Below are 57,281 nucleotides of genomic sequence, written 5' to 3' on the forward strand. Positions count from 1 at the left end.
GAACCTGCGTGCCCTACCATCGGAAAACCTCTTGCATCCAAAGGGGCGTCCACACACGGACATTGGCGGCGGGGCGGAAAGCGGTCTCCTTTGAAGGTCCGCTAGCAGGAATGTGGCGTTCGACCGGATCCGACCCTCCTCTGACAAATGGCAGGTCCGCTGAGCGTACCCGCCAAGTCGCTCAGAGCTCGACCTGCTCGGAGATCGACAGGGCGTCGTCGACCTCAATGCCCAGATATCTGACCGTGCTCTCGAGCTTACGATGGCCCAGAAGCAGCTGGCAGGCCCTGAGATTTCCCGTCTTCTTGTAAAGCAGCGCCACCTTCGTGCGACGCAGGCTGTGCGTGCCGTATGCCTCCGCCTCCAGCTCGATCAGCCGAACCCACCTGTCGACCAGCCGCGCGTATTGGCGCGTCGTCACATGACGGCCGGGACGGTTGCGGCTGGGAAACAGCCAATCGTCTCGCCGTGCACCGCGGACCTTCAGCCAGTCCGCGATCGAGCTTCGGGTCGGCTCGGTGATCTCGAATGGAACCGGCCGGCCGGTCTTCTGCTGGATGACCGTCGAGCGGGCGCGAAGCACGCCGCCTGGCGCCACGTCGCTGACTCTGAGGCGGACAAGGTCACAGCCCCTAAGCTTTGAATCGATCGCGCAATTGAAGAGCGCCAGATCGCGACAATACTGGCCCCCTTTCAACTCCTGGCGGATCGCCCAGACGTGTTTGGGCTTTAGCGGCGCCTTGGGGCCGATCAGACGGCCGGCGTTCCAGGGCTTGCTTGGAGTGCGGAATAGATCGGGCTGGCTCATGGCCACCTCCCCTATGTGGCAGCCCCCACATCAGACCGGCGGACGACAGCGGCCGCGCTTGTCCGCAAAGTAGCGCTGGCACCAAGAACCAACCCGTGACCACGGGGCACATCTGGGGCACGCGGCGCGATGGTTGGGCCGTTCAGCCCGTCAGCCTGAAACTGTCAGCGCTCGGCGCAGGGGTGCCTAACTCCCAATGATACAGACGTGGCTGCGCTCTGGCGGCCAATCAACTAAAGCCGCACAGCCCGGAGCCTCAGGGCGTTGCCGACGACGCTGACGCTGGAGAGGGCCATGGCGCCGGCGGCGATGGCCGGAGAGAGCAGCCAGCCGGTGACCGGATAGAGCAGGCCCGCCGCAATCGGTACGCCCGCCACGTTGTATGCGAAGGCGAAGAAGAGGTTCTGGCGGATGTTGCGCATCACCGCGCGCGACAGTCGCCGCGCCTTGACCAATCCCTGCAGGTCGCCCTTGAGCAGCGTGACGCCGGCGCTCTCGATGGCTACGTCGGCCCCCGCGCCCATGGCGACGCCGACCTCGGCGGCGGCCAGCGCCGGCGCGTCGTTCACGCCGTCTCCCGCCATGGCGACCTTCCGCCCTTCCGAGCGAAAGCGCTCGACGACGCTCGCCTTGTCCTGCGGCAAGACCTCGGCGGCGACTTCATCGATACCGAGCTTGCGCGCCACGGCCTCAGCGGTGGTGCGATTGTCGCCCGTCATCATCACCAGACGCACGCCCTCAGATTTCAGGGCGGCGACCGCGGCGGGCGTCGTGGCCTTGATCGGATCGGCGATGGCGAACACCGCCGCCACTTGACCATCAACACCCATGAAGATGGCGGTGGCGCCGTCGGCGCGCAACGCGTCGGCTTCAGCGTCCAGGGCGGTCACCTCCACGCCCTGCTCGGCCATGAACTTGCCAGAGCCAAGGGCCAGCCTACGACCTTCGACGAGTCCCAGCACGCCCTTGCCGACCGGAGAGTCGAACTCGGCTGGCTCTGAAAGGGTAAGGCTCCGCTCGGTCGCCGCCCGCACGATGGCGTCAGCCAGCGGATGCTCGCTGCCGCGTTCGAGGCTCGCCGCCAGGCGCAGGACTTCGTCTTCAGAGAAACCCCGCATACTGCGGACCGAAGTCACCGCAGGACGGCCTTCTGTGAGCGTGCCGGTCTTATCGACGACCAGCGTGTCGATCTTCTCGAAGCGCTCGAGCGCCTCCGCGTTCTTGATCAGCACGCCTGCCTGTGCGCCGCGGCCAACCCCGACCATGATCGAGAGCGGCGTGGCCAGTCCAAGGGCGCAGGGACAAGCGATGATCAGCACCGAGACCGCCGCCACCAGCGCGAACGCAAAGCGCGGCTCGGGCCCGAACAGCGCCCAGCCGGCGAAGGCCGCGACGGCGACGGCGATGACGGCGGGCACGAACCATCCGGACACCTGGTCAGCCATGCGCTGGATCGGAGCGCGGCTCCGCTGGGCCTGCGCCACCATCTGCACGATCTGCGACAAGAGGGTGTCGGCGCCGATCTTGTCGGCGCGCATCACGAAGGAGCCGGTCTTGTTTATCGACCCGCCGATCACCTTGTCGCCGGCGGTCTTGGTCACGGGCATGGACTCGCCTGTCACCATGGACTCGTCGATGGAGACCCGGCCATCGACGACCTCGCCGTCGACCGGGACCTTTTCGCCGGGGCGCACCCGCAGTCGGTCGTCTACTTTGACCAGTTCGAGCGTGACCTCCTCGTCCGAGCCATCTTCCCGCACCCGGCGCGCGGTCTTTGGCGCGAGGTCCAGGAGCGCCTTGATCGCGCCTGAGGTCTGTTCTCGGGCGCGCAGTTCAAGGACCTGGCCCAGGAGCACCAGCACGGTGATCACCGCCGCGGCTTCGAAATAGATCGGAACCGAGCCGTCCATACGTCGGAAGGCGGTGGGGAAGACCTGGGGCGCGACCGTCGCGACGACGCTGTAAAGCCAAGCCACCCCAACGCCCATGGCGATGAGGGTGAACATGTTGAGGCTGCGGTTCTTCAACGAAGCCCAGCCACGGACGAAAAACGGCCAGCCTGACCAAAGCACCACCGGTGTGGCGATGGCCAATTGCGCCCAGTTGGATAGTTGCGGCGCTATCCAACGATGCAGGTCGATTAGGTGGCCCCCCATCTCAAGGGCGAACACCGGAACCGCGAGCGCCAACCCGACCAAGAAGCGGCGCGTCATGTCGGCCAGCTCGGGATTGGGGCCGCTGTCCGCGGTCACCAACTCCGGCTCAAGCGCCATTCCGCAGATCGGACAGTTTCCTGGGCCTAGCTGCCGGATCTGCGGATGCATCGGGCAGGTGTAGATCGTGCCAGCGGGCGGCGAAGGGGAAACAGCCTCTGCCTTCCCCACGTACTTGGCCGGCGCGGCGACGAACTTCGTTCGGCAGCCTGCCGAGCAGAAGTGAAACGTCTCGCCAGCGTGCTGCGCATGGTGCGCGGTTGCGTGGGGATCGACCTTCATCCCGCATACGGGGTCGATGACGGTTTTGGCGCCGACACCGTTGCTCTCATCATGATCGTGAGCAGGGTGCGAATGGTCGCTCATGGAGTCTCCAGGGCCGCGCAGATATCCCCTGAGGGGGGAGGGTATATGTAGGAGCTCATGAAACGCGATTGAAAGCCGGCGCTCCCCAATCGACTGAGCCGCATCGTCCTTGCTCCTAGGCGCTCCACGCGTGCTCCGTGGTTGATCTTTGTCAAAGCGATCAGACGCAAAACAGCTGCAGAGTGGCCCCTGCTAGGTTCCGAGCTTTCTCAGCCAAGGAGCTGTCACATGCGAACCGCTATCCTTACCGCCCTCGCTGCACTTGCCCTCGCCAGCGCGCCTGCCCTCGCGCAGGACGAGCATAAAGCGCACCATCCTGAAGCTGCAACGCCCACCACCATGGCGGACATGTCCAAGATGACGCCTGAGGAACTGCACAAGCACTGCTCGATGATGATGGGCGGGAAGATGCAAGGGACGCCCAAGCACGACCACCCGGCGGACAAGCTGGGGCATGCGCCGGCGATGAAGAAGCCGACCGAGGCCGAAATGAAGGCCATGCACGACAAGTGCGCGGCTGTGATGGCTGCGCCCAAGAAGTAGCGAAACGCGGAGGGTCGTGCGGTGGCGATGCGGACGCGTAGTTTTATTCTGATGCTCCTGACCGCCATCCTGTCGGCGGCGGCCTTTTGGCTGTTGCGCGAGCACTGGGGGCACGTGCTCGGATATGCGCCGTACTTGCTGTTCCTGGCCTGCCCACTGCTGCACCTTTTCCACGGACACGGAGGCCGCGATCATGGTCGGGGCGCCAGCTCAACTGAGCCTGGATCAGGCGCCAACTGAGGGGATGGCCACCGCCAAGCCCGCTGGCGACGCCCGCGAGACGCGGGCCCGCTTAGGTCCCCAATGCACCGGCGCTGCTGACAGGCCTACGAAGGCTGCGCCCGGCTGCTGCGGCGCCTGACGGTCCTCGCGCGGTGCCAACGTACAGCGCCACCGCCAGGATCGCCGCGGCCCCGCGGGAAATCTTCAATCGCCTGGACGATCAGGAAAAGCTCGCCGCCCACATGACGAGGAACTCCGCCATGATGGGCGGCGGCCGAATGATCTACGAGTTTGACGCCCTGGCCGGACGAGCCGTTGGTTCGCACATCCGGATGGGCGGCGACGCCTTCGGCGTTCGCCTCTTCATGGATGAGGTTGTCACGGTGCGCGAGCCTCCCAGGCGCAAGGCTTGGGCCACCACTGGCGACGTCCGCCTGCTCGTGCTGTCCGGCTACCGGATGGGGTTCGACGTGGAGCCCGCCGGCCCCGGATCAGACCTCACGGTCTGGATCGACTACGACCTCCCCCGAAATCCATTCGTCGGACTTGCCGTTGCCCCTATGGCTAAGCTCTACGCCCGCTGGTGCGTGGATCGAATGATGGCGGACGCGCGCGGCGCGCTGACAAGATGAGCGCGGAGCCTGACTTTCCCGGCGCAGGCCGCGCCGTGACCTGGAATTCATGTGACGCCCATCCAAGGGACCAATATAGTAACGGTTGATGCGGCTCCTGCTCGCCATCTTCGCCCTCATGGGGCTGCTTCTCTCGCCGATCGCGGCTTCCGCGGCAGCGCGGGAGTGCGTGGACGCCAGCGAGCCGATGATGATGCAGATGACTGGCGTTGACTTGTCCGGCGACCATCACTGTTGCCCCGACGACGCCAAGCCGGGGCCCTCGCCGACCAAACACGACGCCAAGTCCTGCGCCGCCGCTTGTGCGGTGATGGGCGCGGCGGTGGTCGCCGTCCCTGCGGAATCGCAGTTCTTCGTCTTTGCGCCCCAAGGCCGCGCGCCCCACGAGGCCGTCCCCGCCAAGGCTGTCCGCGCCTACGCTCCGCCGGGTCTCGAACGACCGCCTAGAACCATCGCCTGATCCGACCGCTCTGGCGGTCGAGGGCGCGTCGCCATGGGCGGCGTGCGAGCGCCGTGCTCCGCGCGCGGTCGTGGAAACGTATCAGGCTATTCATCATGAAACTGCTGCACGTCTTGCCCGTGGCGCTCATCGCCACGAGCGCCAGCGCCGAACCGCTGACCTATGCCGAGGCGTTGCGCCGGGCCACTGAGAGCGCGCCGAGCGTCGAGGCCAGCGCCCTTGAGGTGACCGCCGCCCGCGCCGCCGAGCGGGCCGCGGGAAAGCTACCAGACCCGAAGCTCGCCCTCGGGGTGGACAACTACCCAGTGAGCGGCCCCGACGCGGGCCGCTTCGGGGACGACGAAATGACCATGGCCCAGATCGGCGTGCAGCAAGACGTGCCGAACGCCGCGCGGCGCCGGGCTCAGGTCGCAGTTGCTCGCGCCGACAGTGAGACGGCAGCTGCCGGCGCGGCGCTAGAGGCCCGCAAGGCGCGTGTGGCGGCGGCGCTAGCCTGGATTGACCTGTCCTTCGCCGAGCATCGCCTGGCGTCCCTGGACCAACTGACGAAAGGCCTGGAGGGCCTGTGGCGAGGTCAGCCCGCTGCGGTGGCCTCGGGAGCGGCGCGGCCCGCCGCCGGCCTCTCGCCTGCCCGCCTTGGGGCGGAGTTCGCCGACCGGCGGGCCGAGCTGGTCGCCCAGGTGGCCCGCGCCCGGGCCGAGCTGACGCGATGGACCGGTGACCCCGCGCCGTCGACAGCCGGCCCGGCTCCGCGCGTCGATATTGACGAAGCCGCCCTGCGCGCCGGCCTTGCCGCCCATCCGACCATCGCCGCCGCATTGGCGGCCAACCACAAGGCCATCGCCGAGGTGGACGGCGCCCGAGCCGCCAAGCGGCCCGACTGGGGTTTTGAGGTCTCCTATGGCCGGCGCGATCCGATGTTCGGCGACATGGTGTCAGCCGGTATGACCATGACGCTGCCCATCTTCTCGGGGAGCCGCCAGGAACCGGCCATAGCTGCACGGGTGGCGGAAGCCGGCAGGGCGCGCGCCCAGGCCGAGGACCTGCGCCGCAGCCTGTACGCGGCCCTGGAGGCGGACCTCGCCGACCATGAAATGCACCACGAGCAGTGGCGCCGCTCCGTGGACGTGCTGGTCCCCACCGCCGAGCAGACATCCCACCTGGAGGTCGAGAGCTACGGCGCCGGTCGGGCGGCTCTTCCCGACGTGGTTGAGGCCATGAACGGCCTCGCTGACGCGAAGCTGACCGCGCTGGAGCGGGAGGCCATCGTCGTCCGTGACGGCGCACGAATCCAGCTCACCTACGGGAGCGCCCAATGACCCGCGTGCAGCTCATCACCCTGGCCATCACCGGCGTCCTGATCGCGGGAGGCGCCGGGTTCCTGGCTGGGCGGCAGTCAAGGCCCGCAGGACCGGTGCCGACCCAAGCCGAAGAGAGCCGCAAGGTCCTCTACTGGTACGACCCCATGGTCCCGGGTCAGCACTTCACCGAGCCGGGCAGGTCCCCGTACATGGACATGCAGCTCGTGCCCAAATACGCGGACGAGGCCGGGGCCGGCGAGACGCCCGGCGTCCGCATCGACGCCGCCAAGACCCAGAACCTGGGCGTGCGCCTCGCAAAGGCGGTACGCGGGGAACTGCCGAGCGCGCTCTCGACCACGGGCGTCATCGAGTTCAATGAGCGGGACTTGGCGGTCGTGCAGGCGAAGGCCTCCGGCTTTGTGCAACGCACCTATGGCCACGCGCCTGGCGATGTGGTCAGGGCCGGCGCCCCGCTGGCCGACCTCCTCGTACCGGAGTGGGCCGGTGCACAGGGCGAGTACCTGGCCGTCCGCCGCACCGGCGACGAAGCGCTGATCCGTGCAGCCCGCCAGCGCCTGCAACTCCTCGGCATGCCGCCGTCGCTGATCGCCAACGTGGACCTGTCGGGCCGCGTCCGCAACGTGACCACCGTGACCACGCCGGTCGGCGGCGCGATCAAATCTCTCGGCGTCCGGACAGGCATGACCGTCGCCGCCGGCCAGACCCTCGCCGAGCTCAACGGCGTCTCTCGGGTCTGGCTGAACGCCGCCGTGCCCGAAGCCATGGCCGGGCAGGTCCGGCTCGGACAAGCCGCGACGGCGACGCTGACCGCGTTCCCTGGCGAGGCCTTCAACGGACGCGTCACGGCGATCCTGCCTGAGGCGCAGGCGGAGAGCCGCACGCTTACCGTTCGCATCGAGATGCCGAACCCTGCCGGGCGGCTGCGGCCAGGCATGTTCGCCACCGTGCAGTTCGCGGGCGCGCCGGCGCCGGCCCTGCTGGTGCCCTCGGAGGCGGTGATCCGCACCGGGCGGCGAACCCTGGTGATGCTGGGCGCGCCGGATGGGCAGTTCCGGCCCGCCGAGGTCCGCACGGGTCGCGAGGCGGGTGGCAAAACGGAGATCCTGGCCGGCCTCTCAGAGGGCGAGCAGGTCGTGGCTTCCGGTCAATTCCTGATCGACAGCGAAGCAAACTTGTCGGGCGTCGAAGCGCGCCCGGTCACCACAGGCTCTGCACCCGACGCCACGCCAACCCTGGTCGAGGGTATGGGCCGCATCGAGGAGGTCAAAGGCGACTGGATCACGCTGTCACACGGCCCGATCCCCGCCTTGCAGTGGCCTGCGATGACCATGCAGTTCCGGCTCGCCGATCCGACGCTGGCCCGCGGCTTCAAGACCGGTGATCGCGTGACCTTCGCATTCGCGCAGGAACGGGCCGGGCCGACAGTGCGCCGGCTCCAGAAGGCGCCGGTTCAATGATCGCCGCACTGATCCGGGCCTCGGTTAGAGGCCGCTTCTTCGTGCTGCTGGGCGCCCTGGCCTTGCTGATCGCGGGCGTCCTCGCCGTCCGCGCCACGCCAGTGGACGCGCTGCCGGACCTGTCCGACGTGCAGGTGGTCATCCGCACCAGCTATCCGGGCCAAGCGCCGCTGATCGTGGAGAACCAGGTCACCTATCCTCTGACCACCACCATGCTCTCTGTGCCGGGGGCGAAGACGGTCCGCGGTTACTCCTTCTTCGGCGACAGCTTCGTCTACGTGCTGTTCGAGGACGGGACCGACCTCTATTGGGCGCGCTCGCGCGTGCTCGAATACCTGAACCAGGTGCAGGGGCGGCTCCCACCCGGCGCGAAGGCGGCGCTGGGGCCGGACGCCACGGGGGTCGGCTGGATCTACGAGTACGCGCTGGTTGACCGCAGCGGGGGCCACGACCTCGCCCAACTCCGCAGCCTCCAGGACTGGTTCCTGCGCTACGAGCTCAAGAGCCTGCCTGGCGTGGCGGAGGTCGCAAGCATCGGCGGTATGGTCCGGCAGTATCAGGTGGTGCTCGATCCGGCCCGCCTGGCTGCCTTTGGCGTCACCCACCAGCAGGTGGTCGATGCGATCCAGCGCGCCAATCAGGAAGCCGGTGGTTCGGTGCTGGAGCTGGGCGAGGCCGAGTACATGGTGCGCGCCTCCGGCTATCTGAAGACCCTGGACGACTTCCGCGCCATCTCCCTCCGCACCGCTCCGGGTGGCGTCCCCGTGCGCCTGGGTGACGTTGCGACCGTTCAGCTCGGGCCGGAGATGCGCCGCGGCGTGGCTGAGCTGGACGGCCAGGGCGAGGTGGCCGGCGGGGTCGTGGTCATGCGCTCCGGCAAAAACGCCCGCGAAACCATCGGCGCCGTGAAGGACAAGCTGGCCGAGCTGAAGCGGAGCCTGCCGCCCGGCGTCGAGGTGGTCACCACCTATGACCGCTCGCAACTCATCGACCGGGCGATCTCGAACCTCACGAGCAAGCTCATCGAGGAGTTCGTGGTCGTGGCGCTGGTCTGTGGCCTCTTCCTCTGGCACGCGCGCTCGGCGCTGGTCGCCATCGTCACCCTGCCGCTCGGCGTGCTGTTCGCCTTCATTGTCATGCGGCTTCAAGGCGTGAACGCCAACATCATGTCCCTGGGCGGAATCGCCATCGCCATTGGCGCCATGGTCGATGCGGCGGTGGTCATGATCGAGAACGCCCACAAGCGGCTGGAGCGTTGGGGCCACGAGCATCCGGACGAGACGCTGACCAGTGACACGCGTTGGCGGATCGTCACCGAGGCCGCCGCTGAAGTCGGGCCGGCGCTCTTCTTCAGTCTGGTCATCATCACCTTGTCGTTCGTTCCTGTGTTCGCGCTCCAGGCTCAGGAGGGGCGGCTCTTCTCCCCGCTGGCCTTCACCAAGAGCTACGCCATGGCCGGCGCGGCGATCCTGTCGGTGACCCTCGTGCCGGTGCTGATGGGCTACCTGATCGGCGGACGCATCCCCGCCGAGGACGCCAACCCGGTGAACCGGTGGCTGACGCGCGCCTACGAGCCGGCCATCGGCTGGGCGCTGCGACGCCCGCGGACCGTGCTGGTGGTCGCCGTGCTGGCCTTCGCCACCACCGCCTGGCCGCTCAGCCGCATCGGGGGCGAGTTTATCCCACCGATGGACGAGGGTGACCTGCTCTACATGCCCTCGGCCCTGCCGGGGCTGTCGGCGGCCAAGGCCTCGGAGCTGTTGCAGCAGACAGACCGCCTGATCCGCACCGTGCCGGAGGTGAAGAGCGTGTTCGGCAAGGCGGGACGCGCCGAGACGGCGACCGACCCGGCCCCGCTGGAGATGTTCGAGACGACCATCCAGTTCAAGCCGCGCAACCAGTGGCGGCCCGGGATGACGCCCGAGAAGCTGGTGGAGGAACTGGACCGGACGGTGAAGGTCCCCGGCCTCGCCAACGTCTGGGTTCCGCCGATCCGCAACCGTATCGACATGCTGGCGACCGGCATCAAGAGCCCCATCGGCGTGAAGGTGTCAGGCTCCGACCTGGCCCAGCTCGACCGCGTGGCCGCCCAGGTGGAGGTCGTGGCTAGGCGCACGTTGGGCGTTTCCTCTGCGCTGGCCGAGCGGCTGACGGGCGGGCGCTATGTGGACGTGGATATCGACCGCGCAGCAGCAGCTCGCTTCGGCCTCAACATCGTCGACGTGCAGGGCATTGTCGCCGGCGCCATCGGCGGCCAGACCATTGGTGAGACGGTGGAGGGCGTCGCCCGCTACCCGATCAGCGTGCGCTACCCGCGCGAGCTGCGCGACAGCCTGGAGGGCCTGCGGTCTCTGCCCATCCTGACGCCCACTGGCCAGCAGATTACCCTCGGAACGGTGGCGCGCGTTGAGGTCGCTGATGGCCCCCCGATGCTGAAGACCGAGAACGCTCGCCCCTCAACCTGGGTCTATGTGGACGTGCGGGGCCGTGACTTGAACTCAGTGGTGACCGACCTGCGCCGCGCGGTCGCAAAGGAGGTTATGCTGCCGCCCGGCGTGTCGGTCGCCTACTCAGGTCAATTCGAGTACCTGGAGCGGGCGGCCAAGCGGCTCGAGCTGGTCGTGCCGGCGACGCTCGGCATCATCTTCGTCCTGCTCTACCTGACGTTCGGGCGCTTCGATGAGGCGGCCCTCATTATGGGGACGCTGCCGTTCGCGCTCACCGGCGGTGTCTGGGCGCTCTACCTCTTGGGCTACCACCAGTCGGTCGCCACTGGTGTCGGCTTCATCGCCCTGGCCGGCGTCTCCGCCGAGTTCGGTGTCGTCATGCTGATCTACCTGAAGCAGGCCCTGGCCGAACGCGGACCAAACCCAAGCCCCGAGGAGGTGGCCGCCGCCGTGCACGAGGGTGCCCTGCTGCGCGTCCGGCCCAAGGCCATGACCGTCGCCGTGATCCTGGCCGGCCTCACGCCAATCCTGATCGGTCACGGCGCGGGTTCAGAAGTCATGGGCCGCATCGCCGCTCCAATGATCGGCGGCATGCTGACCGCCCCGCTGCTCTCGATGCTCGTTATCCCCGCCGGCTATCTGCTGCTCAGGCAGCGGTGGCCAGCTTCCACACGTTCAACAACGTCTGCCCAGGGAGAATATCCATGAAACGCCTCGCCTTGACCTTCACCGCCCTCGGTCTGGCTGCCGGCCTCGCCGCCTGCAGCAAGAAGCCGGAGACACTACCCGCCGAGGCCGCCGCGCCCGCCGCCGGCGTCACGACGAGCGCCAGCGGCGACATGTCCAAGATGGACATGGCTGCGGACGCCAAGTCGGCCAAGGGCACGGGCACGGTGACCGCCGTCGATACCACCGCCGGCACCATCACCATCGACCACGCCCCGATTCCCGAGGCGAACTGGCCGGCCATGACCATGGCCTTCAGGGCGACGCCCGAGTTGGCCAAGTCCGTGACGCCTGGCGACAAAGTGGCCTTTGAACTGCAACTTCAGGGCGGCGCGGCCGAGGTGACCGCGATCCAAAAGCAATGACGTGATCCAGCGCCCATGAAGGAGCGGGATTCCCATAGAGGACGATCCACTCCGGGTGGGGCGTCTTCATCGCGCAAATGGCGCCCAGCCTTAAGACCCTAGCCCTCGCTGGCCTTTCGCGGGTGCCCCCTCCCCGGCACATCCGAGAAATCGGTGCCTCCGCTCGCGGCTAAGTCATCGGTGGAATGACCGCCTGGCGCCACAAGCTGACTTTGGCGTCAGGCCGCAAATCGGACATTCGACCGTCCCCTGGTAGCGCACCCGGGTAGTCTCATAGGTCAGGCCAAATTGCGGCATCTGCACTGGATTGAACGCGGGCTTGCCGTGTCGAGCCGGTATGGTTCAGGTTGTAGATAGAGTCTGGGCCGATCGGGCTCGCCTGCGTCCGATACTGACGGGCTATGCCGAAAGGCTTCTGGCGGGTGTCATGCTGGTGATTCGCTGCGTAGCCGCCCCACCGAGGCGCCGATGCATGCAAAGCGAGAGAACGTCTCATCGATGAGCAATATTAATATCCGGCGCGTCATCGATAACATCCGATCCGGCACCACAGTCTATACGCCGGTCATCGAACTCATCGTCAACGCCATCCAGGCGATGCCTCCGGGTGAAGGGGCGAACGGCCGTATCGATGTCACCGTGCTACGCGCCCAGGATCTCGGTCTGTTCGACCTAGTTCCCGCTGTCGATGGCTTCGCCGTCCGCGACAACGGTGTGGGGTTCACCAAGACCAATCGCGACGCCTTCGATGAGCTCTACACAGCCAACAAGCTCACCCAGGGAGGCAAAGGTTTCGGCCGCTTCACCTGCCTCAAGTATTTCGACCGGCTGCATGTCGAGAGCGATTTCCGCCACGGCGACACGATGCACCATCGCACCTTCGACATGGGCGTCGAGAACGACATCATTGTTGGCGAGACCATCGGGGCCTCGCAGGCGAAACAAACCGGATCAACCGTCACGATCTCCGGCATCCGCGCTGTCAAGCTGCAGGACCGAGGGGTCGATATCATCGCGCGGTCGCTGGTTGAGAAGCTCCTGCCCTATCTCGTCGACACGACGGTACCCTGCCCTCGCATCGTTGTGCAGGATGTGGGGGGCGTCAATGCCGTCGTTCTCAACGACTACCTGAGCGGCGGAGACGGCCATATCTCGGAGATGAAGGTCGGTGCGCCTGTCTTCACACTGCCAGCCGCCGACGGCTCTCGTGAGTTTTTGGTCCGGGTATTTAAGTTCTATTCGCCGCGCAGCCAGAAGAGCAAAATCAGCCTAGTCGCCCACCGGCGCGAAGTGACGGACATCACGGTCCAGACTTACGTCCCGGAATTCGCCGACGAATTTCACGACGCCGGTCTGCCGGCTGATGAGGGCCGTGACCGGAACTATATCGTCAAGGCCTACGTGTATGGCCCGTATCTCGATGAGAACGTATCGCTTGAGCGGGGCGCATTCCATTTTGGACGTGACACTGACCTGCTTCTGGGCGTGACGCAGGCTCAGATCGAAAGCGCTGCCGCAGACATCACTCGCGAGGCGATGGGCGAGGACATCAGCACCCGCAGGGAGCGCAAACAGAAGCGCATCGACTCCTACGTCGCCAATGAAGCCCCCTGGCACGCCAGCGTCGCCGCCGACGCGGACTTTTCCAGCCTACCGATGAATCCCTCGGACACCGAGATCGAGATTCACCTCCAGCGTCACAAGCACGCGGTTGAGATAAGGACGCGCAGTGAAGTGGCGACGATCCTGGCCAAGCCGGACATGTCGGCGCTGAGCGAGCAGGTCGGCAAGGTCCTCGCGCGGATCTCGCAGACCAGCAAGAATGACCTGGCGCACTATGTATCGATGAGGAAGTGTGTCCTCGACCTGTTCCGGAAGTCTCTCGAGCGCGACGAGCACGGTAGGTACAGATCCGAAGGTGAGGTTCACGATATTATCGTACCTCGCCGGAAGAACAGCGATGATCTCGACTACGACGAGCACAATCTTTGGATTCTCGACGAGCGTCTGAATTTCGCGGACTACCTGACCTCTGATCTCCCGATGAACGGCCCCCAGTCTGATCGGGGCGACGTGACTATCTTCAATCACAAGGTGGCGTTCCGGGGCGAGAACGAGGCCAGTAACCCGATCATCATCTTCGAGTTCAAGCGGCCGCTGCGGCACGATTTCGCCAATCCCTCATCGGATGATGATCCCGTGGAGCAGGTCGTCCGCTACGTGAGACGTTTCCGCTCGGGAGATTTCCAGACGCCGGAGGGTCGCGACATCAGCGTGACGGAGACGACTCCTTTCTACGGGTACGTCATCTGCGACCTGACCACGAAGGTTCGCGACTGGGTGCGGGACGTGAAGGACTTCACGCCCATGCCGGACGGCCTCGGATGGTACCGCTGGTACAGCAACATGAACCTCTACATCGAGGTGCTGAGCTGGGACAAACTCCGCAAAGACGCCGAGATGCGGAATAAGATCTTCTTCCATAAGCTCGGCATCTAGTCGCGATCTGTGTCGCATCAGCGCCCGCCAGACGTGCGCCACCTTCTGCCGTTGGCTTGCCTCTAGGAATGTGAGTTCAGAGGGAAGGCTGACTGCGACCTCATCCGGCAAGCCCAACACCCACGGTTGAGACCTACATGCAGCGCCACCATTCGCTTCAAGAGACGCCGATGTCCCAGACGCAGTCGCCCGCATATGATCAACCCACTAAGGCGCTGGCGCGTCGACGCTCTCTGACCCACGCGATTGAATTGGTGACGTCCCGGCGCGAGGCCGCTGCGATCGTGCCGGCCGACCATGTCGAACGCGTCCGTCAGGCCCTGCTGAACAGCGATACGTGGGGCGATACGTGGGCGGGAGACAATTGCGATCCCAAGGATATCGCCTCCTGGCGCAGCTTTAGGGCCGCCGCCATTGGAACGCGGACGCCTCAGGAGATCACCGTCGCCTATCTGGCCGGTCCCGAGCCCGACAACGACCTCGAGGTGCTACTTGAGCTGGGCGTGCGCCCCGAGAACATCTGGGCCTTCGAGGTCGACAAGAAGATCGCTGCCCAGGGCCTGGACACGCTTCGGGATCTGAAGGCGCGCGGCGTCAAGTTCATCCCAGCCAGCATTGAGGACTACTTCATCGCCACGCCCCGGCGATTTGACATCATCTATTTCGACGCTTGTGGTCCGTTCCCCAGTAGGAACTCCGACACCGCGCGAGTCCTGGCCACCCTGTTCCGCCACAGCGCTCTGGCACCTCTGGGTGTGCTGGTTAGCAACTTCGCACGACCCGACATCAACAAGTCCGAGGAACTGACTCGCTTCAGCTTCCTGATCGGTGCCTACCTCTACCCAAAGAGCTTCCTGGAGTCGGAAAACGGTGGAAGCGTCGAAGGTCCCGAGGCCTACGGCTTCCTCTTCAACCCCTCGGCCGAGTTGACCGACGAATGGAGCGATAGCGATCCGCCCGCCGATTTCCTCGACGAAGTGAAGGCGAACTTCGAGCGCTACTACGGCCTCTTTATCACCCGCAGCATCATGGACCTGGCTACGATCGTTGCACCAACGGCCAGGCTGCTGAGCGGCGATCTCTGGAAGATCGCGTTCGACAAGGACCTCACGGCCGCGATTGCCCGCGGCCGGCGCTTGGTCATCTTCAACGAAGAGGCGTTCAAAAGTGGTGACGACGAGGGCGATGCCGGAGCCGACCATATGGACTCCGACGGCGACGCCATCGTCCATTCCGACTTCAACTCACTGCTCTGGACCCTGGCGGCATGCGGGTACTACGCGGTGGACCTCAACTTCGGCGCGCCGCCGACCGATGCCAAGACGCTCTTCAATCCGTGGCGCAACGCGCTGATCGGCAAGCCCGCCGGCGGCGGCTATCCGCTCGAAGATCTGATGGCCGTCTACTATGCTTGGCGTCACGACCCGCAGCTGTGGTCGGAAGCTATGCGACGGATCGCTGACTTTCCGTATCGGGAGGAGATGCCCTTCCTGTGTGACGTGCCGACCCAGGAACTGGGCTTCTACCCGGCGTTCGCACAGTTGGCCTACCCGACCCATCCGAACGTGCGCGAAACCCGGCGCTTCCGATACGTCGCCGAAGGCAAGCAGACGCCGATGTTCATGGACGTTATCGCCTTCGACGAGTGCCGCTACGTCTATGACTGGCTTTCAGCCCTGCACCTGACGCCGGAGGATTGGGGCGATCTGTCAGCGCAACTGACTTTTCGCTTCGCCCTCGACGGCATCGCCAAGGACAAGCGCTGGATGGGCGACGATTTCCTCTACGGGTGTCACGTCGTGGGCGAGAATGCCGACTTCCCAACCGGCGATCTGCAACTGCGCGAGGATCTTTCGCCGGGCGAGCCACAGCTTGCTACTCCAGTAGACAACGATCCGCCCCCCCCTGCCTGCTGATCCAGCCAGCGCCGCCCAAGCGGCGGCGCGAGCGGTCTGCGCGTTGTCTTGCAATCTTGAATTGATATCCCCAAACGGTGCGGGGGTTCCCGCATGACCCGCTTTTCGCGAGTTCCTACGCCCAGGTTGAACAACCTCCGCTATAGTCGAGGCGCCGACTCTTGCGCGCGTGGCGCATGATCGAGGAGAGGGCCCATGGCCGACGAAAAGCCCGGGAGAACGTTCCAGTTCCTTCGTAACGGGAACGCCGATCCCGAGGACCTGGCCTGGCCGAAGGGCGCCGACACCGTGCGGCAGGCGATCTCTGAAGCGATGAACGCGAAGAACATCGCCTTCCTCCTGGGGGCCGGCTGCTCCTCGCTGATGAAAGATGGGGTCGAGCTAGGCATCTCGACCATGGCGCCACTGGCCAAGGAGTTCTGCTGCGAGACCCTGCAGGCGCAGGCGGACGGCTTCTACACCGACGCGCCGAAAGAAACGGCACCCGATCCGAAGGCCCCCGAAGGCGACGGTGACGCGACTGCTCAGGCCGCCGAGGAAACTGCACACGAAGAAGGGCAGGACACCTGGGATGACGACGACGAGGACGATCCGTTCGGAATCGGCCCGCCGCCAAAAGCCGAGGACGTTGAACCCGATCCACCGAAGTCGCCGGCTCCTTGGCGACTGACGAAGGAGGAGCTGACCTACCTCGACGGGCTCGGCATCGATCTGGAACAGGGCTACATCCGCAACCTTGAGCGCCTGATGGAGGTGTTGTTCGCCCAGCGTTTCGTGCTGCGCGCCAGCAACAGCGCGGCGCACTGGCCGGCGCGGGACCTGATCGACGGGATCATCAAGAAGGTCCAGGACTTCCTCTGGCTGCGGGTGACGCAGGGCGCCTTTGCCGGGAGCGACACGTCCGTCCGCGATCTCTACGAACGGTTCTACAAAAAGCTGGTTCTTCGCGACCGCTCGCTGCCGCGTCCGTGGGTCTTCACGACCAACTATGACCACTTCAGTGAACTGGCGATGGATCGCCTTGGCGTGCCCTACGCCAACGGCTTTTCGGGGGTCGTCGAGAGGCGCTTCAATCCGGCGACCTACCGCTATGCGCTGGCCGAGCAGCTCGATGTCGCGAGCCGCAAATGGAGCGCGGTCGACGCCTTCGTCTATCTGGTCAAGCTGCACGGGTCGGTGACCTGGACCGAAGACGACCATGGCCTCTTTCCGATCAAGGAAGTTTGGCCGCCCACCGACGCAACCCGGATGATGATCTATCCCACGCCGGCTAAGCAGAACTCCTCGCTCGGCTCGCCCTACGCCGATCTCTTTCGGGAATTTCAATCACGCATCGTCCGTGAGCAGAGCGTGCTGATCACCGCCGGCTACGCCTTCGGAGACGAGCATCTCAACAACATCATCTACCAAGCGCTGACGATCCCGACCTTCCGCCTGGTGATCTTCGCGGCGGTTGATACGGAGGGTGAAATCGCGAAGTTGCGCGCGCTCCGCGACCCTCGCATCTGGATCATCGGCGGAGACGGTCCCGGAGCCGGCAGCCGGGCGCACTATTTCGATTCGATCGTCGAGCACTTCATGCCGCAGCGACCTAGCGATCGGATTGATGACGCTGTCCGCAAAGTCCTTAGCGACCTCGCGCCACCGCCGAAGACGGACGACGAGCCATGAGCCACGACGATCGCAAAAGGGCGATCGGCAAGGTCGTGTCCGTCGCCGCCGACCGCTTCGTCGTCGAGATGCACGCCGGTACCGACAACTTCACCGTCGTCGGCTTCGACGACGTCCACTATGTCGCACGGCTCGGGTCATTCCTGATGATCCCGGCCCAGACCGAATACGTGGTCGGCGAGGTAATAGGACTACGCGAACGCGACGCCACCGCGCCGGGGGACCGCGGCGACTTCGATCGGGCGGGCTCGGCCAAATACTTGGATGTTGTCCCAGTCGGCATGTTGCCGATGGACGGCGGCAGCTTCCGCTTCGGCGTCTCGATTTTCCCGTCGCTGTACGCTGACGCGCTCTATGCCCTCGACGACGAGCTGGACCGCATCTTCGACACCGACAACGCGATTGAGGCGGTGCCCGCTCCCTGCCAAACGCCAGGAGCGGACCGGTTCAAGGCCATCCCTATCGGCAAGTCGGTCGTGTTCGAGGACTACGAGGTCAAGGTTCGTCTCAATGAGTTCTTTGGCGGCCACGTGGCCGTGCTAGGCAACACCGGCAGCGGGAAGTCCTGCACCGTCGCTTCGATCCTCCAGACTCTCTTCCGCAAGCCGACCGAGCACCATGCCCGGGGTGCCACGTTCGTGGTGTTCGACGTCAACGGCGAATATCACGAAGCCCTCTCGCCGCTCGCCAAACCGGGCCGCATCGGGGTCAAGCGCGTCGTGCTGGACGGGACGACGGCGGGTTTCCGGCTGCCCCATTGGTTTCTGGAGATGTCGGAGTGGGAGCTGCTGCTGCAGGCCAGCGAGCGCACTCAATTGCCGGTTCTAAGGACCGCGCTTGGCCTGACAAGCCTCTTCCACGCCAAGACGTCCGATGCTCTGGCGCTGCGGGAGCACTTCATCGCCACCTGCATCGTGGAGTGCTTCCGCGGCGCTGACGGCGACGGATCAGTCTCGAAGTTCCAGCGGGTGGTGTCGCTGCTCCAAAAGTACCCGACCAAAGACTTAAATATGGCCCTGCTCAACAAGTTCGGGCCGAACATGCAGTACGGGAACTTCACCGGCGCCAACGGTCAGGCGCTCTTCCTGACGGAAGTGCGCAAGAAGCTCCGAGAAGACGTTCCGCTGCCAGCCTACACACGCACTCCCTTCTCGTTCGACGAACTGCACGAGTGTCTGGACTTCGCGATCCTCTATGAGGAGGCCCACGGCAACCGCCAGATCAGGGACTATTGCTCGGCGATGGTGACGCGGCTGAAGTCGCTGCAAGAGCGCGTCGAATACGCCTTCCTTCGGCACGAGGGCACCGACGTCGCCAGTGCGCCCAGCGACCTCGACTTCCTGGCGGATATCGTCGGGCTCGACGCCAAGGGCACCGGCTATGCGAAGTGCGACCAGATCATCATCATCGACCTCAACTCGGTCGAGGACGAGATCGTCGAACTGGTGAGCGCGGTAATCGCCCGGATGCTTTTTCGGCTGCTGCGCCGGGCGGAGCCGCGCAATCGTTTCCCTATCCACCTCCTGCTGGAGGAGGCCCATCGCTACATTGCCTCGACCCCGTCTCGGTTCTCGATCGATGCGACAAAGATTTTCGAGCGGATCGCCAAGGAGGGCCGCAAGTACGGCATGTTCGTGATGCTTGCGTCGCAGCGCCCGAGCGAGTTGTCCAAGACGGTCCTCAGCCAATGCTCCAACTTTCTGGTCCACCGGATTCAAAACCCTGACGACCTGTCCCAAATCCGCCAGATGACCCCGTTTATTTCCGACGCGGTGCTCAAGCGATTGCCATCGCTTCCACGTCAGCACGCTCTGGTATTTGGGACGTCCGTGAACCTGCCGACCACCTTTAAGGTCGGTCAGGCCTCGCCTAGACCGCGCAGCGACGACACGGCCGTGGTCGATCTCTGGTTCCATGAGGAAGGGCGGATGGCCGACCTACATCTTGGCCCGCCCGCCGCCGAACCCGACGAGGACGACTTCAGTGACTTCGTCTGATCAACTCGAGTCGATGGCGCAGTACCTTGAGGCCTCAGGCGACTACCGCGTCGTCCGGCGTCTGAAACCGCGGCTCGGGAACATTCCCCCGCCTGGCGTACCCACTTGGTATGGCCTCGTCGTCGATGTCGAGACGACGGGACTGGACGCTCGCAAGGACGAAATCATCGAGCTGGCGATGACCCCGTTTACCTACGGGCGCGACGGGACGATCTACATGGTTGGCGGTAGTTTCTCCGCCTTACGCCAACCCAGCGTGCCGATCAGCCCGGCAATCACCGGCATCACCGGCATCACCAATGAGATGCTGGCCGGGATGACGATAAATCCCGCTGACGTCGCGCAGTTCGCGGCACCAGCGTCTTTGATCATTGCCCACAACGCCGCCTTCGACCGGCGCTTCCTCGAGCGCTTCAGCGACGTCTTCACGACCAAGCCCTGGGCCTGTTCGCTTAGCCAAATCGACTGGGCGGCCGAAGGGTTCGAGGGCACGAAGCTCGCCTATCTCGCCCAGGCTGCGGGCTTCTTTTACGACCGGCATCGGGCGATGCACGACTGCCTTGCCACGGTTGAACTCCTGTCGGCGCCGCTACCGCGGTCCGGCGTCACCGGCCTCAGCCGCCTGTTGGACGCCGCCCGCCTCCCCACTTGGCGCATCTGGGCGGAAAACTCCCCCTTTGACCTCAAGGACATCCTCAAGGCCCGAGGCTACCGATGGAATGGCGACGGCGGTCCTCAACCGCGGGCTTGGTATATCGATGTGCCCGACGCCGAGCGTGATCCGGAGCTTCACTTCTTGAAGACGAAAATCTACCGCCGCGACGTCGGCCTCACCATTCGGCGGATCGAGGCTCACGACCGTTTCTCAGACCGCGTCTGATCCCTCAACAATGGCCGTGAGCCTGACCACGTCAGTCCGTCGGGCGCTCCTTTCAATTGATGCGGTCGCGGCGTCGGACTCTGTCCGACTTCAACCGTCATCGCGTACTCCGCATCCTGGCCGGCAGCGATACCCCTGTTAGGGAGTCGAATCCCCTGGCGGTAAGCGGATCTTCCGACGTCCGGCAACGAGTCAGGTTCTGCCGATGTTGGCCACATGCAGAAGCCGCGCTGCCTGAGAGCAGACCATCTGAACTTCGGCCAGGAGCCCGGCACAAACGCACCGGATTTAGGTTCCAGCGCCAGCCGCGAAGCAGACCCTCCGAACGTCGGCTTTGAGCCCATTGCGGGCGTCGTCTACGAGGCGGCTGCCTCAGCTCGCAGGGCCGAGAGCCGCTCCTCGCAGGATTGGCGCACGAGGTCAGACAGGACCCGGATCCGCTCGTCGATCCACGCGAGTTCTTCCGCGCTGATCTTGTAGTGCTCGGAGTAGCGAGCATCGACGTACGCGCGTCTTAGAAGCTCGAAACAGCGCTGTTCGAACTTCGTCCTGCGCGGCCAGGCCGTAGTAAGCCGCCCATCGAGTTGCTCGGCCTGCGAACGCAGGAAGTTCAATTTGTGGGACTTCGGGCTGTAGAGCGTCAGCACCAGCAGCAGGCAGTGATAGAGGCGCTCCGTCGCCTGGTGGTACAGAAACGCGGCGAGCTTTCCCTTGCCCTTTGCAACTTGCTCCGAAGCGGCTTGCCGAAAGTCCTCGGCGCTCTCGAACCACTCCCTGAAGAACCCTTCCGCCTCCACGAGCGCTTCAGCGGGCTCCAGCTTCTTCGGGCGATCAAAGGGATGGCCTGGGGCTTCGTAGAGCACGACGCCGTCGCGGACGATGTCGGTGAAGAAGTACCGGCCGTGCTTCAGCCGCTTGTTCACGTCAGCCAGGCTATGGACGATGAAATTCACCGGCGCAGTTAGCCGATGGGCGATCTGATACTCACGCAACAGGTGGTCGTCCGCGCCCGCCCAGAACTCCAGAACGTCGGTGAGCTTCTCGTGGTTTACGACCACGAGCAGATCGTAGTCCGAGACGTAGCCGCCAACCGGATCGTCCACCCAGTCGCCGCGGGCGTACGATCCGAACAGGATCACCTTCAGGATCTGGCCATCACGCTTGTGCTCAGAGTGACCACCGGCGGTCGCCGCCTCAAACTCGGAGAAAAGGATCTCCGCCGCGCGGGCCAGTTCCCGTCGCTTGGTCTCCGGCAAATGATCCTGGCTGGACTTCATGTCCCTATGTCCCGTGAACCAGCCAAGGTTGCAAGACGGCTGCGAGCGTCAAAGCTTCAGGACGAAGCGCCACCAAGCAGGCGCATGTAGCCGCCGTCCGCCATCGCCCTGCCCGTCCTTACCAGCCTGATGGCTGCGTCCCGGATCGAAGAGGTGCGCCAGTCGTAGCGCGCAACCGCTTCTGGGCCGAAAATCTGGACGGCGATCTGCCGATAAGTCGCCTGCGCCTGCACCGCGTCTAAGGCGATCAGGGACCTGCGCAGTCGAACTTGCTGCTGCAACGTCAAATCCTCACTGATCACGCCGCCGCTTAAGATCCTGTCCAGGTCGCGAGCGCCCTTGAGCGCAGCCGAGAATGATCCAGCTATCGGGATCATGGCAGCAAGAGGCGCGGAGGGGTCTCCCCCTTCCACATAGACCTGCAGACCGCCTCGCAAACGCAAGTGCAGGCCCTCTACCGTTCGGCGCTGGGCAATGACGTCGGCAGAGCTGGAAAGGGGTAGCCCCGAGCTGCCTGCCGACGGCCGCAGCCAAACGACGCTTGTGGGCGCAGTTTCAGGACACCAAAAGACCTGCGCGGCGCTGGCGTCGGCCATTGGGTCAGCGAAGAATTGCAGTCCCCAGGGCCTTGCCCCTGCTTCTCCGCAGAAAGTGCTCGCCATCGCCGCACGGCGGTATCCCTCGTTCCGCCGTAGAAACTCCCACGCAAAGTCCGCGCGCCGAAAGGTCTGCATGACCGCAACACCCCCGCCTGTCGTCTGGACACATGGGATGGCAGACGGCCCGGCAAGGCGAGCAAGAGGCGGCGATTGAGGGAAACAGCGGGTCCCCGCGCCAGATTTTGGCGCGGTTTCGGCGATCGCTGGCGCGCTTCCGGCGGACCAAGCACGCGCGCGCTACCAACCGGCGCCGCCTCACGTCGCCCGAGCGGAACAGACCCCTTTCGCCTCGCCGGCAGTGACCCCTCTAGCGCAGTTGTTGGCCGGCGTTCAGGGGCGAACCGTGAGATTGGGGTTTGCGGCGCCCCAACCACAAGGCGAGCTATTCCCTCCACGCTGCAACTATGCTGAGAATCATGAACCCATCGCTGAGCGGCCTCAGCAGCAACGACTAGAGGGCCATGGACGACGCGGCCTTTCCAAGCCACAGCGCCCTTCTCGCCACGGCCCTGCGCGCTATCCGCAGGGCGCGCGGCATGCGCTCGAGCGAGGTCGCCGAGGCCATGGGCTTGCAGCTTCGCACCTATCAACACTTTGAGGAGGGCGCCGGGCCGTTTGATCTGGATCGTATTCGCCGCTTTGCCGATGCGACCGACAGCGACCCGTTCGCGATCGTCGCGAGCATTTGGCTGCAGGACGCCGATTTTGCGGTTCGAGCTATCGAAGCCAAGCCGATGGTGGTCATGATGCTCGCTCTGAGATCCTTCCACGAAGAGCTCGATCAAGACATCACCCTGATCGAGCCGCGCGTGTGGTGGGGGGGCTTCCGCCGCCTCTTCCAGGATCTGGCCGACCACGTCCGCAAGCAAGACTTGAGCGCCGAGACCTGGTTGGATGATCAAGCGTTGCGGCTGGGCCTGCCGCCGTCCTTTCATCCCCGCTCAAGACGAAAACCGTCAGATGAAGACAGTGGGGAATGACATAACGCCGATCCGCGGGCATCGTCCGGCCCATGGAGAATCGGTTCATCGTCCGACCTGACCCCATGGGGTTCAGTGTCTATGATCTCTCGACCGGGGAGACGGTGGTCATAGCGATGTCGCGACAGAGCGGCTTGTCTCGCGAAGATGCCGAGCACACGGCAGCCATGTTCAACCAGAACTCGGAACCGATGGGCCCGACCGCCCACTAGTCCGCCCCACCGAGGCAGGCAGCCTCGGCTTAGCCGTCGATTGCCGTCGGCTGCGTTTAACTCATCAGTACGTCGCTACGGGACGCGATCCAAACGCTCGGGCGAGCCCAGTCGGTCCAGTTCTGGAAACACCGACTGGGACGCGAACAAATGCGAAAAATTGCGAGAACATTCGCGTGCAAACGCTGCACACGACACCGCACATCACATTGAATTAAAAGACAATTCCGTCCAGTCCATCATCGGGGCGACGGATAGGCGGTAGCTGTCGCGATGTTCGGTTTGCATGGCCAATCGGGTCGCTCGGAGCGGCTGTCTTCGTGGCCACTTAGTACAGCCGGCGGCCGCTTTCCACCCGCGCGGCGTTCGGCCGCCGCGCGGGCCATTGACCTAGCGTCACCAATTTTCTAATTTTCAGGAATTCCTGAAAGTTCACGAAAATGAATCTTCCCCCGCTCACCCAGGCCTTCGTCCTCCACTTCGGAGAGATGGGCAGCCGCTGGGGCATCAGCCGTACGGTCGGCCAGATCTACGCCCTGCTGTTCCTGGCCGAAGAACCGCTGAACGCCGACGACATCACCGAGAAGCTCGGCTTCTCCCGCTCCAACGTCAGCATGGGCCTGAAGGAGCTGTCGTCCTGGCGGCTGGTGAAGCTGCAACACAAGCCCGGCGACCGGCGCGAGTACTTCTCGACGCCTGAGGATATCTGGGAGATCGTGCGCATCCTGGCCGAGGAACGGCGCAAGCGGGAGATCGACCCGACCCTATCGATGCTGCGTCAGGCGCTGGTCGAGACGCCGGCGACAGAGGGCGAACGCCACGCCCAGGCGCGGATGGCCGAGATGCACGGCCTTATCGAGCTTGTCACCCGCTGGTCGGAGGACATTCAGAAGCTCGAGACCCAGACCCTGATCCAACTGCTCGAGGTGGGCTCCAAGGTGCAAAAGGTTTTCGAGATCAAGGACCGGTTGAAGGTCGTCGCCGGCGGCAAGTCGCGCCGCCGCGCCAAGTCCGAGGGCCAGGCCGATGTTTGACGACATCAGCGCGCTGACCCTGGCGCGGGCCCAGTTCGCCTTCACAGTCTCGTTCCACTTCATCTTCCCGGCCTTCTCGATCGGCCTGGCCAGCTACCTGGCGGTGCTCGAGGGGCTGTGGCTGAAGACCGGCAAGGAGGTCTATCTCAACCTCTTCAAGTACTGGCTGAAGATCTTCGCCCTGGCCTTCGCCATGGGCGTCGTCTCCGGCATCACCATGTCCTACCAGTTCGGCACCAACTGGTCGGTGTTCTCGGACAAGGCCGGGCCGGTGATCGGTCCGCTGATGGCCTACGAGGTGATGACTGCCTTCTTCCTGGAGGCCGGCTTCCTGGGCGTGATGCTGTTCGGCATGAACCGCGTGGGGCCCAGGCTGCACTACATGGCCACCCTGGCGGTGGCGATCGGCACCTTCATCTCGGCCTTCTGGATCCTCTCGGCCAACAGCTGGATGCAGACGCCGCAGGGCTTCGTCATGAACGCCGCCGGCCAGTTCGAGCCGGCCGACTGGTGGGCCATCATCTTCAATCCTTCCTTCCCCTACCGGCTGGTCCACACCGTGCTCGGGGCCTACCTGACCACGGCCCTGGCGGTCGGCGCGGTCGGGGCCTGGCACCTGCTGAAGGACAAGACCAACGCCGGCGCGCGGGTGATGTTCAATATGGCCATGGGCATGATCGCCGTGGCCGCCCCGGTCCAGATCTTCGCCGGCGACATGCACGGCCTGAACACCCTGGAGCACCAGCCCGCCAAGGTCATGGCCATGGAGGGCCACTTCCAGAGCCATCCGGACGGCGCGCCCCTGATCCTATTCGGCCTCCCCGACGAGAAAGCCGCCACGGTTCATTCCGAAATCTCGATCCCCAAGGCCTCCTCGCTGATCCTCAAGCACGACCCGAACGCGCCGCTGGCCGGGCTCGACACCGTGCCGCGCGAAAACTGGCCGCACGTCGCCATCGTCTTCTGGTCGTTCCGGATCATGGTCGGCCTCGGCATGCTGATGCTGGCCCTCGGGGCGGTCAGCCTGCTCGCCCGCGTTCGCCGCAAGCTCTACGACTGGCCCTGGCTGCACCGCTTCGCCCTGGTCATGGGGCCGGCCGGCTTCGTCGCCGTGCTGGCCGGATGGGTGACGACGGAGGTCGGCCGCCAGCCCTTCACGGTCTACGGCCTGCTGCGCACCTCGCAGTCGGCCGCCCCGCTCGACGCGCCGGCGGTCGCCGCCTCGCTGCTGGCCTTCGTGGTCGTCTACTTCATCGTGTTCTCGGCCGGCGCCGGCTACATCCTGAGGCTGATGAGCCACCCGCCCCATCCGGGCGAACCGGGCCTGGAGCCGGCGCCGGACCACCCGGTCCGAACCGCCGGCATCACGCCCGCCCCCGGCATCACCGTCCATCGCGCCAGCGAGGGAGACGCCTCGTGACCCTGGACCTCCCCTTCATCTGGGCCTTCGTGATCGCCTTTGCGGTCTTCGCCTATGTCGTCATGGACGGCTTCGACCTCGGCATCGGCATCCTGTTCCCGACTTTCAAGCCAGGGCGCGAGCGCGACTCGGCGATGAACTCGGTCGCCCCCGTCTGGGACGGCAACGAGACCTGGCTGGTGCTCGGCGGCGGCGGGCTGATGGCCGCCTTCCCGCTCGCCTACGCCCTCGTGCTGCCGGCGCTCTACGCCCCGATCATCGCCATGCTGCTGGCGCTGATCTTCCGCGGCGTGGCCTTCGAGTTCCGCTGGCGCGATCCGGATCATCGCCGGTTCTGGGATTTCGCCTTCACCGCCGGATCAGTGGTCGCCGCTTTCTCCCAGGGCGTGACCCTGGGCGCGCTCCTCCAAGGGATCACCGTGGAGGGCCGCCAGTACGCCGGCGGCTGGTGGGACTGGCTGACCCCCTTCAGCCTGCTCACCGGCGTCAGCATCGTGATCGGCTACGCCTTGCTGGGCGCGACCTGGCTGGTGATGAAGACCGAGGGCGCCATGCAGGCCCACATGCGGCGCATGTCCGGCTGGCTCGGCGCGGCCACGATCCTGCTGATCGCTGTAGTCAGCGCGGTCACCCCGTTCCTGGAGGGCGCCTATTACGAGAACTGGTTCGCCTGGCCGAGCGTGCTGCTGACCGCCCAGGTGCCGCTGCTGGTGCTGATCGGTGCGGTTCTGTTCTTCCGCAGCCTGCGCAAGGGCCATGAGCGCTGGCCCTTCCTGCTGGCGCTCGGTCTGTTCGCCCTCAGCTTCGTCGGGCTGGGGATCAGCATGTTCCCCTATGTCGTGCCCGGCGCGGTGACTATCTGGGAGGCCGCAGCCCCCGACTCCAGCCTGCTGTTCATGCTGGTCGGCGCCTCGGTGCTTATCCCGATCATCCTGGCCTACACCGCCTACGCCTACTGGGTGTTCCGCGGCAAGGTCGGCCACGAGGGCTATCACTGATGGCCGCCCCCTCCCCCGCGGCCTGGCGGCGACTGGCCTGGTTCGTCGGTCTCTGGCTGGCCGGCGTCCTGACCGTCGGCGCGGTCAGCTACCTGATCCGCGCTTGGCTGCTTTGATGAGGGCCCCTCGCGCCCTGCGCGTATCTGTCCATGGGCGGGGCTCCCCCTGCCTGCGGGGGGCACGCTTTTGAGTAACTGTGTTGAATTGATGAGTTCGTCGAACCCCGCCCCCGATCGGCGGCGCCTGCTGTTGGGGGCGTCCGCCCTGCTGCTGACGGCTGGCTGCGCCCAGGCCGCCCCGCCGCTCGATCTGGTGGTCTACAAGACGCCGTGGTGCGGCTGCTGCAAGGGCTGGATCAGCCACATGGCCAAGGCCGGTTTCAAACCGACGGTGCACGAGGTCGAGGATCTCGCCCCGATCCGCGACAAGCAGGGCGTGCCCTTCGAACTGTCGTCCTGCCACACCGGCGTGATCGGCGGCTATGTCGTCGAGGGCCACGTGCCGCCCGCCGACGTCCTGCGGCTGCTCAAGGAACGCCCCAAGGCGCTTGGCCTCACCGTGCCGGGCATGCCGATCGGCTCGCCGGGCATGGAGAGCCCCAGCGGCCAGACTGAGGCCTACGCCACGCTGCTGCTGCTCGACCGATCCGGAAAGACGCGGGTCTTCGCCCGCCACGGCTAGCTGAGCGAGAACGGCACGATCGAGCGCTCGGTGCGCGAGACGCGGAAACTGCGGTCCACCGGCGGAAACGCCCGTTGCAGGCAGTCATCGCGCTCGCAGATACGGCAGCTGACCCCGATCCGCGCCGGCGGCCCCTTCAGGTCGACGCCGTCGGAATAGACGATGGCGTCGGCGTACTCGACCTCGCAGCCCAGCCCCAGGGCGTAGCGGCGGTCCGGCGTCCCGTGGCCGCCCGACCGCTTCAGCACGCTCCAGGCCAGGCACAGATAGCGCGCGCCGTCCGGCATCTCGGCCACCTGGGTCAGGATGCGCCCATCGCGCCCGAACGCCTCGTGCACGTTCCACAGCGGACAGGTCCCGCCGAACCGCGCGAACTGGAACCGGGTGGCGCTGTGGCGCTTGGTGATGTTGCCGGCCGGATCGACCCGCACGAAGTAGAACGGCACCCCGCGCGCGCTGGGCCGCTGAAGGGTGCTCAAGCGGTGGCAGGTCTGCTCGAAGCTGGACTGGAAGCGCAGGGTCAGGGCGTCGATGTCGTGCCGCAGCTCCTGCGCCGCCTGCCGGAACGCCTCGTAGGGCAGGACCAGGGCGCCGGCCGCGTAGTTGGTCAGGCTGATCCGGCAGATGTCGACCGCCGCGGGGCTGCGCAGCTCGGAAGCCTCCAGCTCGGCCTCGATGATCTCGCCCAGTTCGGCGGCGACCACATGGCAGGCCATCTGGAAGGTCCGCGTCTCGGCCGGCTGAGCCATGTTCAGCGTCAGCTCCCGCCTCTCCGGATCAAAGCGGCGCATCAGGTCGCCCTCGGCCACCCGCCGCACGACGACCTGCAGCTTGTCGCGCAGATAGGCCTCCAGCGCGCTCTCCAGCGGGATTTCCGGGGCTAGGCCGCACCGACCGTGCAACTGCTCGGCCGCCACATCCAGCGCATGGATGTAGTTGTTCTTGTAATGGAAATAGTCGCGCACCTCCTCGTAGGGCAGCTGCGCGCTGGCCGCGACCGTCTCGTCCAAGGCAAGAGCCTCGTCGGTAGCGCTCAGCCGCTCGCCGGCCCGCCGGTGCGCCCGGTGCAGATCCAGGTAGTGCCGTGCGAAGCTCGGCGCGTTGGTCACCACCAGCTTCAGCTCCGCCAGCGACGGCGCCGGGGCTTCGGCGGCCGATTCCGCCGTCGCCTCGCGCAGGTCGGCGATCATTCGCTGATCGTCGTCGGCGTCGAGCGAAGCGGCGTCCACATCGAACACTCGCATCATCGAGATCAGCACCCGCGCGGTTACTGGGCGCTGGTTGGCCTCGATCTGCGAGAGATAGCTGACCGAGACGCCAAGCCTTGCCGCGCAAGGCTCCAGCTTCCAGCCCCGCCCCTCGCGCAGGCGGCGCACCTTCGGTCCGACGAACAACTTTTGCGACATTTGCAACTTCGCAGAATGTAAATTTGTGAAGCGTGTTTTTCACAATAGCGCCTCTATTCACATGACGTCACCTGTCCCGGCGCCTATCGCAGGTCCGCGCCTGCTTTCGATGGCGCGCCAGACGCAAGGCCAGGCCCGTGAATTCCATCGTCCGCAACCTCGCGCCGACGGGCGCCAAGCACATCCTTGAAGAGCTTGAGAAGCGCCGTGGGGAGGCGCGTCTGGGCGGTGGCGAGCGGCGTATCGCGAGCCAGCACGGCAAGGGCAAGTTGACGGCGCGCGAGCGGCTCGAGCTGCTGCTGGACGAGGGCTCGTTCGAAGAGTTCGACATGTTCGTCGAGCACCGGGCGGTGGACTTCGGGATGGCCGACAACCGGGTGCCGGGCGACGGGGTGGTGACCGGCTGGGGCAAGATCAACGGCCGGCTGGTGTTCGTGTTCTCCAAGGACTTCACGGTGTTCGGCGGCAGCCTGTCGAACGCCCACGCCCGCAAGATCGTCAAGGTGCAGGAGCAGGCGCTGAAGGTCGGAGCCCCGATCATCGGCCTGTTCGACGCCGGCGGGGCGCGCATCCAGGAGGGGGTCGACGGCCTGGCCGGCTATGCCGACATCTTCCTACAGAACACCCTGGCCTCGGGGGTGATCCCGCAGATCAGCGTGATCATGGGCCCCTGCGCCGGCGGCGACGTCTATTCGCCGGCGATCACCGACTTCATCTTCATGGTGAAGGACACCTCCTACATGTACGTGACCGGTCCGGACGTGGTGAAGACCGTCACCCACGAGGAGGTCACCCACGAGGAGCTCGGCGGCTACCGGGTGCACGCCATCAAGTCGGGGGTCGCCGACGGGGCGTTCGAGAACGACCTGGAGGCGCTGACCCAGGTGCGCCGGCTGGTCGACTTCCTGCCGCTCTCCAACCGCCAGAAGCCGCCGGTGCGCGAGAGCTTCGATGCGCCCGACCGGCTGGAGCCCTCGCTCGACAGCCTGGTGCCGGCCAATCCGAACAAGCCCTACGACATGAAGGAGCTGATCCTCAAAGTCGTCGACGAGGCCGACTTCTTCGAGATCAGCCCGGAGTTCGCCAAGAACATCATCTGCGGCTTCGGCCGCATCGAGGAGGCCACCGTCGGCATCGTCGCCAACCAGCCGCAGGTGCTGGCCGGGGTGCTCGACATCGACTCCTCGCGCAAGGCCGCCCGCTTCGTGCGCTTCTGCGACGCCTTCGAGATACCGCTGGTCACCTTCGTCGACGTGCCCGGCTTCATGCCCGGCACCAAACAGGAGCAGGGCGGGCTGATCCGCCACGGGGCCAAGCTGCTGTTCGCCTACGCCGAGGCCACCGTGCCCAAGGTCACCCTGATCACCCGCAAGGCCTATGGCGGGGCCTATGACGTGATGAGCTCCAAGCACATCCGCGGCGACCTCAACTACGCCTGGCCCTCGGCCGAGATCGCGGTGATGGGCTCCAAGGGCGCAGTCGAGATCATCTTCCGCTCCGAGATCGGCGACCCCGAGGCCATCGCCGCCAGAGAGGCCGAGTACAAGGAGCGCTTCGCCAATCCGTTCGTCGCCGCTTCCCGCGGCTACATCGACGATGTCATCATGCCCCACTCCACACGCCGGCGCATCGCCGGCGCGCTCAAGAACCTCAGGGGCAAGCAACTCGCCAACCCCTGGAAAAAACACGACAACATCCCGCTGTAGGTCGCGCTTTATGTTCACGAAAATCCTGATCGCCAACCGCGGCGAGATCGCGGTTCGCATCATCAAGACCTGCCGCCGGATGGGTATCGCCACGGTCGTCGTCTACTCCGAGGCCGACGCCGACTCGATGGCCGTCGAGATGGCCGACGAGAGCGTGTTCATCGGCGGCTCGCCCGCCGCTGAGAGCTACCTCGTCGCCGACAAGATCGTCGCCGCCTGCCGCGCCACCGGCGCCCAGGCCGTGCATCCCGGCTTCGGCTTCCTCTCCGAGAACGCCGGCTTCGCCAAGCGCCTGGCCGACGAGGGCATCGTCTTCATCGGTCCCAACCCCAAGGCCATCGAGGCCATGGGCGACAAGATCGAGAGCAAGAAGTTCGCCGCCAAGGCCGGCGTCTCCACCGTGCCGGGCCACGTCGGCGAGATCGACGACGTCGCCCACGCCCTGAAGATCGCCGCCGACATCGGCTATCCGGTGATGATCAAGGCCAGCGCCGGCGGCGGCGGCAAAGGCATCCGCGTCGCCTGGAACGAGAAGGACGTCGAAGAAGGCTTCCCCGCCGTCCGCGCCGAGGCCAAGGCCAGCTTCGGCGACGACCGGATCTTCATCGAGAAGTTCATCGAGAGCCCGCGCCACATCGAGATCCAGGTGCTCGGCGACAAGCACGGCAATGTCGTCCACCTGTTCGAGCGCGAATGCTCGATCCAGCGCCGCAACCAGAAGGTCATCGAGGAGGCCCCCTCCCCGCTGCTCGACGAAGCCACCCGCGCGGCCATGGGCGCCCAGGCCGTCGCCCTGGCCCAGGCTGTGAACTACGACAGCGCCGGCACCGTCGAGTTCGTCGCCGGCCAGGACAAGAGCTTCTTCTTCCTGGAGATGAACACCCGCCTGCAGGTCGAGCACCCGGTCACCGAGCTGATCACCGGCGTCGACCTGGTCGAGCAGATGATCCGCGTCGCCTACGGCGAAAAGCTCGCCTTCCAGCAGTCGGACCTGGCCATCAACGGCTGGGCCATCGAGAGCCGCATCTACGCCGAGGATCCCTATCGCGGCTTCCTGCCGTCGATCGGCCGCCTCGTCCGCTACTCGCCGCCGCAGGAGGGCGAGGCCGGCGCCGCCAAGGTCCGCAACGACGCGGGCGTGCGTGAAGGCGATGAGATCTCGATGTTCTACGACCCGATGATCTCCAAGCTCTCCACCTGGGGGCCCGACCGCGCCGGTGCCATCGCCGCCATGGGCCGCGCGCTCGAGGACTTCCACATCGAGGGCCTGGGTCAAAACATCCCGTTCCTGGCGGCGGTCATGGACCAGGAGCGCTTCGTCTCCGGCAAGCTCTCGACCAACTACATCAAGGACGAGTTTCCCGACGGCTTCCACGGGACCGAGCCGACGCCTGCGCAGCGCGACCTGATGGCCGCGACGGCCTGCGCCATGCACCGGCGCCTGACCGCCCGCTCCGCGCCCCAGCTGGTGCGCGACGAATGGGTGGTGGTCGCCGGCCAGGACCATCGCAAGGTCCGCGTCGCCAACGGCGGCGATCACGTCAGCATCACCTTCGAGGACGGCCGCACCGTCCAGCTCACCGAGATCAACTGGCGCCCGGGCCAGCCGCTGTTCAAGGCCAAGCTGGATGGCCGCCCGTTCACCGCCAGCGTCAAGCCGGCGGCCGAGGGCTTCATGGTCCGCCACCGCGCGGCCCTCGTCCACGTGCTGGTGCTGACCCCGCGTTCGGCCGAGCTGCACCAGAAGCTGCCGCCCAAGCAGGCGGCCGACACCTCCAAGCTGATCCTCTCGCCGATGCCCGGCCTCGTCGTCAGCCTCGACGTCGAACCGGGCCAGTCGGTCCAGGCCGGTCAGGCCGTCGCCGTCGTCGAAGCCATGAAGATGCAGAACATCATCCGGGCCGAGCGCGAGGGCGTGGTCAAGACCGTCGGTCCCAAGGCCGGCGACTCCGTCGCCGCCGACGAAGTCCTCGTGGAGTTCGCGTGATGCAAATGAAATCCCCCAGCGACGCCGCGTGCATCCCGCTCGGCGAAGTCATGCGCCGTCTCGACCTGACGGCCCGGGCGATCCGCTATTATGAAGAGCTGGGCCTGGTGCGCGCCGGCCGCGACCAGCTCAACCGCCGCCGCTACGACGAAGACGCGCTCTCGCGACTAGCCGCCATCGCCGAGTTCCGACGCGCGGGCCTGTCGCTCGACGACATCGCCGCCATCCTTAGCCGCCAGGACGCCGGCGGCGACCGCAGCGCCCATATCGACTACGCCGTCTCGCGCCTGGCCGAGCGCCTGAAGGTGCTGGACCAGGAACGCCGCGAGGCCGAGGCCGCGCTCAGCGCCCTGCTCGTGCATCGAAAGGCCTCCCCCTGGCCGCTGGAGCTGCGGGCATGAGGTTCGATCCCGCAGAGCCGCGTCACGACTGGACGCCGGCGGAAGTCGAGGCGCTGTTCGAGCTGCCGTTCATGGAGCTGGTGTTCCAGGCCGCGGCCGTGCACCGGGCCTGGTTCGATCCGAGCGAGGTGCAGCTGTCGCAGCTGCTCAGCATCAAGACCGGCGGCTGCGCCGAGAACTGCGGCTATTGCAGCCAGAGCCAGCACTTCGACACCGGCGTGAAGGCCGGCAAGCTGATGGACGCCACGACGGTGATCGCCGCGGCGATGGAGGCCAAGGCCGGCGGGGCCCAGCGCTTCTGCATGGGCGCGGCCTGGCGCGACCTGAAGGACCGCGACGTGCCGAAGGTGGCGGCGATGATCTCGGGCGTGAAGGCGCTCGGGCTGGAGACCTGCGCCACCCTGGGCATGCTGACCCGCGACCAGGCCCAGTCGCTGAAGGACGCCGGCCTCGACTACTACAACCACAACCTCGACACAGGCCCGGCCTATTACGACCAGGTGGTCACCACCCGCACCTACCAGGACCGGCTCGACACCCTCGAAGCGGTGCGCTCGGTCGGCATGTCGACCTGCTGCGGCGGCATCGTCGGCATGGGTGAGACCCGCGCCGACCGCGCCGGCCTGCTGCATGCCCTGGCCACCCTGCCTGAGCATCCGAACTCGCTGCCGATCAACGACCTGATGCCGATCCCCGGCACGCCGCTGGGCGATTCCGAGGCGGTCGACCCGCTGGAGTTCGTGCGGATGATCGCCGTCGCCCGCATCGTCTGCCCCAAGACCGTGGTGCGGCTCTCCGCCGGCCGCGAGCACATGTCCAGAGAACTCCAGGCGCTCTGCTTCCTGGCCGGCGCCAACTCGATGTTCATCGGCGGCAAGCTGCTCACCACCGCCAACCCCGACAAGGATACCGACGCCGCGCTGATGGCCGACCTCGGCCTGCGGCCGATGACCATGGGCGAGCCGCGCCAGCGCGTCGACCTCTCCGAGGCCGACGTCTTGGGCATGGCCTAGACCGCGGCCGGCGGCCTGCGGCAGAGGAAGCCGTAGACCGCGATCCAGACGTAGCAGAGCGCCGGCGCCAGCAGCGCCACGCTCAGGCCGGCATGGTCGGCGACCATGCCGGTGGCCACCGGCACCACCGCCCCGCCGACGATGGCCAGGCACAGCAGGCCCGAGCCCTGCGGCGTATCCTTGCCCAGCCCCTCGATGCCGAGGGTGAAGATGGTCGGGAACATCACCGAGTTGCACAGGCCGATGGCCAGCACCGCCGCCGCCGAGACCAGCCCAACCGTGCCCGCCGACAGGCAGGCCAGCAGGCTCGCCCCGATCGCGCAGGCCATCAGCACCAGCCCCGCCGGGACCTTGCGCATCAGGGCCGAGCCGATGAACCGCCCGACCATCGCCCCGCCCCAGTAGAGCGCCACCAGTTGGCCGGCGGTCGCCGCGACCACGCCCAGCGTCTTGCCGTCCATCAGATAGTTGACCAGCAGCGAGCCGATCGACACCTCGGCCCCGACATAGAGGAAGATCGACAGCGCCCCGAGCGCCAGCCGCGGCCGCTTCAGCAGCGCCGGCTTGAAGCCGCCGCCGCCCTCGACCGCCGCCGACGGCGCGGCCGGCGACCGGCGCAGGAACCAGAACACCAGGGCCAGCACCACCAGCACCGCGGCGATGCCCAGGAACGGCGCCTGGACCGCATGCGCCTCGGCCTGGCGGTAGACCTCCAGCGCCTGCGGGGTCAGGCTGGCCGCGTCGGGATGCTCGACCCCACCCTTCAGGATCAGCGCCGCCCCGACCAGCGGACCGACCGTGGTGCCCAGCGAGTTGAACGCCTGCGCCAGGTTCAGCCGCGAATGGGCCAGCTCCGGCTTGCCCAGCAGCGCGATCAGCGGATTGGCCGCCACCTGCAGGGTGGTGATCCCCGCCGCCATCACGAACAGCGCCAGCAGGAAGGCCGGATAGATCCCCAGCTGGGCGGCCGGCGCGAACATCAGGCAGCCCGTCGCCATCACCCCCAGGCCCAGCACGATCTGTCGGAAGTAGCCGATCCTCGCCAGGATCATCGAGGCCGGGATGGAAAACACCAGATAGCCGAGGAAGAAGGCGAACTGGGTCAGCATCGCCTCGGCGTAGTTCAGCTGGAACAGCCCCTTCAGCTTGGGGATCAGGGTGTCGATCAGGACGGTCGCGAACCCCCAGGCGAAGAACAGCGACACCACCAGGGCCGCCACCCTACCGGCCGCCGCGCCCGCGCCTGCCGCCGTCGCCGGCGACGACGCCGCCTGACTGCTTCCACCGCCAACCATCATCAGGGCTCCAGCCGATAGCCGAACCGGTAGAGCGGATCGGCGCTGTCATAGGGTTTGTCGCTCGCCTGCGCCTTGACCGCGGCCATGGAGGACGGGAGCTCGAACGGCAGCCGCCCTTCAGCCTTGGCCTTGCCGGTCAGCACGTCAAGCAGCGCGCCGTCGCTGACCCCGAAGTCGCCGATCAGCACCGCCGCGCGGTCCTTCAGACCGGTCAGCACCGCCGGTCGGTCGAGGAAGACGCTGACCACTGTCGGGACCTTGGCGGTGATCGCCTTGATCGCCTCGTACTCAGCCTCGCCGTCCTTGAAGTCGAGATCGCCCTCGTGCTGCATCAGCCCGAACAGATAGCCCGGGTGCAGCAGCTGGTGCGGCGTGCCGGCGCGCACGATGGCCACATCGGCCTTCTCCGGCGCATCGACCACCACCAGGCCGGCGGCCTGGGCGGCGGCGGCGTCCACGCCCTTCAGATAGACCTTCGAACCGGCCTTCAGCGGCAGGTTCTGCGCCCGGCGTTCCAGGAACACCAACGAACGGCTCTGGGCGGCGCGGCCCTCGGCCTGGAACGCCGCCGACCCGACCAGCCGCCCGGCCTCGGCCGGGTCGACATAGGGGTTCTCGAACAGGCCCTGCTCGAACTTCTGAACCAGGATGCGCTGCACCGACTGGTCCAGACGCGCCTCGCTGGCCTGGCCGGCCTTGACGATGTTCACCACCAGGTCGCTGTTCTCGGTGCCGCCGAACTGGTCGACGCCGGCGTCGAGCGCCTTGGCGAAGCGTTGGGTCTCGCTGAGGTCGTCGACGCCCCAGGGCATGCCGATGACCGGCGGCTCGCCGGGCTTCCAGCCGCCCTGGCAAGCGGCCGGGCAATCATTGGTGATCGCCCAGTCCGAGACGATCACCCCCTGGAAGCGGTAGGTCTCGCGCAGCAGGTCGGTGAGCAGGAACTTGTTGAAACCGGCGCCCACCTGCTCGACCGGCTTGCCGTCGAGACTGAGGTTCTCGAGGATCGAATAGGTCGGCATGACGCCCGCCGCCTTGGCCGCGAAGGCGCCCTCGAAGGGCTTGACGTGATAGGCGAAATTCCCGCCGGGAAAGGTCGCATAGCGGCCATAGGGGCTGTGGCTGTCCCAGCCGTCCTTGGCCGCGCCGTAGCCGACCCAGTGCTTGACCACCGCGACGACGCTGTCCTTGTTCAGCCCGCCCTCGCCGGCCTGGAAGCCGGCGACATACGCCTGGACCATGCGCGAGGCGAGATCGGCGTCCTCGCCGAAGGTGCCGGTGATCCGCGACCAACGCGGCTCGGTGGCCAGGTCCGCCTGGGGCGACAGCGCCACATGGATGCCGGCGGCCCGATACTCAGCCCGCGCCACCTCGCCGAACCGGCGCATCAGCGCCGCATCGCCGATAGCCGCAAAGCCTAGGCTCTCGGGCCATTGCGAAAAGCCGCCCGAGGCGACGCCTGCCCCGGCGGTGTGCTGGAAGTGATTGCGCGGATCGGTGCTGATGGTGACCGGCACCCCCAGGCGGCTCTGCTCAGCCAGAGCCTGGACCTTGTTGTTCTCCTCGGCGATCACCGCGCCCGATCCGGCCAGCCGGGTGATGAAGCTCGACACTCGCTTGTCGGCGATCAGGCTCCCCGCCCCCGCCAGGTCATAGCGCTCGCCCGAGCCGAAGGCGTTGCCCGGCGCCGGCAGGGTGCCATGCATCATGGTCCCGGCCTTTTCCTCGAGCGTCATACGCCCGGTGAGGTCGGCCGCCCGCGCCTGGGCGCTCAGCCGCCAGTCCTCGTAGGGGTCCAACTTGCCGTTGCGGTTCAGGTCCTTGAAGGCCAGGCCGTCGACCGACAACCGCGGCGCAGTGCGCGCGCCCAGTTGCGGTTGCGCCTCGGCCAGCGCCGGCCCGGCGACCGCCAGGCCCAGCATCAGGCAGGTCCAGCCCCTCATCGCGCTCTTCCCCGTCATTTGTTCTTCTCCCAACCGCGCAAAGTGCGGCGGGCCCCGGGGGCATCCGGGACCCGCCAGTGCTGCGCGGGTTGGCGCGAGGCCAAGACACACGCAGCTGATAACGTTGTCAATCGCTCATTTGAAATGCTTGCGGCGACAGCCGTCGTGCCGTCCTGGCCGCGCCCAGCAGGGCGACGTGCGGCTGCACCACCAACCGCGTCGGGACCGACTCGACGAACCCCGACAACCGCCCCTTGGCCTCGAACCGGGCGCGGAACGCGCCGCCCGTCAGGAACCGCTCGACGCCCTGCATCAGCCCGCCGGCCAGGTACACCCCTCCCCGCGCGCCCAGGGTCAGGGCCGCGTCGCCGCAAACCGAGCCGAACACCGCGCAGAACAGCTCCACAGCCGCCACGCACTGGCGATCGACGCCCGTGCAGGCCCGCGCCACCACCTCCTCGGACGACAGCGCCTGAGGCAGGGGCGCGCCCTCGATCTGCGCCAATACGGCGTGCAGCGCCTGCAGCCCGGGACCTGACAGCAGCCGCTCGATCGACACCCGGCCATGACGACGGGCGAGCGCCCGCAGGACCTCGATCTCCAGTTCGTCGGTCGGGGCGAAGGCCGCGTGCCCGCCTTCGCTGGCCAGCACCTGGGCCGGCCCCTCGGCGCGCCAGACCAGGGCCGCCAAGCCAAAGCCGGTCCCCGCCCCCGCGATCACCACCGGCGCGCAGGTCAGGCCCTCCACCTGCGGCCCGATGGCTACGCTGTCCTCGGGGGCCAGATCGGCGACGCCGGTCGCCAGCGCCTCGAAGTCGTTGACCAGCCGCGCTCGCGTGAAGCCCAACTTCATGAGCTCGGCCTCCGAGGCGTCCCACGGCGCATTGGTCAGCCGCGCTGCCCCGTCCGCCACCGGCCCGGCCACCGCGATGGTGGCCGTCGCCGGCAGCGCCGCCAGGCCCGCCGAGGCCAGGAACGCGTCGGCCGCCGCGGCCAGGCTCTCGTGGTCCTTGCACAGCACCGCGCCGGTCAGGACGATCGACGGGCGCGCGCCCTGCAGATCGGCGACGGCGAACCGCGCATTGGTGCCCCCGACATCGCCCACCAGGGCGAAACTCGCATCTCTCCGCATGGCGCCCCGTCAGTAGGCCGACTGGGCGATCAGCGCAGCTTCCGCCTCGCAGGCCGGCGGCTTCTCGCCGCTTTGGCGCAGGCTGGCGAGCTCGGCCCGCGCGGCGTCCATGTCGGCGCGGAACTCGGCCGAGCCGTGCAGCGTGGCGTTGGTCGCCGCGGCCACCATGCCGCCGGCCTCGACGGCGCTGGCGTTGTGCGCGCCGCAGACCGCCCGGCTCTGGCCGTAGGCGCGGCCGCGACTGAGGATCTCGGTGGCGCGGTCCGGCGCCAGTTCGGCCAGCACCAGCGCCCAGGACCAGCCCCACACCGTATGTCCGGAGGGATAGTCGAAACTGCCGGCGACCTGGGCCGTCGGCTGGCAGATCTCGCCCTGCGCCACCTGGAACGGCCGCAGCCGCTTGAAGTGGTGCTTGGCGCTCTCGTTGGCGACCATCGAGTCGCCCAGCACCCGCAGCATCACAGCGTTGAGCTTCGGTGCGTTCTGCGGGGTCATCTTCACCCCGACCGCGCACGAGAAGGCGCTCATCATCCCGCTCGGCATCATGTCGACGTCGCGGGTCGCCAGTTTCCAGCGCTCGCTGTCCTTCAAGGCGCGGGTGGACTGGAACACCTGCCGATCCACCTGGTCGCGCGGATCGCCGTCGCTCGGGGCCGGCGGCACCACCCGGGCGGCGTCCAGGCTCCCCGGCGGCAGGTAGCCCTTGGGCAGGGTCGGAAACTTGACCGGCTCGGAGCCCGCCAGGGCGGCGCCGGCCAGGATCGAAATCCCGGCGGCGACCAGCCCGGCGCGCATGGGCCTGCGCTTGTGCTTCATCGTGGTTCTCTCAAGACAGGAGGATCAGTTGAACTTGAAGCCGGCCTTGACGCCGACGGTCCGCGGCGCGCCGTAGCTGCCGAAGAAGTTGCGCGCGGAGTCGGTGCTGACCGACAGCAGGACAGCCTCGTCTTCAAGGTTGTCGGCGAAGGCTTCGGCGTACCAGCCGCGGTCGTCGTCGTAACGCAGACTGATGTCGGTGGTCGTGTAGTCGTCCTGGGACGCGATCCGGTACGGGAAGATGGTCGCCCCGCCAGTCACGATCGGGATGTTGTTGAACTCGGTGAAGTAGACCTTCGACTGGTAGCGGGTGCTGATCCGGGCGGTCAGTTGGCCCGAGGCCAGAGGGATCGCATAGGCCACGCCGATGTTGCCGTTCCAGCGCGGCGCCCGCGGCAGGGTGTTGCCCGACAGGTCCTGCACCGTGCCGTACAGCGGGTCGATGGCGCCGACATAGCGGTCGAACTTGGCGTCGAGATAACCCAGCGAGCCGTCGATGCTGAGCGCCTCGGTGATCCGGGCGCGACCTTCGAACTCGATCCCCCAGACCGTCGAGACCCCGGCGTTGGTGGTCAGGGCCCGCACCACCCCGTTCTCGTCCGGCGCGACCGAAACCACCTGCAGGTCCTTGTAGTCGTAGTAGAAGGCCGAGAGGTTCGCGAGCAGACGGCGGTCGAAGAAGTAGTTCTTCGAACCGATCTCGTAGGCGGTCAGGGTCTCGGGACCGAAGTTGCGGTTGCTGGAGAAGCCGCCCGCCTTGTAGCCGGTCGAGACGCTGCCATAGACCATGTTGTCGGGGGTGATCTCCCAGTCGGCGCCCAGCCGCCAGGTGGTCTTGGCCCAGGACCCGGCGTCGGGTCGGAAGGTGTTGAGGTTGGTCCCGATCGGCCGCGTCAGCCCGACCGGGTTGCCCTTGCGGTCCTCCGAGTAGCGGACCCCGGCGAAGATCGTCAGGCTGTCGGTGATGTCGTAGTCCGCCTGGCCGAACACCGCCCAGGATTCGGCGAACCGCTCCGGCCGCTGCAGGATCACGCCCGCGGTGCGCGCCAGGTTGGTGTACTGGAACAGGTTATCGTCGTTGGTTTCCTTGATGTAGAAGGCGCCGAGGATGTACTTCAGCGCCCCCTCGCCCGACGAGGCCAAGCGAAGTTCCTGCGAGAACGTCTTGTTTTTGTTGTAGTAGAACGTCGTCTGCGTGCCGGTCGCAGTGCCGTCGGTGTCGCTGGTGACGTTCTGGTCGTCGGCCCGGTAGGCGGTCACCGAGACGATGTCGAGCATGTCCAGCGAATAGGTCGCTTCGGCCGCCACGCCCCAGATCTTGTTGTTGATGTGGCCCGGGGTGTTGGTCTCGGCCCGATAGGGCGCGCTGCGGCCCGAGGCGATGTAGCTGACCGGGCCGTTGCCGATCAGGACGCTGCCGGTCCCGGCCCCGCCCGCGTGATAGTAGTCGGCCGACAGCAGCAGCCGCAGCCGCTCGCCCGGCGTGAACAGCAGGTGGACGCGGCCGGCCTCCTCCTGGGCGTCGGCCAGGTCCGGCATCCCCGGCGTGACGTTCTCCTGGTAGCCGTCGCGGCGGTTGACGATGAAGGCGGCCCGAGCGGCCAGCGTGTCGTCGAGGATCGGGAAGTTGTACATGCCCTGGGCGGTGAAGCGGCCGTAGTCGCCGACCAGGATCTCGCCCGCCGCCTGGCCGGTGTTCATCACCGGCTTGCGGGTGATGATGTTCAGGCTGCCGGCCGTGGCGTTGCGGCCCCACAGCGTGCCCTGCGGCCCGCGCAGCACCTCCACCCGCTCCAGGTCGTAGAACACCGAGTTCGCCCCCGACGGCCGCGGCAGGTAGACGCCGTCCAGGTGGAAGGCCACCGACGGGTCGCGCTGCGGCACCACGCCGGCCGAGCTGACCCCGCGGATGCTGATGATCACCTCGTTGCCGGCCTGGCCGATGTTCAGGTTCGGCACCTTGCCGGTCAGGTCGCCGGCGTCGACGACGTTCTGCTGCTGCAGCACGTCGCCGCTGATGGCGCTGACCGCCAGCGGGGTCGCCTGGACGGTCCCTTCCCGCTTCTGGGCGGTGACCACCACCTCCTCGACCTGGACGTCCGATTGGGCATGCGCGGTTCCGGCCATCGCCAGGGCGGCGGCCCCGGCCAGCCACATGAGCTTGGTCATTCTCGTTTTTCCCTGATGTGCGGCCGGGGCTTCATGGCCCCGGCCGTCTGTTTTCCTTGAGGTGGCCGGGCCTAGAACCTGGCCGTCAGTTGCACGCCGTAGAGGCGCGGCGGGGCGTAGGCGCCCGAGCCGCCGTGGCGATTGGCGTTCTGGGCGTCGGGCGCGGCCTGGACCAGGACCGCTTCGTCCTCGAGATTGCGGCCGTAGGCCATCAGGCTCCAGGCTCCGCCGGGCGCGTCGTAGGTCACCATCAGGTCGGTCTTGGTGTAGGCGTCCTGATCGGTGACCGCGAAGTTGTGGTAGTCGAGGTTCTTGCTGCTCTCGTAGTGGGTCTGGACCCGCACCGTCAGCCGCCCGTCGTTGGCGAAGTCCCAGCTGTGCTGGTAGCCGAGGTTGAAGGTCCACTCCGGCGACTTGGCCAGCGTCAGGCCCGAATAGTCGGCAAAGCCCGGCGAGAAGGCGTCGCCGTTGACCAGCGTGAAGTCCTCGTACTCGGCGTGCAGATAGGCGAGCGAGGCGTCGATCCGGTCGTTCGCCGTCATCAGGAAGGTGCCTTCCAGCTCGGCCCCGTAGAGCGTCGCCTTTGGGGCGTTGACGGTCACCGCCGAAGGCTGGCCGGCGACGACGCCGGTCCCGGTCACCTGGAAGTCCTGGTAGTCGTAGTAGAAGGCCGACACGTTGAGCTGGGCGCGGTTGTCGAGGAACCGGTTCTTGGCGCCGACCTCGTAGGCGGTCAGTTGCTCGGGCTCGTACTTGTTGTTCAGCGGCGGCAGGCCGTCACCGTAGCCGCCGGCCTTGTAGCCGGTCGAGGTCGAGGCGAAGAGCAGCGAGGTCGGGGTCAGGTCGTATTCGACGCCCAGCTTGTAGTCGGTGGATTCCCAGCTGAAGTCGGCGACGTTCCCATAGAGCAGGCATCCGGGCGGCGGCGCGTCGAAGAAGGGCCGGTTCATCCCCCCGGGCAGCATGCAGCCGCCATTGTTGTTGAGCCCGACATAGGTCCCGCCGGTGCGGCCCTTGTGGTCGCGCGTGTAGCGCAGGCCGGCCGTGCCCCGCAGTCGCTCGGTGAAGCTGTAGGTGCCTTGGAAGAACGCGGCCTTGGAGTCGGCGTAGGTGTTCGGCTGGATGAACGCCACCGCCGGGAAGACATTGGCGAAAACGTTGTTCCGCTCCTCGAAATAGTAGAGGCCCGCGACCCATTTGAAGGCGCCCTCCGAGCTGCCCAGCCGCAGCTCATGGGTTTCCTGGCGCTCCTTGGAGTCGAAGTAGATCGTGTTGCAGCCGAGGTTGAGGGTCGGCTCGCAGCGGTTGGCGGGACGCGGCGTCCCGTACGGATAGTTGCGCCCCGAGCCGGCCAGGGTGTGGACGATGTCGTTCCGGATCGCGCCCAGATAGGTCAGGGTCGCGAACGGCAGGTTCCAGTCCGCCTGCAGCGTGACGCCGTAGTTCTGCTGGTTGCTGCTGCCAGGAACCGAGATCGGATAGGTGTAGGGATCCCCCGGCCCGGTGTATTGGCCGAGCGGTGCGTTGGCCGTGCCGGCATAGTCATTGCGGAAGTAGTCGCCGCTGATCAGCACCGAGATGTCGTCGGTCGGCTGCAGCAGCACGTGCAGGCGCACGGCGGTGGCGTCCTCGTCGTTATATTCGCCGCTCGGCGCGTTCGAAGTGTAGCCGTCGCGCTTCGAGGACTGGAACGCCGCGCGCACGGCGACCTGCTCGGAGAACGGCAGGTTCACCGCCCCGCTGGCCCGCACGAGCGAGAAGTTGCCGAGCTCGAGCTGCCCTTCGGCCTCGTACTCGGCGGTCGGCTTCTTGGTGATGACATTGATGCTGCCGGCGGTGGCGTTGCGGCCGTACAGCGTGCCTTGCGGCCCGCGAAGCACCTCGGTCCGGTCGAGGTCGAAGAACAGCCCCGCCGCCGATCGCGGCCGCGCCATGTAGACGCCGTCGATGTTGAACGCCACGGCCGGATCGCCGACCTCGGTGTTGTTGGTGCTGCCGATGCCGCGCACCGCGATCTCGACAGAGCCGCCGGTCGACCCGATTTGGACGCCGGGCACGATGTTGGTCAGGTCGGTGACCGTCCGCACGCCCTGCTTGGTCAGCTGGTCGGCCGACAGCGCGGTGATCGCCAACGGCGTCCGCTGCGCGGTCTCCTCGCGGCGCTCGGCGGTGACCACCACCTCCTCGATCTCGACATTCGATTGCGCATGCGCAGCGCCCGCGATCAGCAGCGTCTGGGCAGCCGCGCTCACGGCCAGAAGCGTCCTGGTCTTCATCGTTTCCCCCTCCGTGGCCGGTATCGAAGTCCGGCCATCCTGATGTCCCGTGACGGCGATGCGACGCGGGCAAGGTGAAGGTGTGCGCGTTCAGATAACGTTGTCAAATCGAATCTGACAACGTTATCGACAACCCCCGGACGAGATGCTCGACAACCGGGCATTGCGGCCGCCGGCAAGGGTTCATGCGGCCGGCACTTGCCGCCGCGGGCAAAGCACGCGAGAGCTTCCTCTCCGCTCGGGTGGAGATTGGCTTGTCCCGGCAACCGACGATCAAAGACGTCGCCTCCAGGGCCGAGGTGTCCTTCAAGACCGTGTCGCGGGTGCTTAACGGCGAGCCCCATGTCCGCCAGGAGGTCCGCGAGCGCGTGCTGGCGGCGGCCGCGGCGCTCGACTACCAGCCCAACATCGCCGCCCGCGGCCTGATCGGCGGCCGTTCGCGGCTGATCGGCTTCCTCTACGACAATCCCAACTACAGCTACGTCACCGAGGCCGAGATCGGCGCCCTGCTCCGCTGCCGTGAGGCCGGCTACCATCTGGCCGTCGAGCCGATCGACTCGCGCGGCGATGTCGCCCGGCAGATCGAACAGGTCATCTCCAGCCTGCGCCTTGACGGGGTGATCGCCACCCCGCCGATCTCGGACGACCCGGCGGCGCTGGCGGTGCTCGATCGGCTGGGCGTGGCCCATGTGCGGATCGCGCCCACCGCAGATCGCGACCAGGGCCCCTGCGTGTTCATCGACGACGAGGCCGCCGCCTTGGCCCTGACCCAGCACCTGATCGGCCTGGGCCACCGCGAGATCGGCTTCGTGCTGGGCCATCCCGACCACGGCGCCTCGCACCTGCGCCTGCAGGGGTTCGAGCGGGCGATGGCCGCAGCCGGGCTCCCGGTTGCGGCCGCGCACAAGGTCCAGGGCTATTTCACGTTCGAGAGCGGCGTGTCGGCCGGCCACGCCCTGCTCGGCGGCTCCGGGCGCCCGACCGCGGTGTTCGCCGCCAACGACAAGACGGCCTTGGGCGTGCTGGCCGCGGCCCGTGAACTCGGCCTCTCGGCCCCGAGCGACATTTCCATCGCGGGCTTCGACGATACCCGTATCGCGCGCCTCTCCTCGCCCCCGCTGACCACGGTCCGCCAGCCGGTCGACGTCATGTGCGAGGCCGCCGCCGACATGCTGATCGCCCTGGCCGACGGCGAGGCGCTGGCCGATCCGGCGCGGCAGCTGCCTTTCGAAATCCGCGTCCGCGGCTCAACGGCCGCGCCGGGCGGTCGCGCTCCCTCTTCCTAGTCGCGTACCTCGGCCCGCGGCGCGCTGGAGGCGCGCATCAGCAGGGCGAAGTCCAGTTGCTGCAAACTGGCGACCCGCTCGCCGGCTTCGACCATGGCGATCACCGCCGCAGCAGCCGTCGCCGCCATCTCCCGCACCGGCTGGCGCACCGTGGTCAGCTGCGGCCAGACCAGGTCGGCGCTTTCGCCGCCGTCGAAGCCCACGACCGACAGGTCTCGCGGCAGCGACACGCCCCGACGCTGGGCCACGGCCATGACGCCTAGCGCCATGTCGTCGTTGCCCGCGAAGATCGCACTGGGCGGCGGCGTCAGGTCGAGCAGCCGGGCCCCCGCCGCCTCCCCGCCCTCGAACATGAAGTCGCCGTCCTGCACCAACCCCGGCTCAGGCGTCAGGCCGCGCTCGGACATCGCCCGAAGATAGCCCTCCAGCCTCCAGGCGGAGGCGCCGTGGTTGGGCGGTCCCCCGATGAAGCCGATGCGGCGATGGCCCAGGTCGAACAGGGCGGCGGTCATCGCGCGCGCCGCCTCGACCTCGTCGATCGCTACGCACGCGCCGCGCTCGGGCGCCACGCTGGGCGCCAGGCGGCCGTAGGGCACGCCGGCCTTGTCGAGCATGTCGAGCGCCGCCAGGTCGTCGCTGACCGGCGGCAGCAGTAGGAACCCATCGGGCCGCAGCGAGGCGACCGCGGCGGCCACCGCCTGCGCGGCCATGCCCGTTCGGCTGTCGAAGGGCTGGACCACCAGATGGTAGCCTGCCGACCGGCACTTCTCGACCGCCCCCTGCTGAAACTCGGCGACGTAGTCCGGGATGATCTCCGGGATCAGCATGCAGATCAGGAACGAGCGCGCGCCGGGCAGACCGCGGGCGAAGACGTTGCGCCTGTAGCCCAGCGCCTCGATCGCCGCCTGCACCTTCTCGCGCGCCTGGGCGCTGACGTGACGCTCGCCATTGAGCACGCGCGAGACGGTCATCACCGACAGTCCCGCGCGCGCAGCCACGTCCTTGATCGTCGTCACGCTGCGGCGTCCTTCATCCCCGCAGATATAACGCGGATTCTCGCTGGGGAACGCCCTACGGCTTCCTGGCGTCCGCAGCCTGCTCGACCAGGTCCAGCCGCGCCTTCCAGGGATCGGGGCCCGCCTTGGCCCCGTCATTGGCGAAGTCGAGGATCTGGTCGCCCTTGGCCTCATAGCGCGGCCAGTTCGGCCGCCCCGCCCCGTTCGGATCGCCGCTCTTGGCGAAGGCGACCCAGTAGGCGCTGGTCAGCTGCGCCATCGCCGCATCCGAGCCGCTCAGCGCCTCGCCGTACTTGGCCTTCACGGTGTCGAACACATACGGAATCTCGGTGGCGTGCGGCGCGCCGGGCCACTCCTTGCGCATGGAGTCGGCCACATAGCTGAAGCGATAGGCGTAGACCGGGCGCCCGGCCCTGGCCCAGGCCTTGGCCACGAACCGGGCCGGCTCGACCATCATGGTGTCGCTGGCGACCAGGGTCCCGACCTTGCGCACGTCGCCGCTCTTGCCGGGATCGAACGCGGCCTCCGCCGCTGCGCGGCGCTCGGCCCCGAACGGCGCGAACACCTCGTCCATCGACTTGGCCATCGAGAAACCGATGTCCATGCTGTTGGCCCCGACGATCAGCGGCACGTCCGCCCCGCCGCCGGCCGCATAGATCTTGCCCGGCTCGTCGATCACGATCTGCCCGTCGACCATCGGTCCGGCATAGGTCGGGGTGAACATGGTCATCATGTTCAGGCCCGAGACAATCGTCTCGGCCGGCAGCTTGCGCAGCGCGGCCAGGGCCGAGGCGTCCTCGCCCTCGACCCCGACGCTTTTCGCAAACGCCAGGCCGACCTGCTCGCCGGAGGGCGGCCCGCCCGGGGCCTGACCGCTGACCCGGCGGCCCGGATTGATGTTGCCGCGCCCGCCGCCCGACTCGACGATCGCCTTGTGGAACAGCCCCTTGGCCGCCGGGGTGGTCATCAGGGTGTGGATCGAGAACCCGCCCGCCGACTCCCCGAAGATCGTCACATTCCCGGGGTCTCCGCCGAAGGCGCCGATGTTCCGCTGCACCCACTTGAGGGCCGCGATCTGGTCCATGAAGCCGTAGTTGCCGAGCGGCCCGCCGGGGCTCTCCTTGCTGAGCGCCGGATGGGCGAAGAACCCGAAACGGCCGACGCGGTAGTTGAAGCTGACGACCACCACGCCCTGCTTGGCGAACTGGTGGCCCGAATAGACCTCCGGCGAGGAGCCGCCATTCACGAAGCCGCCGCCATAGATCCAGACCATCACCGGCAGCTTGGCGTTCGCCGGCGCCCCGGCCGGACGCCAGACGTTCAGCACCAGGCAATCCTCGGCCGGCTCGGTTCCCAGGGGCGCGGCGTCGCTGGGGAACGGCTTCTGGGCGCAGTCGTGGCCATAGGCGGCGGCCGAGCGGATCCCGCTCCACTTCGCCGCCGGCTGCGGCGGACGCCAGCGCAGGTCGCCCACCGGCGGGGCCGCGAACGGCACGCCCTTGAAGGCCAGCACCCCGTCCTGCACCACGCCCTGCAGTTGGCCGCTCTCGACCTTCACCACCTCGCCGCCCTGCGCCTGGGCCGCGCTGGCCAGTCCCAGCGCCATGGCCGCGCCCAGCAGGCCCGCCTTGCCGATCATGTCGTCCTCCCCTCGCCGCCTTCGTGGCCGCGTCCTTGTTCGCCACATGGTTGGCGACACCTGATAACGTTGTCAACGCCTGTCGCCCCGCCCCTGGCGCGAGTCGCCGACAGATGGTCAAATATCCTCGTTCATTCAAAGGCCTGCGTCATGATCCCATTCACGTCCGTCCCGACCCGCGTGGCCGCGCCGCTGATCGCCCTGGCCCTCACCGCCTGCGGCCAGGGTTCGACGGATCCGTTCGCCGGCTTTGGCGCCTCCCCGCAGCTGCCGCCGCCCAAGTCCAGCCTGATCCCGACCCTGAACGCCCGCCAGGCGGTCGGCTGGCCCGCCGGCGCCGCGCCGGTCGCCCCGGCCGGCTTCACCGTCACCCGGTTCGCCGGCGACCTCGCCCATCCGCGCTGGCTGCTGGTTCTGCCCAACGGCGACGTGCTGGTTTCCGAGGCGTCCTCCGAACCGTCCAAAGCCAAGGGGATCACCGCCATGATCGCCAATCGCCTGCAGGACAAGGCCGGCGCGACCATGGCCAGCCCCAACCGCATCACCCTGCTGCGCGACAGCGACGGCGACGGCGTCGCCGAGGTCCGCACCACATTCGCCGAGGGGCTCAAGCGCCCGTTCGGCATGACCCTCGTCGGCGGCAAGCTCTATGTCGCCAACGACGACGCCGTGGTCGCCTTCCCCTATGCCGACGGGCAAACCCAGATCATCGGCGTCGGCGAGAAGGTGTTCGACCTGCCCGGCGGGCCGATCAACCACCACTGGACCAAGAACGTCGTCGCCAGCCCGGACGGCACGAAGCTCTACGCCACCGTCGGTTCGAACTCGAACATCGGCGAGAACGGCATGGAGAACGAAACCAATCGCGCCGCGGTCATCGTCTACCCCCTGCCGGCTGGGCCTGCGCGGGTGTTCGCCTCGGGCCTGCGCAACCCCAACGGCCTGGATTTCGAGCCGACCACGGGCGTGCCTTGGACCGCGGTGAACGAACGCGACATGCTCGGCGACGATCTGGTTCCCGACTACATGACCAGCCTGCAGGACGGCGGCTTTTACGGCTGGCCCTACAGCTATTTCGGCCAGCACGTCGATGCGCGGGTCAAGCCTCAGCGCCCCGACCTGGTCGCCAAGGCCATCGTCCCCGACTATGCGCTGGGCTCGCACACCGCCTCGCTGGGCCTGGCCTTCTACACCGCCGACGCCTTCCCGGCCCGCTACAAGGGCGGCGCGTTCATCGGTCAGCACGGCTCTTGGAACCGCAAGCCGGTCAGCGGCTATCGAGTGGTCTTCGTGCCCTTCGCCGGCGGCAAGCCCAGCGGCCCGCCCGAGGCCTTCCTGACCGGTTTCCTCGACGCCAAGGACCAGGCGCAGGGCCGGCCCGTCGGCGTCGCCGTCGACAAGACCGGGGCCCTGCTCGTCGCCGACGACGTCGGCAAGGCGGTCTGGCGGGTCGCCCCCGCCGGCGCCGCCAGATAGAGCCTTGGTCTAGACCCGTCCCGTCACCGGCAGCAGCGCGCCGGTCACCGCCCGCGACTCCTCCGAGGCCAGGAACAGGATCGCCGCGGCCAGGTCGGCCGGCGTGACCCAGGCGCTGAAGTCGGCGCTCGGCATGTCGGCGCGGTTGGTCGGAGTGTCGATGATCGAGGGCAGCACGGCGTTGACGGTCACCCCGTCGGCCTTCAGTTCCTCAGCCAGGGCCTCGGTCAGCTTGTGCACCCCGGCCTTGGAGGCGGCGTAGGCGCCCATGCCCGTCGAGGCCTTGACCGCTCCGTTGGCGCCGACATTGACGATCCGGCCGCTGCCGCTGCGCTTCAGGTGCGGAATGGCCGAGCGGCTCGCGTTGGTCGCGGTCAGCACGTTCATCCGGAACAGCTCGTGCCAGGTCTCCCAGGACCCGGCTTCCAGCGTCTCCCAGCGGAAGCCGCCGGCGACGTTGATCAGGGCGTCCAGCCGTCCGAAGTGGCGGGCGACGGCGTCGATCGCCGCGCCGGCCGCCACCGCGTCGGTGAGGTCGACCCCGCCCAAAATCATGCCGTCGGGACCGCAGTCGTCCCCCAGGCCTTCGGGCGGGATCTTCGCATAATCGATAAGGGCGACGCGGGCGCCCTTGGCCGCGGCGGCGCGCGCCACGGCCGAGCCCAGCACGCCGAACGCGCCCGTGATTGCATAGACGCGTCCGGTCATGGGGTAGCTCCTCTAGGCTGCGACCCGGCCCCGTGTCCGGAGCCGGAACGGGCCTTAGAGTCGCTCGACGATCGTGACGTTCGCCATACCACCGCCTTCACACATCGTCTGTAGGCCGTAGCGGCCGCCGCGCTGTTCGAGGGCGTTCAGCAGGGTCGCCATCAGCTTGGTGCCCGAGGCGCCGAGCGGGTGGCCCAGCGCGATCGCGCCGCCGTTGACGTTGATCTTGTCGCGGGCGACGCCCAGGTGCTTCATGTAGGCCACCGGCACCGAACCGAAGGCTTCGTTGACTTCGAACAGGTCGATGTCGTCGACGCTCATGCCGGCGCGCTTCAGGGCGCGTTCCGAGGCCGGCAGCGGGGCCTCCAGCATGATCACCGGGTCGTGGCCGAGCAGCGACAGGTGATGGATGCGGGCCAGCGGCTTCACGCCCAGTTCCTTCAGGCCCTTTTCCGAGACGACCATCACCGCCGAGGCGCCGTCGCAGATCTGGCTCGACGAGGCCGCGGTCAGCGCGCCGCCTTCGGCCAGCAGCTTCACGCCCTTGATGCCGTCGAGGCTGGCGTCGAAGCGGATGCCTTCATCGACGGTGTGCAGGGTCTTGTTGCCCTCGGCGTCGACCACCTCGATCGCGACGATCTCGTTCTTGAAGTTGCCGGCCTGAGTGGCGGCGATCGCGCGCTGGTGGGACTCGTAGCTGTACTGGTCGATCTCGTCCTTGGTCAGGCCGTACTTCTTGGCGACCATTTCGGCGCCCATGAACTGGCTGAACTGGATGTTCGGATAACGCTCCTTCATCCGCGGGCTCATATAGTTGCCGAAGCCGTTCTGGGCCGGCAGCGCCGCCGACAGGCCCATCGGCACGCGGGTCATGCTTTCCACGCCCGCGGCGATCACCACGTCCATGGTGCCGCTCATCACCGCCTGGGCGGCGAACTGCAGGGCCTGCTGCGAGGAGCCGCACTGGCGGTCGACGCTGGTGGCCGGCACGCTTTCCGGAAGCTTGGACGCCAACACAGCGTTGCGCGCGACGTTGATCGCCTGCTCGCCGACCTGGCCGACGCAGCCCATGACCACGTCCTCGACCAGGGCCGGATCGGCGCCCGTGCGATCGATGATGTCGTTGAGCACCACGGCGCCCAGGTCGACCGGATGCCAATCCTTCAGCTTGCCGCCCTTGCGGCCGCCGGCCGTGCGCGTCGCCGCGACGATATAGGCTTCGCCCATTGTTCCGCTCCCGATAAATGCGCGTCCGTCGCGCGTCGGCGAGTCATTTAGGGGCGCGACGTGACGTAAGCCAATGGGGTTTACGCGCACGTGAAGCCGCCCGCGCCCGCTCCCGTCGCCAGCACAGCGAACGCCGCTCCTTTAACTTGCATCACTGGCGCCGATGTTGCTTAGACGTGTGCAACACAGTCCAGCTTTCCCGTATTGGAACCGACATGAAGCGCCTGATCGCCGTCGCCGCAGCCATCGCCGCCATGACCGCCGCTGCGCCGGCCTGGGCCGCCAAGGTGTTCGTGCTCGACAACGTGACCCTGCAGGGCGGCGGCACGCTGACCGGCAGCTTCACCACCGACGACGCCCTGACCTCGCTGCTGGGCGTCAACATCACCGCGTCCTCGGGCACGTTCGGCCCGGGCGTGTTCTCGACCTTCACCTACAATAACGCCGCCCTGGCCGATTGGGTCTCGCTGCCGACCCAGGGGTTCCGGATCTCGACCAGCGGCTACGCCCAGCAGCTGCGCCTGGACTTCTTCCCGCTGACCGCTGGCGGCGCCAACATCCTGAACACTTCGTACGAGTACCAGAACACCGGCGGGCCGCGCGCCGTCACCGGCGGTCGCGTCCTGCTCGACGTGCCCTCGGCGGTGCCGGAACCGGCGACCTGGGCGATGATGATCACCGGCTTCGGCCTGGCCGGCGCCGCCCTGCGCCGTCATGGCCGCAAGGTCGCGCTCGCCGCCGCCTGAGCCACGCGCCGAACCCGATCTGGAACGCCGTCGGTCCGCGAGGCCGGCGGCGTTTTCATGCTAGCCTCATGCGAAAACGGGAGGCCCGCATGTACCATTCCGGACAACGCCGTCTGCAGGACGAGTTCGCGAGCGCGCCCCTGGCCGACAGGCTCTACGAGCGGCTGCGCCACGACCGCTTCACCGACGCCGACAAGGCCTTCATCGAAGCCCTGCCGTTCTTCTTCCTGGCCACCGCCGACGCGCAAGGGCGTCCCGACTGTTCCTACAAGGGCGGCGATCCCGGCTTCGTCCGCATCCTGGCCCCCGACCGGCTGGTGTTTCCCGACTACGACGGCAACGGCATGTTCCGCAGCCTTGGCAACGTCGAGATCAACCCGCACGTCGGCCTGCTCTTCTTGGGGATCGGTCCCAAGCCGGCGCGGCTGCGGGTGAACGGCGCGGCCCGGGTGCTGCGCGACGATCCGCAGATGGCCGAGTGGCCGGGCGCCCAGCTGCTGGTCGAGGTCACGCCGGGCGACATCTTCCCCAACTGCCCGCGCTACATTCCGGAGCTGGAGCTGAAGGCGCCCTCGCCCTACGTCCCGCAGGCGGACGCCCCGCCGCTCGAACCGGCCTGGAAAAGCTTCTCGATCTTCAGCGACGTGGTCCCGCCCCGCCGCTGAGACGCGGCCCGCGGACGTCGAGGGCGAACCAAGTCTCGACAATGACGCGCGGCCGCCGCATTGGCGGCCGCCCCTCGCCTATCCGACCACGCCATGATCGCACAGGTGCTCGGCCGCGGCCCCGATCATCTGCAGGAACATCTCGTCGCCGCGGTCGGTCTGGGTGACGACCATGGCCGCGAAGAAGGCGGTGGCGAACAGCAGGTACGCGCCGCGGCCGTAGAGCGGGCGCAGGTCGTCCATGCCAAAGCCCCGCACCTCGTGGGCCGCCAGCGTGTCGAGATAGAGCTGCAGCAGGGCCGGCTCCTGGGCGCGGCGGACGTCGGGCGGCAGCGCGCCGGCCAGGAAATAGGCCAGATCGGTCGGGCCGCAGCCATATGCGAACGACTGCCAGTCCAGCACCGCCACGGGATAGCCGCCGGCCGCCGTGCCGAACATCATGTTGTCCGGGCGGAAATCGTTGTGGGTCAGGCAGCGCGGCCCCTCCTCGGACCGCGCGAACTCGCCAAAGCGCGGGGCCAGCCAGTCGCCGACTTCGGTCCATTGCGGCTGCAGGCGTGCGCCGTAGCGCATCTTGAATCCGGCCCAGAGCGCGGCGACCATCTCCTCGCTGACGGCGCTGGCCGGCGCGGCCTTGGAGCCCGAGACCCAGGGCAGTTCGTCCAGCCCGTCGTCGCCCCAGTGCGAGGCGTGCAGCCGCGCGGCCTGCTCGACCACCAGCCGCGCCTGCTCCAGGCTGACGCCGGCCAGCTGGTCGCCCTGCACCGCCGGGGCCAGGTCCTCCATCATCAGCACGAAGTCGCTGGTCGCCTCGTCGACGTCGGTGAAGTAGCAGCGCGGGGTCTGCACCAGGGCGGTGGGCGCCAGCTGCTGGTAGAAGCGCACCTCGCGCAGATAGTTGCCCAGCATGATCCCGGTCGCGCGGCTCTCGGCCCCGGCGGCCGGGAACTTGCCGACCAGGGCGGCGGGCGCCTCGTCGCCGCCGCGGTCATAGGTCAGGCGGAAGCGGACGCTGTCGCCGATCTGGCCCGTGCCGACGGGCCTGGCCTCGAAGCTGCGGACCGAGGCGTCGACGCCGCCGGCCGCCAGCACCGCCGAGAGCCAGGCGGCGTCGATCTCGCCCGGAGCGCGGATGTCGGGGCGGCGGCTCATGCCGGCAGCTGGTGCACATAGACCTCGTTCAGCGCGATCTTTTCGCCGTCGAGGATCACCAGGTCGAAACCACGCATCCGCCCGCCGCCGGCGATGTCGCAGTACCAGCGGCCGCAGAACCCGCCGGGGATCGGCCAGGTCTCGTCGGGCGTGTAGGTCATGGCCGGCGTGGCGGCGAACAGGCCGGTCAGATAGGCGCGAAGGGCGTCCTGGCCGGTGATCCCGGCCGCCGTCTGCGGATCCTTGTAGACGACGTTCTCAGCATAGAAGCCGCACAGGGCCTCGACGTCCTTGGCGGTCCAGGCCCCCAGCCAGCGGGCGTTGTAGTCGGCGATGTCCACTCAGTCCTCCAACACGCGGGCGCGGTGCGCCTCGGTGAACGTCTCGGGCGGCGCGAGCTCGGGCCCGGCCATCACCGCCAGGCTGTGCAGCCGCAGGGTCGGGTCGCCGGCGGCGCGCTCGAAGTGGCGACGACGGCGCTGGCGCGCAGCCTCGCCGAACTCCATGTCGAGCGCGGCCTGCAGCTTGGCGGCGAAGCGCAGACGGCGCATGCGCTCGGCGCGCTCCTCGCGATACGGTTCGAAATCCAGGCGCTCCCAGTCGTCGGCCGCCTTCAGCAGCTCGGAGACGATACGCACGTCGCGATAGGTGATCGACAGCCCCAGGCCGATGATCGGGTCGTTCCAGCCGGCCGCGTCGCCGACCAGCACCACGCCCTGGCCATAGGGCTGGTCGGTCCAGCTGTCGGCGTTGACGTAGCTGAACAGCGGACCGGCCGGCGCGCCCGCGGTCAGGCAGCGATTGGCCGGACTGCAGGCGAGGTCGAAGGCGTCCAGGAACCGCCGCGCCCCGTCCGCGCCCTTGAACCGCTGCGCCTGGTCGAGCGCGTAGCCGCCATAGACCCGCACCATGCCCCCGCCCTGTGGAAAGGCCAGGAAACCGAAATCGCCCTCGGTGCCGATCGCCTGCAGCTGCGGGTCCCAGCCGACCACGTCCTTGACGAGCAACCCGCCGAACCAGTGATGCGGCCTGTCCTGATGCAGCGCGATCCCGGCGGCTTCGCGCACCTGCGAGGCGCGCCCGTCGGCGCCGACCAGCAGCCGCGCTGTGGCTTCGTGCGTCTGGCCGTCGTGCTCGTAGAAGACGCGGGGCCGGTCGCCCGCCTCCACCGACCCGACGATCACCCCGCGCAGGGCGATCGCGCCGGCGGCCTGCGCCGCGTCGAACAGGGCCTGGCAGTGCAGCGGATGACGCAGGCAGAGCGGACCGGGCACGCCTTCGCGGAAGATGCTCAGCGGCAGAGCCGAGGCTTCCGCCGTTCCAGGATCGAGCGACTCATCGAAGGTGACATGGCGGGTGATGTGATGGCCGCCGGCGCCGACCAGCAGGTCGTAGAGCCCCAGCCGATGCACCTCGGCCACGCCCCAGGGCGCGATCCATTCGCCGCGGACCTTGTCCTCGTAGACCTCGGTCTGTTCCAGCAGCAGCACCGAGCGCCCGGCCTTCGCCATCACCGCGGCCAGGGCCGAGCCGCCGATGCCGCCCCCGACGATGATCAGATCGTACGTCTGCACGCCGAGACGCTCCCGTACCCACGTTCTTGCACGCAAGTACGCGCCCGCCCGGCCGCGTGAGTCCAGACTGACGTCCCGTCAGGGCCAGGCTAGGCGGCGAAGGTGTCCCGCACGATCTTCTCCAGCCAATGGGCGTCGACCTCGTCGAACGCGGCCGGTTGGTCGGAATCGACGTCCAGCACCGCGATCAGCGCGCCGGCGGCGTCGAACACCGGGACCACGACCTCGCTCTGCGAGCGGCCGTCGCAGGCGATGTGCCCCGGAAAAGCGTGGACGTCCGGCACCAGCTGGGTTTGGCCGCTGGCCGCCGCTGCCCCGCAGACCCCGCGCCCGAAGGCGATGCGCAGGCAGCCGAGCGTGCCCTGGTAGGGACCGACCACCAGCTCGCGCTCCTTGTCCGGATCGACCACGTAGAACCCGGTCCAGAAGAAGGTCTCGAAGGTCGCCGCCAGCATCGAGGCGACGCTCGCCATGCGCGCCGTGCGATTGGGCTCGCCGTCCAGGACCGCGGCGATCTCCTCGGCCAGGGCGGAGTAGCGCTCGGCCTTGGCGGTCGGCAGGGTGAGTTCGTTGAAGGCTTCAGCCATAGCCGCGTATATACGGGCCCGCCTGCTGCGCCGCCAGCGCGCGGCGCCCTTCAGTACCGGAGCGTGACATGACCAACGGCATCGGCGGCTCGACGGCCCAGACCGAACTCGCAGACCTGGCGCCGTGGCCCCATCCGGCCCCGGCCATCACCCGCCAGGAACGGCTCGCCCGCATCGCCCGCGCCCGCGAACTGATGGACGAGATCGGCGCGGAGGCGCTGATCATCGGCGCCGGCCCCAGCCTGCGCTACTTCACCGGCGTCGCCTGGGGGCCGACCGAACGGCTGGTCGCGATGGTGCTGCCGCGCGAGGGCGACCTGCGGATGATCTGCCCGCGCTTCGAGCTCGGCTCGCTGGAGGCCGCCCTCGGCGTCGACGCCGAACTGCTGCTCTGGGAGGAGCACGAGAGCCCCTATGAGCTGACCGCCCGGGCGCTGGACGGCGCGGCCTCGCTGGCCATCGACCCCGCCCTGCCCTTCTTCGTGTTCAATGGCGTGGCCAAGGCCGCGCCGGCCCTCAAGCTGCTGGACGGCGCTCCGGTCGTCGACGGCTGCCGGATGATCAAGTCGCCGGCCGAGCTGGCCCTGATGTCCCAGGCCAAGGCCATGACGCTCGAGGTCCACCGCCGCGCGGCGCGCATCCTGGCGCCGGGGATCACCACCGGCGAGGTCCGCCGCTTCATCGACCAGGCCCACCGCGCGCTCGGCGCCGACAACGGCTCCTACTTCTGCGCGGTGCAGTTCGGCCGGGCCAGCGCCTACCCGCACGGCCTGCCCGGCGAGCAGGCCCTCGAGGACGGGCAAATCGTGCTGATCGACACCGGCTGCCAGGTCCAGGGCTACCACTCCGACATCACCCGCACCTATGTGTTCGGCGAGGCCTCGCCCGAACAGCGCCGCATCTGGGAGCTCGAAAAGCAGGCCCAGGCGGCGGCCTTCGCGGCCGTCCGTCCCGGCGTCCCCTGCGAGGAGATCGACGCTGTCGCCCGCCGCGTGCTGGCCGCCGCCGGCCTCAGCCCCGACTACGAACTGCCCGGCCTGCCCCACCGCACCGGCCACGGCATCGGCCTGTCGATCCACGAGGCGCCGTACCTGGTCCGCGGCGACAAGACCCCGCTCGCCCCCGGCATGTGCTTTTCCAACGAGCCGATGATCGTGATCCCAGACTCCTTCGGCGTGCGCCTGGAGGATCACTTCCACGTCACGGCCGACGGCGCCGCCTGGTTCACCGCGCCGCAACCCAGCCTAGAGAAGCCGTTCGGCGAAGGTTGAGC

At 67.5% G+C, this 57,281-nt stretch carries 46 protein-coding genes and 2 pseudogenes; 28 read left to right on the forward strand and 20 right to left on the reverse strand.

All coding sequences use genetic code 11. The annotated features are described in order from the left end of the window. Nucleotides 1-181: 181 nt before the first annotated feature. Together OUA97_RS08120 and OUA97_RS08125 are read right to left on the reverse strand one after the other, a co-directional pair. On the reverse strand, nucleotides 182-808 hold the full coding sequence (locus OUA97_RS08120; protein ID WP_267231342.1) for a tyrosine-type recombinase/integrase: 627 nt from the start codon (nucleotides 806-808) through the stop codon (nucleotides 182-184). Between the two features lie 233 nt (nucleotides 809-1,041). After that, nucleotides 1,042-3,387, reverse strand: a complete 2,346-nt coding sequence (locus tag OUA97_RS08125; RefSeq protein WP_267231343.1) for a heavy metal translocating P-type ATPase — start codon at nucleotides 3,385-3,387, stop codon at nucleotides 1,042-1,044. A gap of 228 nt (nucleotides 3,388-3,615) precedes the next feature. On the opposite strand from OUA97_RS08125, the gene OUA97_RS08130 reads away from it, so the two are divergent. The 13 genes from OUA97_RS08130 (at nucleotide 3,616) to OUA97_RS08190 (ending at nucleotide 20,524) form a co-directional block, all read left to right on the forward strand. Next, a complete protein-coding gene (locus OUA97_RS08130; protein ID WP_267231345.1) occupies nucleotides 3,616-3,930 on the forward strand; it encodes a hypothetical protein in 315 nt (104 codons plus the stop codon). A 51-nt stretch (nucleotides 3,931-3,981) separates the two neighbouring features. Beyond that, nucleotides 3,982-4,170, forward strand: a complete 189-nt coding sequence (locus tag OUA97_RS08135; protein ID WP_267231346.1) for a DUF2933 domain-containing protein — start codon at nucleotides 3,982-3,984, stop codon at nucleotides 4,168-4,170. A gap of 134 nt (nucleotides 4,171-4,304) precedes the next feature. Continuing rightward, entirely contained in the window at nucleotides 4,305-4,784 is a 480-nt protein-coding gene (locus OUA97_RS08140; RefSeq protein ID WP_267231347.1) for an SRPBCC family protein, read from the forward strand. Between the two features lie 88 nt (nucleotides 4,785-4,872). Beyond that, nucleotides 4,873-5,244 carry a hypothetical protein gene (locus OUA97_RS08145; RefSeq protein WP_267231348.1) on the forward strand — a complete coding sequence of 124 codons (372 nt, stop codon included), beginning with the start codon at nucleotides 4,873-4,875 and terminating at the stop codon, nucleotides 5,242-5,244. Nucleotides 5,245-5,339: 95 nt separating this feature from the next. Beyond that, the gene (locus OUA97_RS08150) at nucleotides 5,340-6,563 is read left to right on the forward strand and encodes a TolC family protein (protein ID WP_267231349.1); all 1,224 of its coding nucleotides are present in this window, start codon (nucleotides 5,340-5,342) and stop codon (nucleotides 6,561-6,563) included. Next, nucleotides 6,560-8,023 (forward strand): efflux RND transporter periplasmic adaptor subunit, encoded by a 1,464-nt coding sequence (locus OUA97_RS08155; RefSeq protein WP_267231350.1) that lies wholly within the window; start codon nucleotides 6,560-6,562, stop codon nucleotides 8,021-8,023. The genes OUA97_RS08150 and OUA97_RS08155 overlap by 4 nt, the downstream gene beginning before the upstream one ends. Continuing rightward, on the forward strand, nucleotides 8,020-11,178 hold the full coding sequence (locus tag OUA97_RS08160) for an efflux RND transporter permease subunit (RefSeq protein WP_267231351.1): 3,159 nt from the start codon (nucleotides 8,020-8,022) through the stop codon (nucleotides 11,176-11,178). The genes OUA97_RS08155 and OUA97_RS08160 overlap by 4 nt, the downstream gene beginning before the upstream one ends. Beyond that, entirely contained in the window at nucleotides 11,175-11,561 is a 387-nt protein-coding gene (locus tag OUA97_RS08165; protein WP_267231352.1) for a copper-binding protein, read from the forward strand. Before OUA97_RS08160 ends, OUA97_RS08165 begins: the two co-directional genes overlap by 4 nt. A gap of 498 nt (nucleotides 11,562-12,059) precedes the next feature. After that, the gene (locus OUA97_RS08170; protein WP_267231353.1) at nucleotides 12,060-14,060 is read left to right on the forward strand and encodes an ATP-binding protein; all 2,001 of its coding nucleotides are present in this window, start codon (nucleotides 12,060-12,062) and stop codon (nucleotides 14,058-14,060) included. A gap of 170 nt (nucleotides 14,061-14,230) precedes the next feature. Then, complete coding sequence (locus OUA97_RS08175; protein ID WP_267231354.1) at nucleotides 14,231-15,976, forward strand: class I SAM-dependent methyltransferase; 1,746 nt, start codon at nucleotides 14,231-14,233, stop codon at nucleotides 15,974-15,976. A gap of 195 nt (nucleotides 15,977-16,171) precedes the next feature. After that, nucleotides 16,172-17,647 (forward strand): SIR2 family protein, encoded by a 1,476-nt coding sequence (locus OUA97_RS08180; RefSeq protein WP_267231355.1) that lies wholly within the window; start codon nucleotides 16,172-16,174, stop codon nucleotides 17,645-17,647. Further along, nucleotides 17,644-19,644, forward strand: a complete 2,001-nt coding sequence (locus tag OUA97_RS08185; RefSeq protein WP_267231356.1) for an ATP-binding protein — start codon at nucleotides 17,644-17,646, stop codon at nucleotides 19,642-19,644. Before OUA97_RS08180 ends, OUA97_RS08185 begins: the two co-directional genes overlap by 4 nt. Before the next feature lie 13 nt (nucleotides 19,645-19,657). Continuing rightward, on the forward strand, nucleotides 19,658-20,524 hold the full coding sequence (locus OUA97_RS08190) for a 3'-5' exonuclease (protein ID WP_267231357.1): 867 nt from the start codon (nucleotides 19,658-19,660) through the stop codon (nucleotides 20,522-20,524). Between the two features lie 356 nt (nucleotides 20,525-20,880). On the opposite strand, the gene OUA97_RS08195 is transcribed toward OUA97_RS08190, so the two are convergent. The 3 genes and pseudogenes from OUA97_RS08195 to OUA97_RS23420 all read right to left on the reverse strand — a co-directional run. Further along, on the reverse strand, nucleotides 20,881-21,801 hold the full coding sequence (locus OUA97_RS08195; RefSeq protein WP_267231358.1) for a HEPN domain-containing protein: 921 nt from the start codon (nucleotides 21,799-21,801) through the stop codon (nucleotides 20,881-20,883). A gap of 56 nt (nucleotides 21,802-21,857) precedes the next feature. Next, nucleotides 21,858-22,397: a DUF2285 domain-containing protein gene (locus OUA97_RS08200; protein ID WP_267231359.1), complete on the reverse strand. Its 540-nt coding sequence runs from the start codon at nucleotides 22,395-22,397 to the stop codon at nucleotides 21,858-21,860. 24 nt (nucleotides 22,398-22,421) lie between these two features. After that, nucleotides 22,422-22,535, reverse strand: a pseudogene (locus OUA97_RS23420) (transcriptional regulator domain-containing protein); the annotation flags it as partial. A 386-nt stretch (nucleotides 22,536-22,921) separates the two neighbouring features. Here OUA97_RS23420 and OUA97_RS08205 point away from each other — a divergent pair. The 6 genes from OUA97_RS08205 to OUA97_RS08230 all read left to right on the forward strand — a co-directional run bounded on the left by OUA97_RS08205 (nucleotide 22,922) and on the right by OUA97_RS08230 (nucleotide 27,785). Beyond that, nucleotides 22,922-23,440 (forward strand): helix-turn-helix domain-containing protein, encoded by a 519-nt coding sequence (locus OUA97_RS08205; protein WP_267231360.1) that lies wholly within the window; start codon nucleotides 22,922-22,924, stop codon nucleotides 23,438-23,440. Nucleotides 23,441-24,092: 652 nt separating this feature from the next. Then, complete coding sequence (locus OUA97_RS08210) at nucleotides 24,093-24,686, forward strand: GbsR/MarR family transcriptional regulator (protein ID WP_267231362.1); 594 nt, start codon at nucleotides 24,093-24,095, stop codon at nucleotides 24,684-24,686. Beyond that, entirely contained in the window at nucleotides 24,679-26,106 is a 1,428-nt protein-coding gene (locus OUA97_RS08215; RefSeq protein ID WP_267231363.1) for a cytochrome ubiquinol oxidase subunit I, read from the forward strand. The genes OUA97_RS08210 and OUA97_RS08215 overlap by 8 nt, the downstream gene beginning before the upstream one ends. Then, complete coding sequence (gene cydB / locus OUA97_RS08220; protein ID WP_267231364.1) at nucleotides 26,103-27,104, forward strand: cytochrome d ubiquinol oxidase subunit II; 1,002 nt, start codon at nucleotides 26,103-26,105, stop codon at nucleotides 27,102-27,104. The genes OUA97_RS08215 and cydB overlap by 4 nt, the downstream gene beginning before the upstream one ends. Next, a complete protein-coding gene (locus OUA97_RS08225; protein ID WP_267231365.1) occupies nucleotides 27,104-27,220 on the forward strand; it encodes a DUF2474 family protein in 117 nt (38 codons plus the stop codon). Before cydB ends, OUA97_RS08225 begins: the two co-directional genes overlap by 1 nt. A gap of 91 nt (nucleotides 27,221-27,311) precedes the next feature. Beyond that, nucleotides 27,312-27,785, forward strand: coding sequence for a DUF411 domain-containing protein (locus OUA97_RS08230; RefSeq protein ID WP_267231366.1), 474 nt, complete (start codon nucleotides 27,312-27,314; stop codon nucleotides 27,783-27,785). On the opposite strand, the gene OUA97_RS08235 is transcribed toward OUA97_RS08230, so the two are convergent. After that, nucleotides 27,782-29,191, reverse strand: coding sequence for a helix-turn-helix domain-containing protein (locus tag OUA97_RS08235; RefSeq protein WP_267231367.1), 1,410 nt, complete (start codon nucleotides 29,189-29,191; stop codon nucleotides 27,782-27,784). The genes OUA97_RS08230 and OUA97_RS08235 overlap by 4 nt on opposite strands. Nucleotides 29,192-29,337: 146 nt before the next feature. On the opposite strand from OUA97_RS08235, the gene OUA97_RS08240 reads away from it, so the two are divergent. From OUA97_RS08240 to bioB, 4 genes are read left to right on the forward strand one after another with little or no spacing between them, the layout of a single operon-like run. After that, nucleotides 29,338-30,897 carry an acyl-CoA carboxylase subunit beta gene (locus OUA97_RS08240; protein WP_267231417.1) on the forward strand — a complete coding sequence of 520 codons (1,560 nt, stop codon included), beginning with the start codon at nucleotides 29,338-29,340 and terminating at the stop codon, nucleotides 30,895-30,897. 10 nt (nucleotides 30,898-30,907) lie between these two features. Continuing rightward, nucleotides 30,908-32,884, forward strand: coding sequence for an acetyl-CoA carboxylase biotin carboxylase subunit (locus tag OUA97_RS08245; protein WP_267231368.1), 1,977 nt, complete (start codon nucleotides 30,908-30,910; stop codon nucleotides 32,882-32,884). Then, nucleotides 32,884-33,285, forward strand: a complete 402-nt coding sequence (locus OUA97_RS08250; RefSeq protein ID WP_267231369.1) for a MerR family transcriptional regulator — start codon at nucleotides 32,884-32,886, stop codon at nucleotides 33,283-33,285. The genes OUA97_RS08245 and OUA97_RS08250 overlap by 1 nt, the downstream gene beginning before the upstream one ends. Beyond that, complete coding sequence (gene bioB / locus OUA97_RS08255) at nucleotides 33,282-34,298, forward strand: biotin synthase BioB (RefSeq protein ID WP_267231370.1); 1,017 nt, start codon at nucleotides 33,282-33,284, stop codon at nucleotides 34,296-34,298. The genes OUA97_RS08250 and bioB overlap by 4 nt, the downstream gene beginning before the upstream one ends. Here the strand turns inward: bioB and OUA97_RS08260 are convergent. The 6 genes from OUA97_RS08260 to OUA97_RS08285 form a co-directional block, all read right to left on the reverse strand. Continuing rightward, complete coding sequence (locus tag OUA97_RS08260) at nucleotides 34,295-35,596, reverse strand: sugar MFS transporter (protein ID WP_267231371.1); 1,302 nt, start codon at nucleotides 35,594-35,596, stop codon at nucleotides 34,295-34,297. The two genes, bioB and OUA97_RS08260, sit on opposite strands and share 4 nt — an antisense overlap. After that, nucleotides 35,596-37,557 carry a glycoside hydrolase family 3 protein gene (locus tag OUA97_RS08265; protein ID WP_267231372.1) on the reverse strand — a complete coding sequence of 654 codons (1,962 nt, stop codon included), beginning with the start codon at nucleotides 37,555-37,557 and terminating at the stop codon, nucleotides 35,596-35,598. The genes OUA97_RS08260 and OUA97_RS08265 overlap by 1 nt, the downstream gene beginning before the upstream one ends. A 109-nt stretch (nucleotides 37,558-37,666) precedes the next feature. Beyond that, nucleotides 37,667-38,671: a glucokinase gene (gene glk / locus OUA97_RS08270; RefSeq protein ID WP_267231373.1), complete on the reverse strand. Its 1,005-nt coding sequence runs from the start codon at nucleotides 38,669-38,671 to the stop codon at nucleotides 37,667-37,669. Nucleotides 38,672-38,680: 9 nt separating this feature from the next. Then, complete coding sequence (locus OUA97_RS08275; protein WP_267231374.1) at nucleotides 38,681-39,487, reverse strand: acid phosphatase; 807 nt, start codon at nucleotides 39,485-39,487, stop codon at nucleotides 38,681-38,683. Nucleotides 39,488-39,511: 24 nt separating this feature from the next. Then, nucleotides 39,512-41,656, reverse strand: coding sequence for a TonB-dependent receptor (locus tag OUA97_RS08280; protein ID WP_267231375.1), 2,145 nt, complete (start codon nucleotides 41,654-41,656; stop codon nucleotides 39,512-39,514). 71 nt (nucleotides 41,657-41,727) lie between these two features. Beyond that, nucleotides 41,728-43,932 (reverse strand): TonB-dependent receptor, encoded by a 2,205-nt coding sequence (locus tag OUA97_RS08285; protein WP_267231376.1) that lies wholly within the window; start codon nucleotides 43,930-43,932, stop codon nucleotides 41,728-41,730. A 254-nt stretch (nucleotides 43,933-44,186) separates the two neighbouring features. On the opposite strand from OUA97_RS08285, the gene OUA97_RS08290 reads away from it, so the two are divergent. Next, nucleotides 44,187-45,218, forward strand: coding sequence for a LacI family DNA-binding transcriptional regulator (locus OUA97_RS08290; RefSeq protein WP_267231377.1), 1,032 nt, complete (start codon nucleotides 44,187-44,189; stop codon nucleotides 45,216-45,218). On the opposite strand, the gene OUA97_RS08295 is transcribed toward OUA97_RS08290, so the two are convergent. Beyond that, on the reverse strand, nucleotides 45,215-46,234 hold the full coding sequence (locus OUA97_RS08295) for a LacI family DNA-binding transcriptional regulator (protein ID WP_267231378.1): 1,020 nt from the start codon (nucleotides 46,232-46,234) through the stop codon (nucleotides 45,215-45,217). The two genes, OUA97_RS08290 and OUA97_RS08295, sit on opposite strands and share 4 nt — an antisense overlap. A gap of 55 nt (nucleotides 46,235-46,289) precedes the next feature. After that, nucleotides 46,290-47,873: a carboxylesterase/lipase family protein gene (locus tag OUA97_RS08300; protein ID WP_267231379.1), complete on the reverse strand. Its 1,584-nt coding sequence runs from the start codon at nucleotides 47,871-47,873 to the stop codon at nucleotides 46,290-46,292. Between the two features lie 150 nt (nucleotides 47,874-48,023). Between OUA97_RS08300 and OUA97_RS08305 the strand changes: the two genes are divergently transcribed. Next, nucleotides 48,024-49,349, forward strand: a complete 1,326-nt coding sequence (locus OUA97_RS08305; RefSeq protein WP_267231380.1) for a PQQ-dependent sugar dehydrogenase — start codon at nucleotides 48,024-48,026, stop codon at nucleotides 49,347-49,349. Nucleotides 49,350-49,358: 9 nt separating this feature from the next. Here the strand turns inward: OUA97_RS08305 and OUA97_RS08310 are convergent, their stop codons facing one another. Then, a complete protein-coding gene (locus OUA97_RS08310) occupies nucleotides 49,359-50,057 on the reverse strand; it encodes an SDR family NAD(P)-dependent oxidoreductase (RefSeq protein WP_267231381.1) in 699 nt (232 codons plus the stop codon). A 54-nt stretch (nucleotides 50,058-50,111) separates the two neighbouring features. Further along, nucleotides 50,112-51,284 (reverse strand): acetyl-CoA C-acetyltransferase, encoded by a 1,173-nt coding sequence (locus tag OUA97_RS08315; RefSeq protein WP_267231382.1) that lies wholly within the window; start codon nucleotides 51,282-51,284, stop codon nucleotides 50,112-50,114. A 638-nt stretch (nucleotides 51,285-51,922) separates the two neighbouring features. Here OUA97_RS08315 and OUA97_RS23425 point away from each other — a divergent pair. Beyond that, nucleotides 51,923-52,030, forward strand: a pseudogene (locus tag OUA97_RS23425) (PEPxxWA-CTERM sorting domain-containing protein); the annotation flags it as partial. A gap of 89 nt (nucleotides 52,031-52,119) precedes the next feature. Continuing rightward, nucleotides 52,120-52,695: a pyridoxamine 5'-phosphate oxidase family protein gene (locus OUA97_RS08325; protein WP_267231384.1), complete on the forward strand. Its 576-nt coding sequence runs from the start codon at nucleotides 52,120-52,122 to the stop codon at nucleotides 52,693-52,695. Nucleotides 52,696-52,773: 78 nt separating this feature from the next. On the opposite strand, the gene OUA97_RS08330 is transcribed toward OUA97_RS08325, so the two are convergent. The 4 genes from OUA97_RS08330 to OUA97_RS08345 all read right to left on the reverse strand — a co-directional run bounded on the left by OUA97_RS08330 (nucleotide 52,774) and on the right by OUA97_RS08345 (nucleotide 56,008). After that, a complete protein-coding gene (locus tag OUA97_RS08330; RefSeq protein WP_267231385.1) occupies nucleotides 52,774-53,847 on the reverse strand; it encodes a phosphotransferase in 1,074 nt (357 codons plus the stop codon). Further along, nucleotides 53,844-54,188 (reverse strand): nuclear transport factor 2 family protein, encoded by a 345-nt coding sequence (locus tag OUA97_RS08335; protein ID WP_267231386.1) that lies wholly within the window; start codon nucleotides 54,186-54,188, stop codon nucleotides 53,844-53,846. Before OUA97_RS08335 ends, OUA97_RS08330 begins: the two co-directional genes overlap by 4 nt. Next, nucleotides 54,189-55,421: an FAD-dependent oxidoreductase gene (locus OUA97_RS08340; RefSeq protein ID WP_267231387.1), complete on the reverse strand. Its 1,233-nt coding sequence runs from the start codon at nucleotides 55,419-55,421 to the stop codon at nucleotides 54,189-54,191. Between the two features lie 89 nt (nucleotides 55,422-55,510). Next, a complete protein-coding gene (locus tag OUA97_RS08345; protein WP_267231388.1) occupies nucleotides 55,511-56,008 on the reverse strand; it encodes a GAF domain-containing protein in 498 nt (165 codons plus the stop codon). A 68-nt stretch (nucleotides 56,009-56,076) separates the two neighbouring features. Here OUA97_RS08345 and OUA97_RS08350 point away from each other — a divergent pair, with 68 nt between their 5' ends. Continuing rightward, entirely contained in the window at nucleotides 56,077-57,279 is a 1,203-nt protein-coding gene (locus OUA97_RS08350) for a M24 family metallopeptidase (protein WP_267231389.1), read from the forward strand. Nucleotides 57,280-57,281: the final 2 nt, after the last annotated feature.

This window comes from Phenylobacterium sp. 58.2.17 (genome assembly GCF_026411515.1).
Classification (GTDB): domain Bacteria; phylum Pseudomonadota; class Alphaproteobacteria; order Caulobacterales; family Caulobacteraceae; genus Phenylobacterium.

Excerpts from the sequence above, each read along its gene's own strand:
- OUA97_RS08205 (WP_267231360.1), top strand. The coding sequence starts at position 22,922 with ATGGACGACGCGGCCTTTCCAAGCCACAGCGCCCTTCTCGCCACGGCC.
- OUA97_RS08275 (WP_267231374.1), bottom strand. The coding sequence starts at position 39,487 with ATGAAGCACAAGCGCAGGCCCATGCGCGCCGGGCTGGTCGCCGCCGGG.
- OUA97_RS08245 (WP_267231368.1), top strand. The coding sequence starts at position 30,908 with ATGTTCACGAAAATCCTGATCGCCAACCGCGGCGAGATCGCGGTTCGC.
- OUA97_RS08215 (WP_267231363.1), top strand. The coding sequence starts at position 24,679 with ATGTTTGACGACATCAGCGCGCTGACCCTGGCGCGGGCCCAGTTCGCC.
- OUA97_RS08305 (WP_267231380.1), top strand. The coding sequence starts at position 48,024 with ATGATCCCATTCACGTCCGTCCCGACCCGCGTGGCCGCGCCGCTGATC.
- glk (WP_267231373.1), bottom strand. The coding sequence starts at position 38,671 with ATGCGGAGAGATGCGAGTTTCGCCCTGGTGGGCGATGTCGGGGGCACC.
- OUA97_RS08300 (WP_267231379.1), bottom strand. The coding sequence starts at position 47,873 with ATGATCGGCAAGGCGGGCCTGCTGGGCGCGGCCATGGCGCTGGGACTG.
- OUA97_RS08200 (WP_267231359.1), bottom strand. The coding sequence starts at position 22,397 with ATGGCCGACGCCAGCGCCGCGCAGGTCTTTTGGTGTCCTGAAACTGCG.
- OUA97_RS08330 (WP_267231385.1), bottom strand. The coding sequence starts at position 53,847 with ATGAGCCGCCGCCCCGACATCCGCGCTCCGGGCGAGATCGACGCCGCC.
- OUA97_RS08195 (WP_267231358.1), bottom strand. The coding sequence starts at position 21,801 with ATGAAGTCCAGCCAGGATCATTTGCCGGAGACCAAGCGACGGGAACTG.
- OUA97_RS08135 (WP_267231346.1), top strand. The coding sequence starts at position 3,982 with ATGCTCCTGACCGCCATCCTGTCGGCGGCGGCCTTTTGGCTGTTGCGC.
- OUA97_RS08160 (WP_267231351.1), top strand. The coding sequence starts at position 8,020 with ATGATCGCCGCACTGATCCGGGCCTCGGTTAGAGGCCGCTTCTTCGTG.
- OUA97_RS08325 (WP_267231384.1), top strand. The coding sequence starts at position 52,120 with ATGTACCATTCCGGACAACGCCGTCTGCAGGACGAGTTCGCGAGCGCG.
- OUA97_RS08225 (WP_267231365.1), top strand. The coding sequence starts at position 27,104 with ATGGCCGCCCCCTCCCCCGCGGCCTGGCGGCGACTGGCCTGGTTCGTC.
- OUA97_RS08210 (WP_267231362.1), top strand. The coding sequence starts at position 24,093 with ATGAATCTTCCCCCGCTCACCCAGGCCTTCGTCCTCCACTTCGGAGAG.
- OUA97_RS08265 (WP_267231372.1), bottom strand. The coding sequence starts at position 37,557 with ATGACGGGGAAGAGCGCGATGAGGGGCTGGACCTGCCTGATGCTGGGC.
- OUA97_RS08120 (WP_267231342.1), bottom strand. The coding sequence starts at position 808 with ATGAGCCAGCCCGATCTATTCCGCACTCCAAGCAAGCCCTGGAACGCC.
- OUA97_RS08260 (WP_267231371.1), bottom strand. The coding sequence starts at position 35,596 with ATGATGGTTGGCGGTGGAAGCAGTCAGGCGGCGTCGTCGCCGGCGACG.
- OUA97_RS08250 (WP_267231369.1), top strand. The coding sequence starts at position 32,884 with ATGCAAATGAAATCCCCCAGCGACGCCGCGTGCATCCCGCTCGGCGAA.
- OUA97_RS08145 (WP_267231348.1), top strand. The coding sequence starts at position 4,873 with ATGCGGCTCCTGCTCGCCATCTTCGCCCTCATGGGGCTGCTTCTCTCG.
- OUA97_RS08170 (WP_267231353.1), top strand. The coding sequence starts at position 12,060 with ATGAGCAATATTAATATCCGGCGCGTCATCGATAACATCCGATCCGGC.
- OUA97_RS08165 (WP_267231352.1), top strand. The coding sequence starts at position 11,175 with ATGAAACGCCTCGCCTTGACCTTCACCGCCCTCGGTCTGGCTGCCGGC.
- OUA97_RS08310 (WP_267231381.1), bottom strand. The coding sequence starts at position 50,057 with ATGACCGGACGCGTCTATGCAATCACGGGCGCGTTCGGCGTGCTGGGC.
- OUA97_RS08130 (WP_267231345.1), top strand. The coding sequence starts at position 3,616 with ATGCGAACCGCTATCCTTACCGCCCTCGCTGCACTTGCCCTCGCCAGC.
- OUA97_RS08350 (WP_267231389.1), top strand. The coding sequence starts at position 56,077 with ATGACCAACGGCATCGGCGGCTCGACGGCCCAGACCGAACTCGCAGAC.
- OUA97_RS08190 (WP_267231357.1), top strand. The coding sequence starts at position 19,658 with ATGGCGCAGTACCTTGAGGCCTCAGGCGACTACCGCGTCGTCCGGCGT.
- OUA97_RS08125 (WP_267231343.1), bottom strand. The coding sequence starts at position 3,387 with ATGAGCGACCATTCGCACCCTGCTCACGATCATGATGAGAGCAACGGT.
- OUA97_RS08235 (WP_267231367.1), bottom strand. The coding sequence starts at position 29,191 with ATGTCGCAAAAGTTGTTCGTCGGACCGAAGGTGCGCCGCCTGCGCGAG.
- OUA97_RS08155 (WP_267231350.1), top strand. The coding sequence starts at position 6,560 with ATGACCCGCGTGCAGCTCATCACCCTGGCCATCACCGGCGTCCTGATC.
- OUA97_RS08230 (WP_267231366.1), top strand. The coding sequence starts at position 27,312 with ATGAGTTCGTCGAACCCCGCCCCCGATCGGCGGCGCCTGCTGTTGGGG.
- OUA97_RS08315 (WP_267231382.1), bottom strand. The coding sequence starts at position 51,284 with ATGGGCGAAGCCTATATCGTCGCGGCGACGCGCACGGCCGGCGGCCGC.
- OUA97_RS08175 (WP_267231354.1), top strand. The coding sequence starts at position 14,231 with ATGTCCCAGACGCAGTCGCCCGCATATGATCAACCCACTAAGGCGCTG.
- OUA97_RS08285 (WP_267231376.1), bottom strand. The coding sequence starts at position 43,932 with ATGAAGACCAGGACGCTTCTGGCCGTGAGCGCGGCTGCCCAGACGCTG.
- OUA97_RS08185 (WP_267231356.1), top strand. The coding sequence starts at position 17,644 with ATGAGCCACGACGATCGCAAAAGGGCGATCGGCAAGGTCGTGTCCGTC.
- OUA97_RS08345 (WP_267231388.1), bottom strand. The coding sequence starts at position 56,008 with ATGGCTGAAGCCTTCAACGAACTCACCCTGCCGACCGCCAAGGCCGAG.
- OUA97_RS08180 (WP_267231355.1), top strand. The coding sequence starts at position 16,172 with ATGGCCGACGAAAAGCCCGGGAGAACGTTCCAGTTCCTTCGTAACGGG.
- bioB (WP_267231370.1), top strand. The coding sequence starts at position 33,282 with ATGAGGTTCGATCCCGCAGAGCCGCGTCACGACTGGACGCCGGCGGAA.
- OUA97_RS08150 (WP_267231349.1), top strand. The coding sequence starts at position 5,340 with ATGAAACTGCTGCACGTCTTGCCCGTGGCGCTCATCGCCACGAGCGCC.
- OUA97_RS08280 (WP_267231375.1), bottom strand. The coding sequence starts at position 41,656 with ATGACCAAGCTCATGTGGCTGGCCGGGGCCGCCGCCCTGGCGATGGCC.